Annotated in this window: 56 protein-coding genes (1 of these 56 running past the window's edge); 31 read left to right on the top strand and 25 right to left on the bottom strand. The window is 64.0% G+C overall.

Annotated elements, in window-relative coordinates:
• Both MQW79_RS11605 and MQW79_RS11600 read right to left on the bottom strand, forming a co-directional pair.
• A protein-coding gene (locus MQW79_RS11605) for a helicase-related protein (RefSeq protein ID WP_476584637.1) crosses the window boundary here: on the bottom strand, positions 1 to 2,918 show its 5' portion. Its footprint begins 70 nt before the window's first position; 2,918 of the gene's 2,988 nt are visible here — the first part of the coding sequence; its start codon is at positions 2,916 to 2,918; the stop codon falls past the left edge of the window.
• 941 nt (positions 2,919 to 3,859) lie between these two features.
• The gene (locus MQW79_RS11600) at positions 3,860 to 4,642 is read right to left on the bottom strand and encodes a DUF3108 domain-containing protein (RefSeq protein ID WP_476584636.1); all 783 of its coding nucleotides are present in this window, start codon (positions 4,640 to 4,642) and stop codon (positions 3,860 to 3,862) included.
• Between the two features lie 237 nt (positions 4,643 to 4,879).
• On the opposite strand from MQW79_RS11600, the gene rpmB reads away from it, so the two are divergent.
• Both rpmB and MQW79_RS11590 read left to right on the top strand, forming a co-directional pair.
• On the top strand, positions 4,880 to 5,164 hold the full coding sequence (rpmB, locus tag MQW79_RS11595; RefSeq protein WP_476584635.1) for a 50S ribosomal protein L28: 285 nt from the start codon (positions 4,880 to 4,882) through the stop codon (positions 5,162 to 5,164).
• A gap of 192 nt (positions 5,165 to 5,356) precedes the next feature.
• Positions 5,357 to 5,992, top strand: a complete 636-nt coding sequence (locus tag MQW79_RS11590) for a queuosine precursor transporter (protein WP_476584634.1) — start codon at positions 5,357 to 5,359, stop codon at positions 5,990 to 5,992.
• 142 nt (positions 5,993 to 6,134) lie between these two features.
• Here MQW79_RS11590 and MQW79_RS11585 read toward each other — a convergent pair whose 3' ends face one another.
• The 5 genes from MQW79_RS11585 to MQW79_RS11565 form a co-directional block, all read right to left on the bottom strand.
• Positions 6,135 to 7,124 (bottom strand): esterase-like activity of phytase family protein, encoded by a 990-nt coding sequence (locus MQW79_RS11585; RefSeq protein WP_476584633.1) that lies wholly within the window; start codon positions 7,122 to 7,124, stop codon positions 6,135 to 6,137.
• Positions 7,121 to 9,010: a cobaltochelatase subunit CobT gene (gene cobT, locus MQW79_RS11580; protein WP_476584632.1), complete on the bottom strand. Its 1,890-nt coding sequence runs from the start codon at positions 9,008 to 9,010 to the stop codon at positions 7,121 to 7,123. The genes MQW79_RS11585 and cobT overlap by 4 nt, the downstream gene beginning before the upstream one ends.
• Before the next feature lie 3 nt (positions 9,011 to 9,013).
• Positions 9,014 to 9,760 (bottom strand): class I SAM-dependent methyltransferase, encoded by a 747-nt coding sequence (locus tag MQW79_RS11575; RefSeq protein ID WP_476584631.1) that lies wholly within the window; start codon positions 9,758 to 9,760, stop codon positions 9,014 to 9,016.
• Between the two features lie 130 nt (positions 9,761 to 9,890).
• Positions 9,891 to 10,874, bottom strand: a complete 984-nt coding sequence (gene cobS, locus MQW79_RS11570) for a cobaltochelatase subunit CobS (protein ID WP_476584630.1) — start codon at positions 10,872 to 10,874, stop codon at positions 9,891 to 9,893.
• 127 nt (positions 10,875 to 11,001) lie between these two features.
• Positions 11,002 to 11,625: a J domain-containing protein gene (locus MQW79_RS11565; protein ID WP_476584629.1), complete on the bottom strand. Its 624-nt coding sequence runs from the start codon at positions 11,623 to 11,625 to the stop codon at positions 11,002 to 11,004.
• Positions 11,626 to 11,671: 46 nt separating this feature from the next.
• On the opposite strand from MQW79_RS11565, the gene MQW79_RS11560 reads away from it, so the two are divergent.
• Positions 11,672 to 11,941, top strand: a complete 270-nt coding sequence (locus MQW79_RS11560) for a BolA family protein (protein WP_476584628.1) — start codon at positions 11,672 to 11,674, stop codon at positions 11,939 to 11,941.
• Here the strand turns inward: MQW79_RS11560 and MQW79_RS11555 are convergent, their stop codons facing one another.
• Genes MQW79_RS11555 through MQW79_RS11545 form a run of 3 tightly spaced genes read right to left on the bottom strand, consistent with a single transcriptional unit; the run spans position 11,942 to position 14,942 of the window.
• Positions 11,942 to 13,240, bottom strand: coding sequence for an HlyC/CorC family transporter (locus MQW79_RS11555; RefSeq protein WP_476584627.1), 1,299 nt, complete (start codon positions 13,238 to 13,240; stop codon positions 11,942 to 11,944).
• Positions 13,237 to 14,352, bottom strand: a complete 1,116-nt coding sequence (aroB, locus tag MQW79_RS11550) for a 3-dehydroquinate synthase (protein WP_476584626.1) — start codon at positions 14,350 to 14,352, stop codon at positions 13,237 to 13,239. Before aroB ends, MQW79_RS11555 begins: the two co-directional genes overlap by 4 nt.
• 8 nt (positions 14,353 to 14,360) lie before the next feature.
• Entirely contained in the window at positions 14,361 to 14,942 is a 582-nt protein-coding gene (locus tag MQW79_RS11545) for a shikimate kinase (protein ID WP_476584625.1), read from the bottom strand.
• A 173-nt stretch (positions 14,943 to 15,115) separates the two neighbouring features.
• Between MQW79_RS11545 and MQW79_RS11540 the strand changes: the two genes are divergently transcribed.
• The 5 genes from MQW79_RS11540 to MQW79_RS11520 all read left to right on the top strand — a co-directional run bounded on the left by MQW79_RS11540 (position 15,116) and on the right by MQW79_RS11520 (position 19,374).
• Positions 15,116 to 15,331, top strand: a complete 216-nt coding sequence (locus MQW79_RS11540) for a hypothetical protein (RefSeq protein ID WP_476584624.1) — start codon at positions 15,116 to 15,118, stop codon at positions 15,329 to 15,331.
• Entirely contained in the window at positions 15,328 to 16,236 is a 909-nt protein-coding gene (locus MQW79_RS11535; protein ID WP_476584623.1) for a site-specific tyrosine recombinase XerD, read from the top strand. Before MQW79_RS11540 ends, MQW79_RS11535 begins: the two co-directional genes overlap by 4 nt.
• A 155-nt stretch (positions 16,237 to 16,391) precedes the next feature.
• Positions 16,392 to 17,345 (top strand): acetyl-CoA carboxylase carboxyltransferase subunit alpha, encoded by a 954-nt coding sequence (locus MQW79_RS11530; RefSeq protein ID WP_476584622.1) that lies wholly within the window; start codon positions 16,392 to 16,394, stop codon positions 17,343 to 17,345.
• 208 nt (positions 17,346 to 17,553) lie between these two features.
• Positions 17,554 to 18,579 carry a L,D-transpeptidase family protein gene (locus tag MQW79_RS11525; protein WP_476584621.1) on the top strand — a complete coding sequence of 342 codons (1,026 nt, stop codon included), beginning with the start codon at positions 17,554 to 17,556 and terminating at the stop codon, positions 18,577 to 18,579.
• Positions 18,580 to 18,708: 129 nt separating this feature from the next.
• The gene (locus tag MQW79_RS11520) at positions 18,709 to 19,374 is read left to right on the top strand and encodes a hypothetical protein (RefSeq protein ID WP_476584620.1); all 666 of its coding nucleotides are present in this window, start codon (positions 18,709 to 18,711) and stop codon (positions 19,372 to 19,374) included.
• Positions 19,375 to 19,425: 51 nt separating this feature from the next.
• Here MQW79_RS11520 and secA read toward each other — a convergent pair whose 3' ends face one another.
• Positions 19,426 to 22,122: a preprotein translocase subunit SecA gene (gene secA / locus MQW79_RS11515; protein ID WP_476584619.1), complete on the bottom strand. Its 2,697-nt coding sequence runs from the start codon at positions 22,120 to 22,122 to the stop codon at positions 19,426 to 19,428.
• A 402-nt stretch (positions 22,123 to 22,524) separates the two neighbouring features.
• On the opposite strand from secA, the gene MQW79_RS11510 reads away from it, so the two are divergent.
• On the top strand, positions 22,525 to 23,484 hold the full coding sequence (locus MQW79_RS11510; protein ID WP_476584618.1) for a peptidylprolyl isomerase: 960 nt from the start codon (positions 22,525 to 22,527) through the stop codon (positions 23,482 to 23,484).
• Between the two features lie 83 nt (positions 23,485 to 23,567).
• Here MQW79_RS11510 and MQW79_RS11505 read toward each other — a convergent pair whose 3' ends face one another.
• Positions 23,568 to 24,191, bottom strand: a complete 624-nt coding sequence (locus MQW79_RS11505) for a TetR/AcrR family transcriptional regulator (protein WP_476584617.1) — start codon at positions 24,189 to 24,191, stop codon at positions 23,568 to 23,570.
• 98 nt (positions 24,192 to 24,289) lie between these two features.
• On the opposite strand from MQW79_RS11505, the gene MQW79_RS11500 reads away from it, so the two are divergent.
• The 5 genes from MQW79_RS11500 to mutT all read left to right on the top strand — a co-directional run bounded on the left by MQW79_RS11500 (position 24,290) and on the right by mutT (position 30,126).
• The gene (locus MQW79_RS11500; RefSeq protein ID WP_476584616.1) at positions 24,290 to 24,520 is read left to right on the top strand and encodes a hypothetical protein; all 231 of its coding nucleotides are present in this window, start codon (positions 24,290 to 24,292) and stop codon (positions 24,518 to 24,520) included.
• A gap of 329 nt (positions 24,521 to 24,849) precedes the next feature.
• A complete protein-coding gene (locus tag MQW79_RS11495) occupies positions 24,850 to 27,174 on the top strand; it encodes an arylsulfatase (RefSeq protein WP_476584615.1) in 2,325 nt (774 codons plus the stop codon).
• Positions 27,175 to 27,735: 561 nt separating this feature from the next.
• Entirely contained in the window at positions 27,736 to 28,971 is a 1,236-nt protein-coding gene (gene argJ, locus MQW79_RS11490) for a bifunctional glutamate N-acetyltransferase/amino-acid acetyltransferase ArgJ (RefSeq protein ID WP_476584614.1), read from the top strand.
• A 1-nt stretch (position 28,972) separates the two neighbouring features.
• The gene (locus tag MQW79_RS11485; RefSeq protein ID WP_476584613.1) at positions 28,973 to 29,722 is read left to right on the top strand and encodes a GNAT family N-acetyltransferase; all 750 of its coding nucleotides are present in this window, start codon (positions 28,973 to 28,975) and stop codon (positions 29,720 to 29,722) included.
• The gene (mutT, locus tag MQW79_RS11480) at positions 29,719 to 30,126 is read left to right on the top strand and encodes an 8-oxo-dGTP diphosphatase MutT (RefSeq protein WP_476584612.1); all 408 of its coding nucleotides are present in this window, start codon (positions 29,719 to 29,721) and stop codon (positions 30,124 to 30,126) included. The genes MQW79_RS11485 and mutT overlap by 4 nt, the downstream gene beginning before the upstream one ends.
• A 37-nt stretch (positions 30,127 to 30,163) precedes the next feature.
• On the opposite strand, the gene MQW79_RS11475 is transcribed toward mutT, so the two are convergent.
• Together MQW79_RS11475 and MQW79_RS11470 are read right to left on the bottom strand one after the other, a co-directional pair.
• Positions 30,164 to 31,600, bottom strand: coding sequence for a M48 family metalloprotease (locus tag MQW79_RS11475; RefSeq protein WP_476584611.1), 1,437 nt, complete (start codon positions 31,598 to 31,600; stop codon positions 30,164 to 30,166).
• 38 nt (positions 31,601 to 31,638) lie between these two features.
• Entirely contained in the window at positions 31,639 to 32,451 is an 813-nt protein-coding gene (locus MQW79_RS11470; RefSeq protein ID WP_476584610.1) for a thermonuclease family protein, read from the bottom strand.
• Positions 32,452 to 32,608: 157 nt separating this feature from the next.
• On the opposite strand from MQW79_RS11470, the gene MQW79_RS11465 reads away from it, so the two are divergent.
• Both MQW79_RS11465 and MQW79_RS11460 read left to right on the top strand, forming a co-directional pair.
• The gene (locus MQW79_RS11465) at positions 32,609 to 33,439 is read left to right on the top strand and encodes a DUF72 domain-containing protein (RefSeq protein ID WP_476584609.1); all 831 of its coding nucleotides are present in this window, start codon (positions 32,609 to 32,611) and stop codon (positions 33,437 to 33,439) included.
• 81 nt (positions 33,440 to 33,520) lie between these two features.
• Complete coding sequence (locus MQW79_RS11460) at positions 33,521 to 34,024, top strand: disulfide bond formation protein B (RefSeq protein WP_476584608.1); 504 nt, start codon at positions 33,521 to 33,523, stop codon at positions 34,022 to 34,024.
• Positions 34,025 to 34,085: 61 nt separating this feature from the next.
• Here the strand turns inward: MQW79_RS11460 and MQW79_RS11455 are convergent, their stop codons facing one another.
• The 3 genes from MQW79_RS11455 to MQW79_RS11445 form a co-directional block, all read right to left on the bottom strand.
• Entirely contained in the window at positions 34,086 to 34,643 is a 558-nt protein-coding gene (locus MQW79_RS11455; RefSeq protein WP_476584607.1) for an HNH endonuclease, read from the bottom strand.
• Positions 34,644 to 34,732: 89 nt separating this feature from the next.
• Positions 34,733 to 35,392 (bottom strand): alpha/beta hydrolase, encoded by a 660-nt coding sequence (locus tag MQW79_RS11450; protein WP_476584606.1) that lies wholly within the window; start codon positions 35,390 to 35,392, stop codon positions 34,733 to 34,735.
• Positions 35,389 to 36,057: a DNA-3-methyladenine glycosylase family protein gene (locus tag MQW79_RS11445; RefSeq protein WP_476584605.1), complete on the bottom strand. Its 669-nt coding sequence runs from the start codon at positions 36,055 to 36,057 to the stop codon at positions 35,389 to 35,391. Before MQW79_RS11445 ends, MQW79_RS11450 begins: the two co-directional genes overlap by 4 nt.
• Before the next feature lie 100 nt (positions 36,058 to 36,157).
• Here MQW79_RS11445 and gluQRS point away from each other — a divergent pair, with 100 nt between their 5' ends.
• Entirely contained in the window at positions 36,158 to 37,003 is an 846-nt protein-coding gene (gene gluQRS / locus MQW79_RS11440; protein WP_476584604.1) for a tRNA glutamyl-Q(34) synthetase GluQRS, read from the top strand.
• A 141-nt stretch (positions 37,004 to 37,144) separates the two neighbouring features.
• Here gluQRS and MQW79_RS11435 read toward each other — a convergent pair whose 3' ends face one another.
• Both MQW79_RS11435 and MQW79_RS11430 read right to left on the bottom strand, forming a co-directional pair.
• Positions 37,145 to 37,519, bottom strand: a complete 375-nt coding sequence (locus tag MQW79_RS11435; protein WP_476584603.1) for a DUF4260 domain-containing protein — start codon at positions 37,517 to 37,519, stop codon at positions 37,145 to 37,147.
• Between the two features lie 207 nt (positions 37,520 to 37,726).
• Complete coding sequence (locus MQW79_RS11430; protein ID WP_476584602.1) at positions 37,727 to 38,686, bottom strand: NAD-dependent epimerase/dehydratase family protein; 960 nt, start codon at positions 38,684 to 38,686, stop codon at positions 37,727 to 37,729.
• 88 nt (positions 38,687 to 38,774) lie between these two features.
• On the opposite strand from MQW79_RS11430, the gene MQW79_RS11425 reads away from it, so the two are divergent.
• The 6 genes from MQW79_RS11425 (at position 38,775) to MQW79_RS11400 (ending at position 41,897) form a co-directional block, all read left to right on the top strand.
• Positions 38,775 to 39,668, top strand: a complete 894-nt coding sequence (locus MQW79_RS11425; protein WP_476584601.1) for a LysR family transcriptional regulator — start codon at positions 38,775 to 38,777, stop codon at positions 39,666 to 39,668.
• 51 nt (positions 39,669 to 39,719) lie between these two features.
• The gene (locus MQW79_RS11420) at positions 39,720 to 39,917 is read left to right on the top strand and encodes a twin transmembrane helix small protein (protein WP_476584600.1); all 198 of its coding nucleotides are present in this window, start codon (positions 39,720 to 39,722) and stop codon (positions 39,915 to 39,917) included.
• Positions 39,918 to 39,939: 22 nt separating this feature from the next.
• On the top strand, positions 39,940 to 40,551 hold the full coding sequence (locus MQW79_RS11415; RefSeq protein ID WP_476584599.1) for a cob(I)yrinic acid a,c-diamide adenosyltransferase: 612 nt from the start codon (positions 39,940 to 39,942) through the stop codon (positions 40,549 to 40,551).
• A gap of 171 nt (positions 40,552 to 40,722) precedes the next feature.
• The gene (locus MQW79_RS11410) at positions 40,723 to 41,406 is read left to right on the top strand and encodes a rhomboid family intramembrane serine protease (RefSeq protein WP_476584598.1); all 684 of its coding nucleotides are present in this window, start codon (positions 40,723 to 40,725) and stop codon (positions 41,404 to 41,406) included.
• Between the two features lie 89 nt (positions 41,407 to 41,495).
• Positions 41,496 to 41,678, top strand: coding sequence for a putative motility protein (locus tag MQW79_RS11405; RefSeq protein WP_476584597.1), 183 nt, complete (start codon positions 41,496 to 41,498; stop codon positions 41,676 to 41,678).
• 9 nt (positions 41,679 to 41,687) lie between these two features.
• Positions 41,688 to 41,897 (top strand): hypothetical protein, encoded by a 210-nt coding sequence (locus MQW79_RS11400; RefSeq protein WP_476584596.1) that lies wholly within the window; start codon positions 41,688 to 41,690, stop codon positions 41,895 to 41,897.
• Between the two features lie 136 nt (positions 41,898 to 42,033).
• Here MQW79_RS11400 and MQW79_RS11395 read toward each other — a convergent pair whose 3' ends face one another.
• Positions 42,034 to 42,696: a TlpA disulfide reductase family protein gene (locus MQW79_RS11395; protein WP_476584595.1), complete on the bottom strand. Its 663-nt coding sequence runs from the start codon at positions 42,694 to 42,696 to the stop codon at positions 42,034 to 42,036.
• Positions 42,697 to 42,718: 22 nt separating this feature from the next.
• Here MQW79_RS11395 and argH point away from each other — a divergent pair, with 22 nt between their 5' ends.
• The 3 genes from argH to lysA all read left to right on the top strand — a co-directional run bounded on the left by argH (position 42,719) and on the right by lysA (position 46,497).
• The gene (gene argH / locus MQW79_RS11390) at positions 42,719 to 44,167 is read left to right on the top strand and encodes an argininosuccinate lyase (protein ID WP_476588222.1); all 1,449 of its coding nucleotides are present in this window, start codon (positions 42,719 to 42,721) and stop codon (positions 44,165 to 44,167) included.
• Positions 44,168 to 44,336: 169 nt separating this feature from the next.
• On the top strand, positions 44,337 to 45,056 hold the full coding sequence (locus MQW79_RS11385; protein WP_476584594.1) for a gamma-glutamylcyclotransferase: 720 nt from the start codon (positions 44,337 to 44,339) through the stop codon (positions 45,054 to 45,056).
• 181 nt (positions 45,057 to 45,237) lie between these two features.
• Entirely contained in the window at positions 45,238 to 46,497 is a 1,260-nt protein-coding gene (gene lysA, locus MQW79_RS11380) for a diaminopimelate decarboxylase (RefSeq protein ID WP_476584593.1), read from the top strand.
• 264 nt (positions 46,498 to 46,761) lie between these two features.
• Here lysA and MQW79_RS11375 read toward each other — a convergent pair whose 3' ends face one another.
• Both MQW79_RS11375 and MQW79_RS11370 read right to left on the bottom strand, forming a co-directional pair.
• Positions 46,762 to 47,169 carry a response regulator gene (locus MQW79_RS11375; RefSeq protein ID WP_476584592.1) on the bottom strand — a complete coding sequence of 136 codons (408 nt, stop codon included), beginning with the start codon at positions 47,167 to 47,169 and terminating at the stop codon, positions 46,762 to 46,764.
• Between the two features lie 11 nt (positions 47,170 to 47,180).
• Entirely contained in the window at positions 47,181 to 48,203 is a 1,023-nt protein-coding gene (locus tag MQW79_RS11370; protein WP_476584591.1) for a DUF3426 domain-containing protein, read from the bottom strand.
• A 224-nt stretch (positions 48,204 to 48,427) separates the two neighbouring features.
• On the opposite strand from MQW79_RS11370, the gene ftsE reads away from it, so the two are divergent.
• The 4 genes from ftsE (at position 48,428) to MQW79_RS11350 (ending at position 51,382) form a co-directional block, all read left to right on the top strand.
• Positions 48,428 to 49,090: a cell division ATP-binding protein FtsE gene (ftsE, locus tag MQW79_RS11365; RefSeq protein ID WP_476584590.1), complete on the top strand. Its 663-nt coding sequence runs from the start codon at positions 48,428 to 48,430 to the stop codon at positions 49,088 to 49,090.
• On the top strand, positions 49,083 to 50,012 hold the full coding sequence (locus MQW79_RS11360) for a cell division protein FtsX (RefSeq protein ID WP_476584589.1): 930 nt from the start codon (positions 49,083 to 49,085) through the stop codon (positions 50,010 to 50,012). Before ftsE ends, MQW79_RS11360 begins: the two co-directional genes overlap by 8 nt.
• Before the next feature lie 105 nt (positions 50,013 to 50,117).
• Entirely contained in the window at positions 50,118 to 50,924 is an 807-nt protein-coding gene (locus MQW79_RS11355) for a lysophospholipid acyltransferase family protein (RefSeq protein WP_476584588.1), read from the top strand.
• 116 nt (positions 50,925 to 51,040) lie between these two features.
• The gene (locus MQW79_RS11350) at positions 51,041 to 51,382 is read left to right on the top strand and encodes a hypothetical protein (RefSeq protein ID WP_476584587.1); all 342 of its coding nucleotides are present in this window, start codon (positions 51,041 to 51,043) and stop codon (positions 51,380 to 51,382) included.
• Here MQW79_RS11350 and MQW79_RS11345 read toward each other — a convergent pair.
• Positions 51,370 to 51,942, bottom strand: a complete 573-nt coding sequence (locus MQW79_RS11345) for a gamma-glutamylcyclotransferase (protein WP_476584586.1) — start codon at positions 51,940 to 51,942, stop codon at positions 51,370 to 51,372. The genes MQW79_RS11350 and MQW79_RS11345 overlap by 13 nt on opposite strands.
• A gap of 148 nt (positions 51,943 to 52,090) precedes the next feature.
• Here MQW79_RS11345 and MQW79_RS11340 point away from each other — a divergent pair, with 148 nt between their 5' ends.
• Entirely contained in the window at positions 52,091 to 53,062 is a 972-nt protein-coding gene (locus MQW79_RS11340; protein WP_476584585.1) for a DUF2125 domain-containing protein, read from the top strand.
• A 190-nt stretch (positions 53,063 to 53,252) separates the two neighbouring features.
• Here MQW79_RS11340 and MQW79_RS11335 read toward each other — a convergent pair whose 3' ends face one another.
• Together MQW79_RS11335 and hisC are read right to left on the bottom strand one after the other, a co-directional pair.
• Positions 53,253 to 54,224, bottom strand: a complete 972-nt coding sequence (locus tag MQW79_RS11335; RefSeq protein ID WP_476584584.1) for a prephenate/arogenate dehydrogenase family protein — start codon at positions 54,222 to 54,224, stop codon at positions 53,253 to 53,255.
• On the bottom strand, positions 54,221 to 55,315 hold the full coding sequence (gene hisC, locus MQW79_RS11330; protein ID WP_476584583.1) for a histidinol-phosphate transaminase: 1,095 nt from the start codon (positions 55,313 to 55,315) through the stop codon (positions 54,221 to 54,223). Before hisC ends, MQW79_RS11335 begins: the two co-directional genes overlap by 4 nt.
• Between the last annotated feature and the right edge of the window lie 313 nt (positions 55,316 to 55,628).

The raw sequence follows: 55,628 nt of genomic DNA, 5'->3' as shown, positions 1-55,628 counted from the left end.
TTGCGCTCTTCGCGCGGCGGCTGGAACCGGGCGCGCTCGCCCTTCTGGTCATCCGGACGGCGATTGTCCGGCCGACCCTTGCCCTTCTGCAGATGCCGGGCCTTGCTCAGATCCTGCACCTCGCCCTCGGGGCGGCGCTGGCCCTTGCCCTGGCGGGGCCGGTCATTGCGGCGCGACGGCTGGCCTTCGGCATTGCCATCGCCACGCTGGCGGCCCTCGGACTGGCGGCCACGATGATTGTTGTCATTGTGGCGGCGCCCACCGGGGAACCAGACCTCGTCGAATTCGGGTTCGGCGGCGACGGCCTCGGCCGTGGCCGCATCGGGCACCGCGCCTTCGGCAGCAGCGGGAATCTCGACCGCGATGGCGGCAGGCGCCGCCTCATCAACCGCATCGACGCTGGCAGCAGCGGCTTCAAGGCTAGCTTCCAGGGCCGGCACTTCCGCCGACGCTTCGGCGGGCGCGGGGGCAGTCACAGCCTTCGGCGTGCGGCGGACGCGATAGCCCAGCGACGTCAGGATCGAGGCGAAATCTTCGCCCGAACAGCCCAGAAGGCTGGTCATTTCCACGGTAACGCGGAAGCCGTTGCCTTCGGCAGCGCCCGCCGGCAGGTCGCCGGCATAGGGGCGGCCGGCATCGAGCGCGATCAGCGGACGGATGATGTCGGCGAGGCGTTCGAGAATATCGACGCGCACGGCGCGGCTGCCCGCCACCTTGAAACCGGCAATCTCGTAAAGTCGGGTATCGACTTCCGGATCGACCAGGAAGGAGGTGCGGCCCGAGAGCACAATATGGGGAATGTCGGTGACGCCGGGCTGGCGGATGCCGCCATGCTTCAAGGCGAAGAGGATCAGCGCCAGTTCGCGCGGCGCGGGCTTGAGACTCAGGGGCAGATAGATGTGATAGGCGCCGAACTTGATGCCGAGCTTCCTGAGCTTGCCGCGCACATCCTGGTCGAGCCCCTTGACCTCGTCGGCCACGCTGGCGCGCGGCAGAAGGCCAATATGCTCGAACAACTGGTAGGCAAGGCCCCGGGCCACGCCTTCGAGATCGGCCGGCGCTTCCAGCGCCATGACCTGTTCGAGCACGGTATTGATATGATGGCGGAGCCAGAGCGAAAGGCGATCCTGCACCTTTTCGAGGTCGGGACCGGTCAGCGTCTCGTCGGCCAGCATGATGATGCGCGGCCGGTAGAGGCTGTCGCCCTCGGCCAGTTCGGCCACGATCTCGCCGCGCCAGCGCAGGCGCCCGTCGGTGGCCAACACGAATTCTTCATTTGGCGAACCCGCGAGCCGTTCGGCACGATGGCGTATCTCCGGGGCGACCACTGAGTCGGCTGCGCCACGCAGACCTTTGGCGTCTACATCGCCATCGTTGCGGGCCAGGGTGAAGCGGAAGCCTTCGAGCGTGCCGATGAGGTGGCCTTCCAGCCGTACTTCGCCGCGCTCGTTAATTTCGGGAGATACCATACGTTTGTCTTTCAGGTGGCGGAGCAACACGCTGGTGCGCCGGTCGACGAAGCGCTGGGTGAGTCGCTCATGCAGAGCGTCACTCAGCCTATCCTCAATGTCCCGCGTCTTTTCGCGCCAATAGGTAGGGTCTTCAAGCCAGTTTTTACGGTTCGCGACAAAGGTCCACGTCCGGATCTGCTTGATCCGATTGCTGAGTGTGTCAATGTCGCCCTCCGCATTGTCGCAAAACCGCACCTGCTCGGCAATCCAGTCTTCCCTGACCGTTCCAATTCGTTTCAAATCCGAATAGATCCGGGTGACGATCTCGCCATGCGCGGCCGGTGATATCCCCTGATAGTCGGGAATCTGGCAGCATTCCCAGAGCAGTTTGACCGCATCATGGCCGCGCGCCAGCGCCCCCGCCTCATTTCGGGCCACGAATTCGAGCGCGTGCTGGTCCTTGGCCACCGGCACGCGGGTGAGAGTGCGATCATCAGGCGCCTGCTCGAGCGAATTGCGCAGGCGCTCGATCGAGGAAAAATCGAGCTTGCTGTTGCGCCACTGCACCTGCCGGACCGGCTCGAAGTCGTGGGTCTCGAGCTGGACCACCAGCTCTTCGTCGAAATTCTCGGTGCCGCCGGTGACGCCGAATGTGCCGTTACGCTTGTGCCGGCCGGCGCGCCCGGCAATCTGGCCCAACTCCGCCGGCGTCAGTGGCCGGCTCTGGTGGCCGTCGAACTTGGTGTCGTCGGCAAAGGCGACATGGTGGATGTCGAGATTGAGCCCCATGCCGATGGCATCGGTGGCCACGAGGAAATCCACATCGCCATTCTGGTAGAGCTCGACCTGGGCGTTGCGGGTGCGCGGCGACAAGGCGCCCATGACCACGGCAGCCCCGCCCCGCTCGCGGCGGATCAGCTCGGCAATGGCGTAAACCTGGCGCGCCGAGAAGGCGACGATGGCGCTGCGGGGCGGCTGGCGCGAAATCTTTTTCGAGCCGGCATAGGTCAATTGCGAAAACCGTGGCCGGTCGATGATTTCGACATGCGGCACCAGTTTCCTGACCACATTGGCCATGGTGCCCGAGCCCAGCAGCAGGGTTTCGTGAAAACCGCGGGCCTTGAGGATCCGGTCGGTAAAGACATGGCCGCGATCGAAATCCACGGCAGTCTGGATCTCATCGATGGCCACGCAGTCGACATGGATGTCCATCGGCATGGCTTCGACCGTCGCCACCCAGTAGCGCGGCTTGGCGGGGACGATGCGCTCCTCGCCGGTAATCAGCGCCACGGCCTGTTCCCCGACCCGCTCGACGACGCGCTGATAGACCTCGCGTGCCAGAAGGCGCAGCGGCAGGCCGATCATCCCGGTGGGATGGGCCAGCATGCGCTCGATGGCGAAATAGGTCTTGCCAGTATTGGTCGGACCAAGGATGGCCTTGACCGACTGGGAAGGAGAAAAGCTCATTGGACCCTATTTAGGGACTTCGGGCCGGGCTTGCGAGGGGCATCCACCACTTGTCCCAGCAAAGGACGATTTTGCCATGGTTCTGTCACGCCGCTTAACGGGAGAAACAAAACCGGAACGAAACAGAACCGAATCGGCGCGACTCACAGAATCCGGGTTTGTTCACGGCTAGATGTGGTGTGGCGGGGGACCGATTCTGCACTAGCAACACCCCATTGGATGGGTCCGCTGCCCGATAACGCCCCGAATCCATTCAAACTGGTTTCCATGCGGTTAATTTCGGCTTCAGGGGCGCAAAGCTGAACGAGATGTAAACGCCTCCAGCGCAAAGATTCTTTTCGCTTTCAGGGACTGCCTCAGGCGCTGCGGGGGTTTGCCCGGGCCGATTGAGAATAAACACCGTTGACGTGCCGGGATGGGACAGCGGGCGCGACCAGGTCCGCGCCCTGGCCCGGCACCCCATCCACACCGGGCCTGGCCTCGCAACGCGCCGACGCGGACGATGCAGCTTTTCCGGCCAGTCGCACAGGACGCGCCGAGGGCCAGCACCAGAAGCACCCGCGCCTGTCACGAAATGGGGCAATTTCGGCGCCCGGAACGGACGGGGATTAACCTTCGGCCCAAACCCGGAACGAACGGGGACAGAATCGGGGCAGAATCGCCAATGCGGGTTTGTTCCCCACAAGATATGGGGGCCAGCCTCGCCCGCCGACACTAGCCGGACCAAGCCTTTGGCAAACCAGCCAAAAACCCGTTCAGGGCGGTAAAAATCGGGTTAAGAATGGGCCAGATCGGCCGTTTCCTGACGAGATGTTGCGCCGATGGAGGCAAACCCGGGACGCCGTATTAACCGGCACCCATGGGAAAGCGGGGGCTCGATCCCCAAAAATTGGCAAAAAAGCCTTTGACCGCCCCAAAGCGGGACACGGGACCGGGACCGGTCAGCTTTCGGCGCGGGTCAGCACGAGGGAGAGATCGCCCATGGACGTGCCGATATTGACGCGATAGGGCACGTAATAGCCGGTCGCGCCGAGCGGGGCATACCACAGGATCATGCGGCTGGTTTCGGCCATATAGGTGGTCATTTCCGAGCTTTGGAAATGCCCCGAAATCGGCTGGTACTTCAACGAGCAGGCAACAAGCGGCCCCTGATAGCCGGTGCGCGGCGAGGTGGCTTCGTCATTGTCGAGGAAGTCGAGCCTGATGTTGAAGCGCTCGACGCCGGTAAAGATCTTGAGCGTGCGGTCACACAGCGATTTGTCCAACCCATTGCCCTTGATCACGAAAGCGGAGAGGAAATCCCCCACTCCGGTCAGCTGCGAGCGCTCGAGCGGCACCCGGTCATAGCTGTCGAGCACCGGCGGATCGACCTGAAAGGCGGTGACACTGCGCCCGTCATAATCCACCTGGGCGGTGAAGAGCTCGCCATTGGCGCGGGTTTCAAGGTCAAAGCTCTGCGACTGCAGGGTCGACCCCGCCGAGGATCCGGTGACCTGTGCCTTGGCCGTGCCGCTGGCGACCACGGTCCCGAGCCCCGCCACACGCGCCGACAGATCCAGACCATAGCGCCGGCCATCGTCATTGAGGTCAATATCGACCACGGCCACGTTGATGCCGCCCACAGTCACGGCATAACTGGCCCGCGCATCGACTTCTGCGGCCATGGCAGGCGCGGCGGCGGACAGGGCAATGATGGAAGCAAGGCTGAGGGCAGTACGGATCACGTCGGGACTTCTCTTCTGGAGCTGCCCATGCAACACGGATGGGCAGATCGAATCACTGTTTGGGCTCAAAGTGCCGCTCCCGCTGGGCACAAGCAAGGCGCTCGCGGCGCTTTGAGTCGGCCCTTGGGTTGACGTCAGGGCTTCTATTCTCTAAAGACCCGCTCGATTTCATCACAATCGAGGCCCGTAGCGGGATGAACCGCCACGCAGGACCTTTACACAAACAAGGATATCACCATGGCACGTCGCTGCGAATTGACCGGCAAGGGCGTATTGATGGGCAACACCGTTTCGCACGCCCTCAACCGTCACCGCCGCCGTTTCCTCCCCAACCTGATCAACGTCACGCTGATCTCCGAGGTTCTGAACCGTCCGGTCAAGCTGCGCGTTTCCGCTGCAGCCCTGCGCACCGTTGAGCACCGCGGCGGCCTCGATGCCTTCCTGCTCAAGCAGGACGACGCCGACCTCTCGCCCCTGGCTCTGGGCATCAAGAAGGAAATCCGCGCGGCCAACGCCGCCTAAGGGATCCTTCGTTCAGGTTTTCAGCCGCGTGGTGGGTAACCGCCACGCGGTTTTGTTTTGGGGTGATGCTGTTGCACCCACCGAGGATGAAACTCTGCCCATGACGCTCTGGGGTCGAGGTGATACTCTGCCCCAATCCAATGCTCCGCACCGGTCTGATGCCGGACTGCGGATAACCGAAAGTACAGTCCGATGCTGTCTCGTTTCCTGGTGGCCATGGCCGCCATGGTGGCCGTGGTCACCGCCTCCAATATTCTGCTGCAATATCCGGTCCAGGTGACCCTGGGTGGCGTAAATCTGGGTGACATTCTCACCTGGGGTGCATTCACCTATCCCGTCGCCTTCCTCGTCACCGACCTGTCCAACCGCGCCTTCGGCCCGGCCAGGGCGCGGCTCGTGGTGGTCGCGGGCTTTGCCGTGGCCGTCCTGCTCTCGATCTGGCTGGCGACGCCGCGCATTGCCATAGCCTCGGGCTCGGCCTTCCTCGTGGCGCAACTGCTCGACATTTCGATCTTCCACCGCCTGCGCAACAGCGCCTGGTGGCATGCGCCGATGTTTTCCTCGCTGGTCTCCTCGGCCCTCGACACGGTGATCTTCTTTTCGCTGGCCCTCGCCCCGGCCTTTGCCGGCATCGACTACTTCTTCGGCATGGAAGACGGCTCCCTGCCCTTCCCCGCCCCCTTGCTGGGCGTGGGGCCGGAAGTGGAACTCTGGCAGTCGCTGGCCCTGGGCGATTTCCTCGTCAAGCTCGGCATGACCGTGGTGATGCTGGCGCCCTACAAGACCGTCCGCGACCTGGTGCTGAAGCGGCTGCCCGTGGCGGCTTAGCGTCGCGTGGCTCCACCGAACCACAAATTCCTTCGTCACCACCCGGCCTGACCGGGTGGCCCATGCCTCCGCAAGATGGATTGCCCGGTCAAGCCGGGCAATGACGATGGAGCACGGGTGCCTGTGGCGGACATCTGGGGACCTACTCCGGCAACGAAAACTCCAGCAGCATGGTGCGCTGCCAGTCGTTGAAATTGTTGTCCGAGCCGATGAGGATGCGCGTCTCGCCGCCGGGCGTCTGATGCACCATCAGGCTTTCCATATTGTCGATCTCGCCGCCCTGGGCCGAGAGCAGCAACTCGCCAGTCATCAGGTTGCCCGGCCGCACCTCGTCCGCCGGCACGCGCCTCAAATTCATGACGAAGGCAAAGAGCGAAACGCCGCGTTCGAGGACCAGCAGATCGCCATTGGGCAGGAATTTGCAATCGGTCGGATTGACGATCGGACTATTGGTGAAGCTCAGCGCCCCCCGGTCCCGCGTGCCCAGCAATTCGGCCCGGTGATTGCCGTTTTCGTCCAGCGCCTCCTCGGTGATGAGCAGGGTGGAACCGGCCACCGGCGAAGCGGGCGGTGCGATGCAGACCGATTCCAGCGATTCATTGGTTCTGAGATCGGTGAGCCATTGCGGTATGGCAATTTCGCGGGCCGGGCCGCCCGGCTTGCCATCGGCAATGGCGAAATCGGCGACGCGGGTCAGGTGCTCGAAACCGACACGGACCGCCACGGCCTCGCCATTGCGCCAGACCGTATCCATGCCCTCGGCATCGCGCGCATACTGGCGGGGCAGAACCTCGCCCCCCGAATTGCGCATCGGCTCGATGGTTACGCCGATCAGACCGATCAGACGATCGCTCTGGTCATAGGCCAATTGTCCGGAAACGAAATTGCCCCGGTCAGTGACGAAGGTTACGCGCTGATCGGGACCTGTCTGGGCAAGGCTGGACAGGCCGCCAAAGGTGTCGTCGGGACTTTGCAGCGTCAGCCCGCCGCGGAAGATGACCCGGTCCACGCTCTGGTCGAGCTCGGCGCCGCGAAACCGCGTCACCGTCGCCGCACTGACCGTCACGTCCACTGCCCCGGCCGGAACGGCCAGGAGCAGCAGCGGGAGGGCAAGGGCGCAGCGCCAGATCATCCCCGGCCCCGCCGTCTGGTCTGGGCAGGCATTTCCTCGTCGAAGAGGGCCGCCAGCTCATCGGTCAAAGCCCCCGCCAGTTCCTCGGCATCGAGCAGGGTCACGGCGCGGCGATAGTAGCGCGTCACGTCGTGACCGATGCCCACGGCCACCAGCTGGATGGGCGAGCGGGTCTCGATATCCTCGATGACCTGCCGGAGATGGGCTTCGAGATAGTTTCCGGCATTGACCGACTGGGTCGAGTCATCGACCGGTGCACCATCGGAAATCACCATCATGATGCGGCGCTGCTCGGGGCGGGCCATCAGGCGACGCCGCGCCCATTCGAGCGCCTCGCCATCGATGTTTTCCTTGAGCAGGCCCTCGCGCATCATGAGGCCCAGATTGCGCCGCGCATGGCGCCAGGGCTCATCGGCGGCCTTGTAGATAATGTGCCTGACATCGTTGACGCGGCCCGGATTGGGCGGGCGGTTGGCCTCGAGCCAGGCTTCACGCGACTTGCCGCCCTTCCAGGCGCGCGTGGTGAAGCCGAGGATCTCCACCTTGACGCCGCAGCGCTCCAGCGTGCGCGCAAGAATGTCGCCGCAGATCGCCGCAATGGTGATCGGGCGACCGCGCATCGAGCCGGAATTGTCGATGAGCAGGGTCACGACCGTATCGCGGAAATCGGTGTCGTTCTCGACCTTGAAGCTCAGCGCCTGCAAGGGATCGGTGACGACGCGGGTGAGACGCGCCGTATCGAGGAGGCCCTCCTCGAGGTCGAACTGCCAGCTCCGGTTCTGCTTGGCCATCAGGCGCCTCTGCAGCTTGTTGGCAAGCCGCGCCACGGCGCCGGCCAGGTTCTCGAGCTGCTTGTCGAGCAGCGCGCGCAACTGATCGAGCTCGTCGGGCGGGCACAGCTCGGCCGCCTTGACGATCTCATCGTATTTGGTGGTGAAGACCTTGTAGTTGAACTGGTTGGAAAGCCGCTCGCCGCCATCCTTGGCGGGCGGGGGCATGGGCGCGTCCTCGCCGGCCTCGGCCTCGGCATCCTCGTCGGCATCGGCCATGTCGGCCTCCATGCCTTCGACATCGCCGGTTTCCTCGCTCTCGCCGGCCTGCTGGTCCTCATCGCTTTCGGCCTGCTCGTTCTCACCGTCGCCCTGCTCGGGCGCCTTGTCGGAGCTGTCTCCCTGTTCGGGCTCCTGATCCTGGGCCTCTTCCTCATCGGCGTCGGCAGGATCCTGCATGTCGCTTTCGGCGATGAGGTTGAGATCGCGCAGGACCTTGCGGGCCAGACGCGAGAATTCGTCCTGGCTCTCATAGCTGTCGAGCAGCGCATCGATCGATGTGCCGGCCTTGCTTTCGATTTCGGTACGCCAAAGATCGACCAAGGCATGGCCCGAGGGCGGCACGGCGACGCCGGCCAGTTTTTCGCGCAGGATCAGGCCCAGGGCCTCGGCCAGCGGCGCATCGTCCTTGGCGTCCACCTCGGCGAAATTGGCGCGGAACAGGCGGTCTTCCAGCATTTCATGGATATTGCCGCCCATGCCGGGCATGCGGATGACCCCGAGGGACTCAACGCGCGCCTGCTCAAGCGCATCAAAGGCGGCCCGCGCCTGCGGATCGATTGGGCTGCGCTTGCGATGGGTTTCCGGATCGTGGCTGGCCAGGCGCATGGCCATGGCATCGCCCTGGCCGCGGGCAATGGCGATGTCGCGCTTGGTCGGCAGGCGCGGCAGATTGGCGAGGCGCGCCCGATCCGAGGTCAAGAGCGGCCGGTCGGCGGTGAAGGTCACCTCAAGGTCGGCCTTGCCGCCAATGGCGCGCACCGTCGCACCCATGGCCGACTTGAAGGCCTGGGTCTGGTCGGGCTTGTTGGACTTGCTGCGCGGTGGAGTGGCCATGATTTAGGTCCGGTCAGAAGAGCAGGCGCTCGTCGCAAAGAGGAGAAACATCGGCTGATAGCGCTCTTTCGCCCATTCGGGATGAGCCGCTATATCGTCATCGCTGGCAGACCACTCATCGACATAGTCGAGCTTGAGGGCATGCGATTGCAACGCGTTGATCGTGGTCGAGATCAAACGATGATACTTGACCACGCCATCGGCGATCCAGTTGGTACGGCGCTCGCCCTCGCGCAGGTAATCCTTGATCGCCCCAACCCTGTAACCTTCGGCATCGGTCACGAAATCGGGTGTGGCGCGAGCGGCGAACACGGGGTGTTCCATGGAAAAGACGAAGCGTCCACCCGGCTTGAGGGCGCGGCGGACGCGGGCAGCGAAATCGTCGAAGTCGGCAATGTAGTGGACGGCGAGAGAGCTGAAGACCAGGTCGTATTCGGCCTCGCCGAAGTCAGCTGTCTCGAGGTCGGCGCGCTCGAAGCGCACCGCCATGCCGGCGCAGTTCTGCCGTGCCACCGCCAGCATCTTCTCCGAGAGATCGAGGCCAACCACTTCGGCTGCCCCCTGTCCGACTGCATACTGGCCGAAATAGCCGAAGCCACAACCCAGGTCGAGAATGGACAGACCCTTCAGGTCCGGCAGCATGGCCCTGAGCGAAGGCCATTCAGCGGCGGCCGTCAGTCCCTCGCGCGAGCGCGGGAACTGGCTGTAACCGTCGAAAAACTGAGCGTCGTCGTAGATATTCTGGGCCATCATGCAATCCGGGCGGAAGCGCGTCGGGCTCCTCTTTGACAAGGTCATTCCTGCGACAGCGGGAACCCCTGTTTGCTGAAGCATCCCAACGGAGTTCCCCGCTTTCGCGGGGACGACCCGGTGGGTGGCGTTAGGCCATCACCGCCAGATTGGCGGAGCTTTCCGGCAGGTCTTCGCCGAACACGCGCTGGTAGAACTCGGCCACGACAGGGCGTTCGAGTTCGTCGCACTTGTTGAGGAAGGTCAGGCGGAAGGCAAAGCCGATATCGCCACCGAAGATGACGGCATTTTCGGCCCAGGTGATGACGCCGCGGGGCGACATGACCGTGGAGATATCGCCGTTGATGAAGGCCGAACGGGTGAGATCGGCCAGGCGCACCATGTTGGCGACCTGCTTCTTGCCCTTTTCGGTCTCGCCATAGGCCTTGTTCTTGGCGAGCACGATGCCGACTTCCTTGTCATGCGGCAGGTAGTTGAGCGTCGTGACGATGCTCCAGCGGTCCATCTGGCCCTGGTTGATCTGCTGGGTGCCGTGATAGAGGCCCGACGTGTCCCCAAGACCAATGGTATTGGTGGTCGAGAACAGGCGGAAAGCCGGATGGGGCACGATCACGCGGTTCTGGTCGAGCAGGGTCAGCCGGCCCGACTGTTCGAGCACGCGCTGGATGACGAACATCACGTCCGGGCGCCCGGCATCGTATTCGTCAAAGACCAGCGCCACATTGTTCTGCACGGCCCAGGGCAGGATGCCGTCGCGGAATTCGGTGATCTGCTTGCCGTCCTTGAGGACGATCGCGTCCTTGCCGACGAGGTCGATACGCGACACGTGGCTGTCGAGATTGACGCGGACCAGCGGCCAGTTGAGGCGCGCCGCGACCTGCTCGATATGGGTGGACTTGCCGGTGCCGTGATAGCCCTGGACCATGACGCGGCGATTATAGGCAAAGCCGGCCAGGATGGCCAAAGTGGTGTTGCGATCGAACAGGTAATCCGGGTCCACCGGCGGCACGTGATCGGTGCGCTCCTTGTAACCCTTGACCACCATGTCGGTATCAATGCCGAAGAGGTCGCGTGCCTTATACTCGGTGTCGGGCAGATTAGCGAATTCAGTCATGGTCGGGCTCTTGGAACTGCTGGATAAAATTCTTTCAGGCGGTGGCTCTATAGCAGCATTGTGACACTGCGGGTAGCCTCGGGTTGGTCAGGCGGGGATCGGCCCCTGACATGGTCGGCCGGCCCGTTCAGCGCGCCACGAAGCCTTGTTTCTTGAGATGCGAATAGGCCGCGATGACGGTGCGCAGGCGCTCCTCGGAGGACGCATCGCCGCCATTGACGTCGGGATGGTGCTTCTTGACCAGCGCCTTGTACGCCGCCTTGATGTCATCGGACTTGGCATGGCCCATGATGCCCAGCGTTTCCAGCGCCCGCCGGTCGGGCTCGTTGAGCGGCTTGACCCGCTCGGTGGCGGGGCGCTTGGACTGCTGGTAGCGATAGCGCGCAAATACGCCGAAGGGGTCGCCATACTTGTCGCCCGGCTTGGCTGCGTTGCGCCCCGCGGCACGGGCCGTGCCGGGATTGCCGGTGGCGAAGGTCGAGCGCGATTCGGCCTTGGGCGGGGCATGCAGGGCCTCGTCCAGTTCCTCCGGGCTCATGCCGGCAAAATAGTTGAAGGCCTTGTTATAGTGCCGGACATGCTCGATGCAGAAATGGTGGTACTGGCCCTCGGAGCGCACCCCCTTTGGCGCCTTGAACTCGCCCGGCGCCTCGCAGCCTTCCCAATCACAGGTCACCTCGACGGGCTCGGGCTTGTCTTCCCCGCGCGGCCGGATGCGAATGTTATCGAAGAGCTTGGATTGCAGTTTCATTGTGCCTAGTTACATCTCTTTGCAGACTGTCAGGAGGCGCAAACCCATGTCCATGTCGGACACGATCCACGCCAAGCTCACCGATAAATTCTCGCCCACCCATCTCGAGGTGATCGACGAATCCCAATCTCACCATGGCCACGCCGGGTGGCGGGACGGTGGTGAAACCCATTTTCGTGTCAGAATCGCGACCCGCAATTTTGACGGGATGAGCCGGGTTGCGCAACACCGTGCGGTGATGGATGCGCTGGATGCTGAATTGAAGGACCGCGTGCATGCCCTCGCCATCGAGGTGCTGCCGTCAGCCACCATATAGTCAGCCTGACGGATTTTCGCCAGCAGCATCGATCGGGGTGATCTTCACTTTCGAAACCCGCTGGCGATCCCGCTCCAGCACCAGGAAGGTGAAGCCATGGGCGTCCACCCGGTGACCCGGCTGCGGGATCAGCTTGGCGGCCGTGATGACGATGCCCGCCACGGTGTTGGCCCGGTCATCGGGCAACTGCCAGTCGAGCAGGCGGTTGATGTCGCGAATGGCGATGCTGGCATCGACGATGAAGCTGCCATCGGCCTGCTTGTCGATACCGAAGACGGCTTCGTCATCGGGCGCGTCGTGCTCGTCGGAGATGTCGCCCACGATCTCTTCGATAATGTCTTCGAGCGTCACCAGACCTTCGAGCACGCCATATTCGTCCAGCACCAGCGCCATGTGTGAATGCCGCTTGAGGAAAGCGGCGAGCTGCACCTGCACCGGGGTCGATTGCGGGATGAACCAGGGCTTGCTCATGATCTGCCTGAGATCGACCTGGCTGGTATCGCCATTGGCGGCCATCAGCGAGCGCAGCACGTCCTTGGCATGGATGATGCCGACAATATCATCGGTCTCGCCCTGATAGAGGGGAATGCGGGTATAGGCGCTGTCGAGCACCGCCTTGACCAGATCTTCAGGCGGCATGGTGGCATCGAGCGTCAGCATCTGGGTGCGGTGTACCATGACATCGCTGACCACGAGATCCCGCAGGTCCAGCAGGCCGCCAAGCATGTCGCGGTCTCCCTTGACCACTTCACCTTCGGAATGCAGCAGGTCCAGCGTGCCGCGGATTTCATCATGCCCCGAAACGGCGCTGACATTGCTCGCATCCAGCCCGAACAGCTTGAGGATGGCATTGACGATGGTCTGCACGGTCAGGGTCACCGGTGCAAAGATCACCACGATGATCCGTACCACCGGCGCCACGAAAAGCGCAAAGCCATCCGGCCGCGTCAGCGCCAGCGTCTTGGGCAGAACTTCCGAGAAAACCACCACCGCCGCCGTCATCGCCAGCGTCGCATAGGCAATGCCGGCCTCGCCAAAGAGCGCGATGAGCACGCTGGCGGCGAGGGTCGAGGCCAGGATATTGACGATATTGTTGCCCAGGAGCAGCGCGCCGATGAGGCGCTCCTTCTCGCTGCTGAGCGATTCCACCAGCAGGGCACGCTTGTCTCCGGCGCGCGCCAACTGATGCATGCGGGCGCGCGAGGCTGCGGTCAGCGCCGTTTCCGAGCCGGAAAAGAAGAAGCTCATGGCCAGCAGAAGGATAATGGCGGCAGAGGTTAGCCAGAGGGTAAAGCTCATTGTGAACGCATCTCCTCAAGATAGGCGCGGACGGCAACCGGATCGACATTCTTTTCAATGAAGGCCTGGCCGATGCCCCGGGTCAGGATGAAGGTCAGCGCTCCGCGCGAGACCTTTTTGTCCTGGGCAATGGCTGCCATCAGCACATCGGTCGAGCCCAGCTCTCCAGGAATATCACCAAGCCTGGTAGGCAGACCAGCCAGCTTGAGATGGGCCGCAATGCGTCCAGTGTCCTGGCCGGGGGCAAGGCCGAGCCGATTGGAAAAGCCGTGCGCCAGCACCATGCCGATGGCAACGCCCTCGCCGTGGAGGAGCCGGTCGGAATAGCGGGTATCCTTTTCGAGCGCATGCCCGAATGTATGGCCCAGATTGAGCAGGGCGCGGACGCCGGTTTCCTTCTCGTCCTCAATGACCACCCGCGCCTTGTGGGCGCAGCATCGCGCGATGGCCTCGCCGCGCGCCGGTCCGCCGGCGAAGATTTCGACACGATTGGCTTCGAGCCATTCGAAGAAGGCCGGATCGTCGATCAGCCCGTATTTGACGACTTCCGCATAGCCTGCCGCGAACTGGCGGGGGGCGAGCGTGTCGAGGGCAGAGAGATCGGCCAGCACCAGCTTGGGCTGATGGAAGGCCCCCACGAGATTCTTGCCATGGGGCGAATTGATGCCGGTCTTGCCCCCGACCGAGGAATCCACCTGCGCCAGCAGCGAGGTGGGGACCTGGACGAAATCCATGCCGCGACGCGTGATCGAGGCGGCAAAGCCGGCGAGGTCGCCGATGACGCCTCCACCCAGAGCGATGACCAGATCGCCGCGTTCGAGCTTTGCAGCGAGCAGGCCCTCCACCACGCGTTCGAGCATGGCATAGGACTTGGTCGCCTCGCCCGCGGGCAGCACTATGGTGTCATAGGAGAGGCCAGCCGCCTGGAGACCGGCCACCAGCCGCGGCAATTGCGCTGCGGCCACTGTTTCGTCGGTGACGATGCCATAGCGCCGGCCGGGAAATTTTTCGGCCAGGATCGCTCCGGCCTCGTCGATCAGTCTGGGGCCGATGAGGATGTCATAGGCACGATCCCCCAGGGCGACGTGAACGGTGTGGTCGATCTGGGCCATGGTCCTGCCTATCGGGTCTTGAGATGGTCGAGCAGCGCCCCGATGACATCGGCGGCGACATTGTCCTGCGGCACGTCGCGGCTGAACACCGTGACGTCGGCCTCCTGGTAAATTGGGTAGCGGTCGGCGATCAGCTTTTCGAGCGTTCCCCTGGGGTCGGCGGTCTTGAGCAGCGGCCGGTTGGAGCGCCGTGACACCCGCTCGAACAAGACATCGAGATCGGCCTTGAGCCAGACCGAGACGGCCTCGGACTTGACCAGGGCGCGCGTGTCGGCATTGACGAAAGCCCCGCCGCCCGTAGCCAGGACAATGTCCTTTTCCTTGAGCAGGCGGGCAATCACCCGCATCTCGCCGGCGCGAAACTCGCTCTCGCCGCGCTGCTCGAAAATTTCCGGAATGGTCATCTGCGCCGCGCGTTCGATTTCCTCGTCGCTATCGATGAACTGGCGCCCGAGGCGATTGGCCAGACGTCGCCCGACCGTGGTCTTTCCGGCCCCCATCATGCCCACGAGCACGACCGGCCTGCCGGCCAGCCGGCTGGCAAGCGCCTTGGCCCGGCCCTGCCGTCCACCGCCATCGGATTTGCTCACCTGCCGCGCCCTCCGCTCTTGGCCGCTATCAACCGGTCCCGGCCCTACCTGTCAAGCGCAGCCGGCGTAACGGTTGATCTCCCCCCCTCCTTTCGGCCACACTGGGCCGCACAACAGAACGGCAACCATTTGCGCATAGACTGGTCGGCACCCGACCCATTCGGAAGAACTGCATGCCCTCGCTGATCCGCCTGCTCATTACCCTGATCTTCCTCGGTGGCCTTGCCGTTGCAGGCATGTTTGCGCTGGTGACCTTTGTCGAGCCGACGCCCAAGGAGGTCAGCCAGCGCGTGCCGACGCGCGAATTGCTGGGTGAGACCGCGCCGGCCAACCCGGCAGGCAACCTGCCCCAGCCCAATGTGACGTCCGAGCCCAGCACTGGCCAATGAGCGACGGCCACCTGATTTCGAGCTTTCTCGAAATGATGAGCGCCGAGCGCGGCGCGGCGGCCAATACGATCGACGCCTATCGCCGCGATCTCACCCATTACGCCGATTTCGTCGCCCGCAGCGGAAAGACCCTGCTCACCGCCCCGCGCGACACGGTCACCGGCTGGCTCGATGACCTCAAGACCGAGGGGCTTTCGGCCTCATCCAGCGCAAGGCGCCTGTCGGCGGCCCGCCAGTTTCACAAGTTCCTCTGCGCCGACGGGCTGCGGGGCGACGATCCGACCCGCATCGTGGCCAGTCCGAAATCACGCCGCGCCCTGCCCAAGGTTCTTTCGGTCGCCGAAGTCGACAGGCTGCTGACACTGGCCGAAGCAGAAGCCAATGCCGCAGCCGAGCCCAGGGCACAGCTCGCCGCGCAAAGGCTCTATGTGTTGCTCGAGCTGCTCTATGCGACGGGCCTGCGCGTCTCCGAACTGGTGAGCCTCAGGCGCTCGGCGGTGATGCGGGAGGGCGCCTTCCTCACCGTGACGGGCAAGGGCCAGAAGGAACGGGTCGTGCCCATGAACGACCGCGCCCGCGACGCCGTGCGGCTCTGGGTCAAGACGCTGGAGCCGGGGCCGTTCCTGTTCCCAGCCAAGGGCGAGGACGGCTATCTCAGCCGCCAGGTCTTTGCCCGCGATCTCAAGAGCCTCGCTGCCCGCGCCGGCATTTCATCGGCCCGGGTGGCGCCGCATGTGCTGCGTCATGCCTTTGCCAGCCATCTCCTGGCCGGGGGCGCCGATCTGCGCGTGGTGCAGATGCTGCTGGGGCACGCCGATATTTCCACAACCCAGATCTACACCCATGTGCTAGACGAAAAGCTGCGCAACCTCGTGGAAAGCCACCATCCGCTGGCCAATGGCTAAGCCGGACACACGAAATCCCAACCATTTCGCCGCCAAAGCTTGACTTGGCATTGCTCCATCGCCACTTTCCGGCCACTTTAAAGGGCAAGAGCAGCGGGCCATGACGCATGGGCCCCAATGGCCTTGCCGGAACAATGACCCTTACGGGCGGTGGGATGCAGTCTTATCTCGATTTTGAAAAGCCGGTCGCCGATCTCGAAGCCAAGATCGCCGAACTGAAGTCGCTGGCCCTGACCGATCAGGCCGTCAGCATCGACGAGGAAGTCAGCCGCCTGTCCGCCCGCGCCGACGAGGCGCTGGTCGAGATCTATCGCAAGCTCACGCCCTGGCAGAAGACGCAGGTGGCGCGCCATCCGCAGCGCCCGCACTTCTCCGACTATGTGCGCGCGCTGATCACCGAATGGACGCCGCTGGCCGGCGACCGCAAATTCGGCGAGGACGCCGCCCTGCAGGCCGGCTTCGGCCGCTTCAACGGCACCCCCGTCGCCGTGCTGGGCCAGGAAAAGGGCAATTCCACCGAAACGCGCCTCAAGCATAATTTCGGCATGGCCAACCCCGAGGGCTACCGCAAGGCGGTCCGCATCATGGACATGGCCGACCGCTTCTCCATCCCGGTGATTTCCTTTGTCGACACTGCCGGCGCCTATCCCGGCATCGGCGCCGAGGAACGCGGCCAGGCCGAGGCCATTGCCCGCTCCACCGAGAAGGGCCTCGAACTGGGCGTGCCGAACCTGGCCATCATCATCGGCGAAGGCGGCTCGGGTGGCGCCATTGCCATCGCCACCGCCAATCGCGTGCTGATGCTGGAAAACTCGATCTATTCGGTGATCTCGCCCGAGGCCGGCGCCTCGATCCTGTTCCGCGACGCCGCGCGCGCCCAGGACATGGCCACCGCCCAGAAGATCACCGCGCAGGACCTGCTCGGCTTCGGCGTCATCGATGCGATCATCCCTGAACCGGCCGGCGGCGCCCATCGCCACCACGCCACGGTCCTGGAGGCCACCAACGTGGCCATCAGCACCTTCCTCAAGGATTTTGCCGGCAAGTCGCGTCTTGAAACACGCGAGCACCGCCGCGAGAAATTCCTCGCCATCGGCACAAATCTCTAGGCCGCATTGCGCCGTCAGCGCCATTGATGAAAATGCCCGCGGGTTCCGGCCAGCGGGCATTTTCATGAGCGCGTGCCCAACACATCCGTGTGATCTGCACCCGCTTCCGGCTCCCGGGGCCGCGTGGTAAAGGCTTCGTTCACCGCGCCGGGTGATACTGCGCTAACCATTCGCCCGCTCCCGGGCCTTCAGTGACGAGCCGACAGTCTTGACCGCCACCTTTTTCCACCGCCTCGGCGCCTTCGTGATCATTCTCTGGCTCGCTGTGGGCCTTGCCGCCTGTTCCAATTTCGTCAAGGGCGGCGATAACCGGCATAATATTCCGCTCTCGGGCGGCGTCGTGCAGGGCCTGCGCAATATGGGCTCGTCGCCGGCCGACGGCATGGTCGTGCGCATCTTCAAGGAAGAGTCGGTGCTCGAGGTCTGGAAGAAGACCAGTTCGGGCACCTACAAGCTTTTCAAGACATACGAAATCTGCGCCTATTCGGGTGACCTCGGGCCCAAATTCAAGGAGGGCGACCGGCAGAGCCCGGAGGGCTTCTACACGATCACGCCGGGGCTGATGAATCCGCGTTCGAGCTATTACCTCGCCTTCAATACCGGCTTCCCCAACAAGTTCGACCGTGTGCATGGCCGCACCGGGAGCGACCTGATGGTGCATGGCGACTGCTCGTCGCGCGGCTGCTACGCCATGACCGACGCAGGCATTGCCGAAATCTATGCCCTGGCCCGCGAAACCTTCAGGGGCGGCAATCCGAGCTTCCAGCTGCAGATCTTCCCCTTCCGCATGACCACGTCCAACATGGCCAAGCATGCCACCAGCCCGCACATGGACTTCTGGAAGGACATCAAGGAAGGCCACGACTACTTCGAACTGACCAAGACCCCGCCGGTTTGGGACGTGTGCGAAAAGCAGTATATCTTCAATCCCTCCGGCACCGGACCGCTCGACGCCGCCGGCATCTGCCCGCCCTCGGTGCACAATGCTGCCCTCACCGCCAAGCTCCAGGCCGACGAGGCCGATCTGGCCGGCAAGGCTGCATCCGCCCAACAGGCGGCCGAGCGCAAGGCAGCCGAAGAGGCGGCACTCAAGGAACGCACCCAGGCGCTCAATGGCTTCTTCACCGGCATTGGCGGAATGTTTGGCGGCAATGCCGGGCAGAACCCCAATATCGCGCCAGTCATTTCGGGCAAGCCGGCGACCCTGCCCACGCCTTCCGCCCAGCGGCCATAGACAGAAGCGGCGCGACATTTGCGCTGCCCGGGCCTAGTGTCCTGGGGCACTTGTGCCTGCCCTGCTTCGGCCCCACTTGGGTGAAAGGGCTGTTCGAGCCCAATTCGGAGACGCAAAGTGGACCCAGCAGTGAGCGCGCCAGAACCGGACAAGGCCCGGATCACGCTCACTCCGGACATGCGTCCGCTTGGCGCCGACCGGCCAGCAGAGACTAGGCCGGAAATGCCCGCATCGCCCCCCCGACGGCGGGGTGGGCGCTGGGGCGTGGCGCTGGGTCTGCTCGGCCTTGTCGCGGGACTGGGGGCGCTGGCTTTCTCCGCCTGGACCTATGACGAGGGGCAGAAGGAAATCCTGCGCCTCTCGACCGAGCTGGCGCAGCTGCGCGTCAGCCTTGACCTCTATGCCCGCAATGGCACCAGCACGGCCGAGCTGACGAGTCTGGACCAGCGCGTCGAGGCGCTCGAGCAGGGGGCGCTGGGAACCACCGTCCCCATGCCTGCCAGCGCGCCGTCCACCCAGGCAGCGGACGTCGCCATGCCCACGGCGACCGAGGATTGCCTGCCCTCGGGCATGCGCCTGCTGGTGGCCTCGGGCGACAGCTACCCCATTTGCGGCCAGACCGCCGAAGTCGCCATCAGCGCCGTGGCCAATGGCTATATCACGCTGGGCGACGGGACCTCGGTAGCCTCGGGCGGCACGTCGCCGCTTCCGGGCAATCCGGCCTGCACCCTGGCCGTGACCTCGGGCGGCGACGAAGGGCTCACCGGCTATGCGGAAATTCGCGTGACCTGCTGAAAAAGGAAAGGGCGGCCGGAGCCGCCCTTTTGACCGGGTCACCGCTGACGATCAGGCAAAGGCCCCGTGGCAGTGCTTGAACTTCTTGCCCGAGCCACAGGGACATGGCGCGTTGCGCGAGACGCCCACCAGCAGCTTGGGATCGATTGCAGCCAGATCTTCGCGTTTGACGACAGTGTCGCCCGCCGCATCATTCTCCCCGGTCAGCGGATCGATATGGGTTTCCGTAAGCAGGCTCGGATCGGGCGCCTGCGGCGCGTCCGGCTGGCGGATCGTCAATTCGACATGGCTGATCTGGGTGGTCACCAGCTCACGCAGGTTGCCCAGCATGGCCTGGAACAGCTCATAGGCTTCCTGCTTGTACTCGTTGAGCGGGTCGCGCTGGGCGATACCGCGCCAGCCAACCACCTTGGAGAGGTGGTCGAGCATGACCAGATGCTCGCGCCAGAGCCCGTCGACCGACTGCAGCAGAATGGACTTTTCCACCTGCCGCATGATCTGCGGCGAATATTTCTCGGCCTTGGCAGCGATATGGGCATCGGCTGCGGCGCGGATGCGCTCCTCGACCTCTTCGGTGCCGATGCCGTCTTCCTTGGCCCATTCGGCGGCAGGGATGTCGATATTGAGATAGGTCTTGGCGGCTGCGGTCAGCTGCTCGGTATTCCACTGTTCGGGGAAGGAGCGCGGCGGGCAGGCCTTGCCGACGATATTCTCGACAACATCATGACGCATCTCGGCGATCGTCTCGCTGACATCCTCTTCGTCCATGAATTCGAGGCGCTGTTCGAAGATCACCTTGCGCTGATCATTCATCACGTCGTCGTATTTGAGGATGTTCTTGCGGATGTCGAAGTTGCGCGCCTCGACCTTGCCCTGGGCCCGTTCGATGGCCTTGGTCACCCAGGGATGGGTGATGCTCTCGCCCTGTTCGAGCCCCAGCTTGCCGAGCATGGAATCCATGCTTTCCACCGGGAAGATACGCATCAGGTCATCCTGCAGCGACAGGAAGAATTTCGAATGGCCGGGGTCACCCTGGCGACCCGAGCGGCCACGCAGCTGATTGTCGATGCGGCGGCTTTCATGCCGCTCGGTGCCGATGACCATCAGGCCGCCGGCGGCCAGCGCCTTGGCCTTGTCCTCGGCGATCTTTGACTTGATCTGGGCGATCTTGGCCTCGCGCGCTTCGCCCTCGAGTTCGCCGGCCTCGCGCTCGATGCGCATTTCGAGATTGCCGCCCAGCTGGATGTCAGTACCGCGGCCGGCCATGTTGGTGGCAATGGTGATGGCGCCGGGCAGGCCGGCATCGGCCACGATATAGGCCTCCTGCTCGTGATGGCGCGCGTTGAGCACGTTCATCTGGCCAACATTCTTCTTGCGCAGGATGTCGGCGAGCATTTCGCTCTTTTCGATCGAAGTCGTGCCGACCAGAACCGGCTGGCCGCGATCCTGGCACTCCTTGATCAGATCGGCGATGGCGTCGAACTTTTCTTCCGCCGTACGGTAGATCGCGTCGTCCTCGTCGATACGCTGCACCGGCAGGTTGGTCGGCACCGTGGTGACGCCCAGGCGATAGATGTCGGCAAATTCCTCGGCCTCGGTCGCAGCCGTACCGGTCATGCCGGCCAGCTTCTTGTAGAGGCGGAAATAGTTCTGGAAGGTGATCGAGGCCAGGGTCTGGTTCTCGGCCTGGATCTTGACGCGTTCCTTGGCCTCGAGTGCCTGGTGCAGGCCTTCCGAATAGCGGCGGCCCGGCATCATGCGGCCGGAGAACTCGTCGATGATGACCACTTCGTCATTGCGGACGATGTAGTCCTTGTCGCGACGGAACAGCTTGTGCGCCCGCAGCGCTGAATTGGCGTGATGCACGAGGGCGACATTTTCCACGTCATACATGGAGCCGCCCTTAAGCAGGCCGGCCTCGGCCAGAGCCGCCTCGAGCTTCTCGATGCCCTGATCGGTATAGGTGGCGGCGCGGTGCTTTTCGTCGACGTCGAAATCGCCTTCGCCGATGATCGGCATCAGCCCGTCGATCTTGATGTAGAGCTCCGAGCGGTCCTCGGAGGGACCCGAAATGATCAGCGGGGTCCGGGCCTCGTCGATGAGGATGGAGTCCACTTCGTCGACGATGGCGAATTCATGTCCGCGCTGCACCATCTGGGCGCGCGTATATTTCATGTTGTCGCGCAGATAGTCGAAGCCCAGCTCGTTATTGGTGCCGTAGGTGATGTCGGCGGCATAGGCGGCCTTGCGCTCGGCATCGGTCAGGCCATGGACGATGACGCCATAGGAAAGGCCGAGGAAATTGTAGATCTGGCCCATCCAGTGGGCGTCGCGCTTGACGAGGTAGTCGTTGACGGTGACCAGATGCGCGCCCTTGCCGGTCAGCGCATTGAGATACATGGGCAAGGTCGCCACCAGCGTCTTGCCCTCGCCGGTGCGCATCTCGGCGATCGAGCGGTCATTCATGACCATGCCGCCGATCATCTGCACGTCGAAGTGGCGCATGCCCAGGACGCGCTTGCTGGCTTCGCGCACGGTGGCGAAGGCAGGCACGATCAGGTCATCGAGACTGGCGCCCTGTTCGATCTGGCGCTTGAACTCATCGGTGCGGGCCTTGAGCGCATCATCGCTCAGCTTGACCAATTCCGGCTCGAGGGCGTTGATTGCCGCAACCTTGCCCTGATACCGCTTGACCTGCCTGTCGGAGGGTGTCCCGAAGATTTTCCGGGCAAGCGACGCAAGTGCCATATGTGTGGTCCTTTATGTGTGAGCGGCGGGGCTGGTGGGGCGGGCTGCCTGCAGGAGCGGGCGCTGGCGGGCCTCGTTTCGCCTCGTCACAACTTGGGGAACCCCTCTCGGTTCCCGAATACGGAATTGCGCATGTCCGGCACCGTCCCGATGGGACGGCCTTCCTTCCATGCTCCATGAAAAGCGGGTGAGATGTAAGATTGGGGGTCAGGCTTGTCAACGTATCCGAAATCGGCCACACCTTCGCAACCTTTTGGCCCGCGCGGTATTAGGCTCGGCAGATGCCGCCGGCCATTCGCTGGCTGGCCGGCACATTCTGGCCAATTTGGCATGCGAGCGGGTGCCAGATATTTCTGACACAGCCGGTCCCCATCGGGCCCGGCCAAGGAGCAAGTGATCCCCATGCTGAACCCGACCCAGCGCCTGCTGCGCGCCGCCAGTCTCGCCGCCATGCTTGTCGCCACCCCGGCGCTGACAGTCTTCGCCCAGGACGCCGCCGCGCCTGCCGCCGAAGCGCCGGCCGACGCTGCCGCGCCCGCTGCGGTCGATCCGGCAACCGTCGTCGCTACAGTCGGCGATCAGACCATTACCGAGGGCGACCTGGCCTTTGCCGCCGAAGACATGGCGCAGGACCTGGCCCAGATGCCGCCGGAAGAACGCCGCGCCTTCCTCGTGCGTATTCTCATCGACATGAAGGTCATGGCCCAGGCGGCCCGCGATGCCGGCATGGACCAGACTCCGCTCTTTGCCCAGCGCCGGGAATATCTTGAAGAGCGCGCCCTGCGCCGCGCCTTCTTCGCCGAAGCCATTGCCGGCGCGGTGACCGAGGAAGCGGTGCGCGCCAAGTATGACGAATTCGTCGCCGCCTTCGAACCGGCCGACGAAGTGCGCGCCAGCCATATCCTGGTCGAGACCGAGGAAGAGGCGAACGAGCTCAAGGCCGAGCTGGATGGCGGCGCCGATTTTGCCGCCCTGGCGCGCGAGCATTCGATCGATCCGGGCGCGGCCAATGGCGGCGACCTCGGCTTTTTCGGCAAGGGCATGATGGTCGCGCCCTTCGAGGAAGCGGTCTTCGCCCTCACCGAACCGGGCCAGCTTTCGGCCCCGGTGCAATCGCAGTTCGGCTGGCACATCATCAAGCTCGACGAAAAGCGCCAGTCGGCCCCGCCCGCCTTCGAGCAGGTTGCCGCCCAGATCCAGAACCAGCTGCTGATGGAAACCTTCTCCCAGAAGGTGGAAGAACTGATGAGCGGCGTGAATGTTGAAATCACCGACGCAGATCTCAAGGCCAGGTTCGACGCCCAGGAAGCGGCTGAGGCTGAAGCTGCCGGTGCCGCCGAAGGCGAGGCCGCCCAGCAGTAAGTGACACTGGAGCCATGAAATTAAGGGCCGCCCGGCTTGTGCCGGGCGGCCCTTTGATTTGGATCGGTCAATGACCGGTCGGCCTACCTGGCGCTCCTGTATCCGGCGCAGCCCATCAGCAGCCCATCGACCACCGGATCGATGACCTTCATCGCCTCCTCCACCCGGCCGATCAGCAACTGGTGCCAGGCGAAGGACACGACCATGTCGACGATAAGGTCGCCATTGACATCATCCGCCAGCTCGCCACGCGCCTTCGCCCGCTCGATGATGATGGCGGTCCTTTGCTTGCGTTCGGCCTGATAGGCAAACAGCACTTCCGCTGCATCCGGATCGCTTTGGGCTTCCGCGATGATGGCCCGGTAGACCGTACCGCAGAGGCTGTCCTTCCAGAAGCCAAGCAGGTGGTCGGTGAGCAAGGCCACAAGATCGCCGCGCAGCGTGCCGGTATCGGGGAAGCTGCGGGCATTCTTGAAGCGCCGGTAGACGTCGAGCATCAGCGCGGTGCGATTGGGCCACCAGCGGTAGATGGTGGGCTTGCCGGCGCGAGCGCGGCGCGCCACCGCTTCGATGGAAAATCCGGCAATGCCGCTTTCGCTCAGCACCGCTTCGGCCGCGTCGAGAATGGCTTCCTGGCTCGCCGGATTGCGCCGCGCGCCGATCGAGCGGCGGGCGCTCTCCTCTGGGTCGTCGTCTGTCATGTTCATGGCTGCAATATCGGGCATATCAGGCGCGAAGAAAAGACTTGAACGAAACGGCTCGTTTCTATATATAACGAAACGTACCGTTTCTATTGAGGTCTTTCATGTCCTATTCCGCCCGCGCCCGCATGGCCTTTCTCATGAGCTTTGCCGTCTATCCGGTCGTTGTCGCCTACGCGACCCTGGTCAGCCTTCTTACCCCCGGCTGGGAATTCTGGCAGCGCAGCTTCATCATCGTGCCGCTGATGGCCACGACCATCGTCTTCTTCATCGTCCCCTTCATCACCACCCGCTTCGGCGCCTTCATCGCCGGCCGCAAGAAGGCGACGGCCTGAGCCGGGGAAGATTTGCTCCGTGATGGCCCTTTGTGAAGGGCGGGATGAGGAGGGGACAGTCTGCTCTTGGATCTGCCGGCAAAGAGAGCAGACATTCGACGACTGACGAACTTGGAGCCAAGGGCAGACCTGCGGCTTTTTGCTGCTGGACTCAATGGCGGGCGAGACCTGATTGGGCACAGCCAAACCTCTTCTTTCTATTCGCAGTTTGGGCGTGCACCCCTCCGGACCAATGTGATTTTTTCATCCCCTTGTCCCGTGGTAATATTGTCGCTCCTTAACCCGGACCGAGCGCGGCAGGTTCACTCAACCCCAACGAGGAGGTTGCCATGCCGCGTGCTTTCCAAGGCAAGATCGAGCTCGACATCCGCGACTCGCAGGCCGATTGGGATGCCTTCCTTGACACCCGGGCGCCGGAAGCCGCGCCAAATGTCCTTGTGATCCTTTATGACGACACCGGACAGGCGGCCTGGTCGCCCTATGGCGGGCGGATCAACATGCCCACGCTCGACCGGCTGGCCAAGGACGGGTTGACCTACACCCAATGGCACACGACGGCAGTCTGCACGCCGACGCGGTCATGCTTCCTCACCGGCCGCAACCATCATGCCAACGGCTGCGGATCGATTTCGGAATCGGCGTTAGGGTTCCCCGGCTATTCCGGCCATATCCCGCCCGAAAATGGCACGATCGCGCATATCCTGCGCAATGCTGGTTGGAGCACGTTTTGGATCGGCAAGAACCACAATGTGCCCGTCGACGCCTTCGGCATGTCGGCAAGCCGCAAATCATGGCCTCTGGCCCTGGGCTATGACCGTTTCTACGGGTTCATTGGTGGCGAGACCAATCAGTGGTACCCCGATCTTGTCGAAGACAATCACTATGTCGAGCAGCCCAGCCAGCCAGAGGACGGATATCACTTCTCCAGGGACATTGCCGACAAGGCCATCGGCTTCATTCGCGACACCAAGCAGTCCGATCCGCAAAAGCCTTGGTACCTGTGGTTTTGCCCAGGGGCGAACCATGCCCCGCATCACGCGCCCCAGGACTATATCGACAAATACAAGGGCAAGTTCGACGACGGCTACGAGGCCTATCGTACCTGGGTCCTCGCTCGCATGAAGGAGCGCGGTATCCTGCCCGAGGATACCGAACTGACGCCGATCAACGCCATGCCATCAGACATTCTGCCCGAAGCCGATAGCGTCCGTCCCTGGGACACGCTCAGTGCCGATGAGAAGCGACTGTTCTGCCGCATGGCCGAAGTCTACGCGGCTTTCTCCGAATATACCGATGTCCAGATCGGCCGGATCATCGATTATCTCGAGCAGTCGGGCCAACTCGACAATACGGTGATCTTCTACTGCGCAGACAACGGCGCCTCGGGCGAGGGCTCCCCCAACGGCTCTGTCAACGAGAACCTCTTCTTCAATGGCTATCCCGATGACGTCGAGCGCAACCTGGCCATGATCGACAAGCTCGGATCGCCCGCAACCTACAATCACTATCCCACCGGCTGGGCCACGGCCTTTTCCACGCCTTACCGCATGTTCAAGCGCTATGCCTCCTATAGCGGTGGCACCTGCGATCCCCTGGTCATCCATTGGCCTGCCGGCATCAAGGCGCGCGGCGAGCTCCGTCACCAATACCACCACTGTACCGACATCGTGCCGACCATCCTCGAATGCTGTGGCATTCCCATGCCCGAGGAAATCGACCGCATTCCCCAGGCGCCACTGGCGGGCGTGTCGATGCGATATAGCTTTGACGACGCCAACGCCCCGACCACCAAGCAAACCCAGTATTATGAAATGCTGGGCACCCGTGGCCTCTGGCACCAGGGCTGGAAAGTCGCTTCCGAGCATGCGCCGACCCCCTCGGACCAGGGGCATTTCGAAAAGGACAACTGGCAGCTCTTCCATGTCGACAAGGACCGGTCCGAAGCCCATGACCTCGCCCAGCAATATCCTGAAAAACTGGAGGAACTGAAGCAGCTCTGGCTCGAAGAAGCCAAGAAGAACAACGTCCTTCCTCTAAGTGACCTGGGCGTGGTGGCGCTCCACGCCGCCGAGTATCATGCCAAACCGTTGCCCGGCGGCCGATATGTCTATTATCCGGGCACGACCGAAGTGCCTGAAGCGTCAGCCGCCAGAACTCTGGGGGCATCCTTCAAGGCGTTGGCCGAAGTCGAATTCACCGGCGACAGCAAGGGCGTGATCTTCTCCCAAGGGTCCCGGTTCGGCGGCTATACGCTATTCGCCAAGGACGGAAAGCTGGTCTTCACTTACAACTTCCTCGGCATCCCGCCCGAGCAGCGATTGGTCTGCGATGCACCAAAACTGGGCAAGCACATTGTCGGCGTAGAGTTCGCCAAGGATAAGATCGGCGAGCACCACGAGGCCTTCGGCCACATGAAGCTCTACGTCGATGAAGCTGTCACCGCCGAAGCCGATTTCCGCACCCAGACGGGACGCTATGCCCTGTGCGGTGAGGGCCTAGCCATCGGCAGGGATACCGGCGACCCCGTCAGCAGCGAATACGGCTCGGACTTCACCTTCTCGGGTGGCAAGATCGAAAAGGTCGTGTTCGACATTGCCAACGATGCCTACATCAATGTCGAGCGAGATCTGGCGGCGGCGTTGGCGCGTGACTGATCTTCTAGAAAGGGCGGCGCTAATCCGCGCCGTCCTTCCGTTGGCCTTGGCTCGCATTTATTAGTCACTTTCGAAGGCGCAAAACATCGTGACGACCAGGATGAAAGCGCCTTACAGCTTAGGAGAGGCAGCTTTTAGGATTTTGGGCGCAAGGCTGTGATGACCGACATGGGGGCGCCTTCTGTCAGCAGGGGTAAAGATATCCCCGTCCCCAAAACCTGCTCCATACTCTCCCTATCACCCGGCGCGGCGGCCTGCAGGCGAACAGTGGCCGGGTGAGCCGGGTGGGGCTTTTGCCTGTCCCACAGGTTCCAGTCCGGCCGCGACGGGACGAGCGATCCCCCGCCGCCGGTCAGTTCCAAAAACCGGCGCCCCGAGGCGGTTCGCGTCTCATATTATTACTCTCCAGGGGCGCTGGCCGCCTCGGGGTCCGTCGAACATCCGACCAACCGGAGGCTTTTCGCCGACCGGCCAAACAACTTGCCTCGGGCCCGGTCCTGCCTTGCGCGCGTCACACCTTTGAGGCACACCGGAGCACCAATCGTTCGCAAGGTTCTGACCATGGCCGCAATTCCGGTTTCCCCCCTCGCCCCCAAATCCTATCCGGACCTGCCCGAAATCGATGGCGTGCGCTTTGCGACTGCCGAAGCCGGCATCAAGTACAAGAACCGCACCGACGTCCTGCTGATGGAATTTGACGAGGGCACCACTGTTGCGGGCGTGCTGACCCGCTCGAAATGCTCTTCGGCCGCCGTCGACTTTTGCCGCGCCAACCTGCCCGGCGGCAAGGCGCGCGGCCTTGTGGTCAATTCGGGCAATTCCAATGCCTTTACCGGCATGAAGGGTCGCGAAAGCGTCCAGCACATTGCCGATATCGCCGCCAAGGCACTCGGCTGCTCGGCCGCCGAAGTGTTTATTGCGCAGACCGGCGTCATCGGTGAACTGATCGACGCCAGCAAGTTCGATGGCGTTCTCGATGAGGCTGCTACCCGGATGAACGCCCGGCCATGGATCGAGCCGGCCAGGGCGATCATGACCACCGACACCTTCCCCAAACTGGCCGGCGCCGTGCTCGAATTCGACGATGTCGAGGTCCGCATCAACGGCATTGCCAAGGGGAGCGGCATGATCGCCCCTGATATGGCCACCATGCTCTCCTTCGTCGTCACCGACATGCCCATCGCTGCCGATGTGCTGCAGGCCCTGCTCAGCGAGCATGTGCAGAAGAGTTTCAACTCCATCACCGTCGACAGCGACACCTCGACCTCCGATACGCTGCTGGCTTTTGCCACCGGCAAGGCCCAGGTCGAGCCGATCACCAGCCTGTCCGACCCGCGCGCGCAGTTCTTCGGCGAAGCGCTGTTCGACGTGCTGTTCGAACTCGCCATCCTGACCGTGCGCGACGGCGAAGGCGCCACCAAGCAGGTCTCGGTCAATGTCGAGGGCGCCGTCTCGGACGAAAGCGCCTTCCGCATCGCCAAGGCGATCGCCGACTCGCCGCTGGTCAAAACCGCCATTGCCGGCGAGGACGCCAATTGGGGCCGCGTCGTCATGGCCGTGGGCAAGGCCGGCGAACCGGCCGACCGCGACAGGCTCTCCATCCGTTTCGGTGACCTGCTGGTCGCCAAGGATGGCGAGCGCGCCGCCGGCTACGACGAAAAGGCCACCAGCGCCTACATGAAGGGCGAGGACCTGGAACTGACGGTTTCTCTCGGCCTCGGCGAGGGCCAGGCGACCGTCTATACCTGCGACCTCACCCATGGCTACATCACCATTAACGGCGACTACCGGAGCTGATATGAGCCTGCCTGGTGTCGAGACCTTCGAGCGGGCCGGCCTAAAGGCCTGGCCCGGCATCGAGGAAAAGTGGGATGGGTCCTGGATCCGCCGGGCCGCCGGCGGCTATACCAAGCGCGCCAATTCCACCCAGTGCTTCGACCCTGACGACTTCGAAGATGCCGATATCCGCGTGATTTCGGCCTCGACCTGGATGGTGATGCGCAAGATCAAGCCGGTCTTCCGCATCACGCCGCTGTCGAGCCCGGAGCTCAACGCGACGCTGGACGAGGCTGGCTGGGTCGAGATTGACGCCAGCCACCTCTATGCCATGGCACTGGACGACCACGAACCGGACGCCGAGGCGGACTATCTGCCCGTGCTCGACCCGAAATTCCTCGCGATTGCGCAGCGGCTGCAGGGCTATGACGAGGCCGCCATGACCGGCATGAAGAACCTGCTCGCCGTCCTCGACGTGCCGGCCATGGGCGTCGTGCTGACGCGCGATGGCGCGGCGGTCGCCTCTTCAATCATGGCCGTGGCCGATGGCATCGTCATCACCGGAAACGTCGTGACCGACCCGGCCCGCCGCCGGCAGGGTCTTGCGGCTGCCATGATGCGTTCGGGCCTGGCCTGGGCGAAGCGCGAAGGCGCCAGGTTTGCCGCCCTCAATGTCCAGGCCGACAATGACGCTGCCAAGGCCCTCTATGCCAGCCTCGGCTACGCCCATCAATACGACTACTCCTACCGTATTCCCGGAGCGCCCAAGTGAGTGCCAAACCCCTGCTTCTGGTCGTTGCCTGTGCCCTGGTCGATGCCGACCGCCGGGTGCTGATCGCCCAGCGCCCCGAGGGCAAGTCCATGGCGGGTCTGTGGGAATTTCCAGGTGGCAAGGTCGAGCCGGGCGAAACGCCCGAGGCGGCGCTGATCCGCGAGCTCAATGAAGAGCTGGGGATCGACACGAAGGAAGCCTGCCTGGCGCCGCTGTCCTTCGTCAGCCATGCCTATGAGAACATCCACCTGCTGATGCCGCTCTATGTCTGCCGGCGCTGGCAGGGAACGCCCGTCGCGCGCGAGCATATTGCCCTCAAATGGGTGCGCCCGCAGGCCCTGCGGGACTATGACATGCCACCGGCCGACGAGCCGCTGATCGCCGCTCTCTGCGACCTGCTCTGACGGCGGCGCCGGAGCGCCATCGACCCGGGTTCCGCCCTCAGGGGCGTGCCACGACCTTGTAGCGCTGACCCGGCACCAGCACGTCGCCGGGATAGAGATTGTTGATGATGAAGAACAGGTCGCGGCCGCCCGGAATGTCCGCCATCTGCGTGGCCAGCCGGTCGGCCGTGTCGCCGGCCCGCGCCGTCACCAGACGGATCGACAGCTTGCGGATCTGCGCGAGGTCGGCCGCGGTGGCCGGGCGGAAGCTCTCGATGGTCGACATGGCCCCCTGCTGGAAGCGCGGACTGTCGGCCTTGGCCGCGAAGATGAAGCGATAGACGTCGCCATCGTGCCGCATCACCGCCACGCGGAAGAACCACTCATCGGTCTGGGCGAGGCCGGAGGCCATTTCCAGTCCATTGTGGGTCATGGCCGTCACCGTCTCTGCCTTCAGCCCGGCAATCCAGCCGGACTTGAGGTAGTCGGTCAGGGACATGTTCTCCTGCACCTGGGCACTGTCGAAACGAACGGCCTCGCCGTCTCCGGCAACGCCCACGACCGCGCTTTGCGAGGTCTGCAGGGAATAGCCTTGCGGCACGGTGAAGGTGAACTTGCTGGCCGGATGGATAAAACGCTGGCCCACGACCGAACCCTGCGCCGGGCTGTCACCGAAGGTCAGGCCCGAAATGGCCGAAAGATAGGCTTCGCGGTCGCTTTCACCAGCTTCGGCCGAGCCGAACATGCCCCGCGCCGTGCTGAGGGCGGTTTCGATCCGCGAAGGCGTCGAGGGATGGGAGGACAGGAACCCGTCGCCGCCGCTGGCCGCGCCCGCCGAAAAGGCGGCAAACCGGCTCATGACCCCGAGGAAACGGGCGGCCGCCTGCGGATCATAGCCGGCCTTGCCGGCAAACTTGATGCCTTCCTTGTCGGCATCCAGTTCCTGCCGCTGGCTGAAGGCCGCCAATTGCTCGCGGGTGCGATTGGCCGTGGCATCGGTCGAGGTGTCGCCGCCGAAAATGCCGGTAATGACGCGGTCGACGATCTGGGTCTGGCGCGTCCGGTCGGTCCGGGCGCGGGCATGGCGCAGGGTGACGTGGGCAATCTCGTGCGACAGCACGGCCGCCAGCTCGCTCGTATCGGAGGCCAGCGCCAGGATACCGCGCGTCACATAGATATAGCCGCCGGGCAAGGCAAAGGCATTGACCTCTGACGTATCGAGGATAGTGACCTGGAATTCGGCATTGGGCTGATTGGACGCCGCCAGAAGGCGCCCGACTATGCGGGCAACCATGATCTCGGCCTGGCGATCCTCGTAGACGCCGCCATAGGCCGCCACGATGCGCGGATGCTCGCGCAGACCCAGCACCTTGTCATCGGGATCAGTGCCCTGGGGCACGACGGTCGGCGCCGGATTGTCACCGGTGCGGGCCACGTTGACATTGGAGCCGACCAAAGAGGAACAGGCCGTCAGAGCCAGAAGGCTGACGGTCAACAATCCCATCCGCAATACCTGTTTACCCATATGCGCGGTCATGGCCTCGCGAGAACCTCGATCTGCTCGGGATGCGTGATTTCGATGCGTGGACCATCCCGGACATCCACCCAACCGCGCACCCTTACGAGTGCGCCTTCCAGCGCCAGCGGATCACGACCATCTCCGGAAAACAGCTTCAACGCCGGGGCTTCGATCACCGCGGTGAAGTCTTCCTTCCAGAACCGGCCGAAATTGAGATAGACCCGCGAGCCGCTTTGGTCAGCCAGGAGCACCCGGCCTTCCACGAGCTCGTAATGCCCTGCCAAGTCTAGCAATTGGGAGGGACGATCCGCCGCACGCACGCTGTAATAGGGATCGGCCCAGATTCCAAGCCGCTCGCTGCGCGCCTGCGCTTCTGCCGCAAGCAGTTGCTCAAGGCATGCCCTGTTGTCGGGGAAGGAATAGACCCGCGCCAACCCGGTCGCGACCATGTGCATCTGCGCCCAGACCGTTCCGGTTTCTCCAGTATCGACAAAGACATGCGCCAGTGCCCGCTCGTAGCGGTCAACCTCTTCACCGCCATAGCCGAGCGAAACCCGCTTGTTGAGGGCCAGAGCTGCCAGGCTCGACTGGGCCTCGGGCGCCAGCGGCCAGGTCGGAAAACCCTCGCGCCCGAGCGGCAATTTGGGCGCCTGCGTGCCGATCATGCGCACCACCAGGCCCGAATCAAGCACCAGCGTGTCGCCGTCGGTGACCTGCGTGACGACGCCACCCGGCACCAGGCGCAAGCCCTCGCAGGCCAGCGCGGCAGCCGGGTTCAGGCCGACCAGCATGGCGGCAGTCAGGCGGGCAATCGTGGAACGGCGCAAACAAACGACCCTTGGAAACGTCCGTCTCACCATGCACGCAATTGCGGCAAAAAAGGACTGCCGTTTGCGTGAGCGCGCGTTTCCGCAACACTTTCCTGCCCGACCATTGCCATTCGGCCACGGCAAGGACAAGTTGAGGGCCCGAGGAGACCCCACAATGAGTACAAAAGGGACCGTTCGAACCGGCACGGCCGGCTGGGTATTCGAGCCCTGGCGCGGCACGTTCTTCCCGGAAGGGCTGGTGCAGAAAAAAGAGCTGGCCTACGCCGCCAGCCATCTCACCAGCATCGAGATCAACGCCACCTTCCGGGCCAACCAGAAGCCGGCAAGCTTTGCCCGCTGGGCCAGCGAAACGCCCGAGGGTTTTCAGTTCTCGATCAAGGGCCCGCAACTGGTGACCCATATCAAGCGGCTAAAGAACTGCGGCGAGCCGCTGGCCAATTTCTTCGCCTCGGGCCCCCTGGCGCTGGGCGACCGCCTTGGCCCCTTTGTCTGGCAATTGCCGCCCAACCTGACCTTTGATGCCCCAAGATTCTCCGCCTTTCTCGCGCTTTTGCCCAAGGATGTGGAGAGCTATCTCGCAATTGCAGGCAAGGCCGATGGGGCAAAGCAGGAACCCTATCTCGATGCCAAGGGCGTCGGCAGAATCCGCCACGCCATCGAACCGCGCCATGCCAGCTTCGACAGCGCGGAAGCCAACGCCCTGTTGGCCATGCACAATGTGGCGCGGGTGATTGCCGATACCGCCGAAAACCCCTCGCGCGCGCTGACCGCTGACTTTGCCTATTGCCGCCTGCAGGGCCCAGCCCGGCCCGGTGCAACCGGCTACGAGGCGGCCGATATAGCCGACTGGGCCCGGGAGATGGACGGGTGGCGGGCCGCAGGACGGGACGTCTATGCCTATTTCGTGCACGAGGACAAACTGCACGCCCCGGCCAATGCCACCGCCCTGCGCAAGGCCCTCGGCATCAGCCTGCCAACCGATTGATCACGGACGCGTTTGCGTCTGGATTTTGCCGCAAGCTGAGCCTATTGGCCTTGCCCAACAGCGTCACACCGAGTGCCTCACATGACCACTGCCCGTCCCCTCGACAAGATTTTTGCCGGCCTTGCCTTCGTTCTGGGCCTCGCGACCATTCTGGGCGCGCTCGGATCACAGTATTTCGGCGGGCTGCAGCCCTGCGCGCTCTGCCTTGAACAGCGCCTGCCTTATTATTGGGGCCTGCCGCTGCTGGCGCTGGTCATCGTCTTCTGGAACCGCCTGCCGCTGCCGGCCTGGTATATGGGCATGGGCCTCGTGACGGCGCTGTTTGCCTGGGGCACCTATATGGGCCTCTATCATGCCGGGGTCGAATGGGGCTTCTGGCCGGGCCCGACCTCTTGCACCGGCACCGGGATCGGGGGCAGCATCTCGCTGGAATCGCTGAGTAACCTCCAGCCCATCATCGGCTGCGACGTGGTGCAATTCCGTTTCCTCGGGATCTCGCTGGCCGGCTACAATGCGCTGATCTCGGCCGGCATTACCGGCCTGCTGATCGCAAGCATGGTGATCCAGTACCGGCGCGCCAGGTAAGGTCTCAAGAGAAGACCAGAAGCCAAGGCCGCGCAGGTCTTAAGCTGAATGGATCATCGGATCAGGGCTCGAGCTCGATATCCCAGTAGAGATAGTCGAGCCAGCTCTGGTGCAGGTGGTTGGGCGGGAAGGCGCGGCCATTGTTGTGCAGGTCATGCACCGTCGGCGCGTAGGGCGCCTGATGCGGGAACATCTTGATTTCGCTGGGCAATCTGTTGGCCTTCTTCAGATTGCAGGGCGCGCAGGCAGCCACGACATTCTCCCAGGTGGTCAGCCCGCCCTTGGAACGCGGGATGACGTGGTCGAAGGTGAGCTCATGGGGTGAGCCGCAATATTGGCACTGGAAGCGGTCGCGCAGGAACACGTTGAAGCGCGTAAAGGCCGGGTGCCGCGCGGGTTTGACATATTCGCGCAGCGACACGACGCTGGGCAGCCGCATCTCGAAACTGGGCGAATGAATGACCGTATCGTAATGCGAAACGATGTTCACGCGATCGAGGCACACCGCTTTTATCGCGTCCTGCCAGGACCATAGCGACAGGGGATAGTAGCTGAGCGGCCGGAAGTCGGCGTTCAGTACAAGGGCGGGACAAGCCTCAGGCGACACATGGATAGTCACTTGAGTCTCCCGAAACGGGAATCGCGTAAGTCCATAGCCCTCTTATACTAAGCCCTTTGTGTCGGGCGTGTGAAGCGGGGGCCGGGGCCTTATTTTGCAAGCCGTTCGATGAACCGGGTGGCGAAAGCCAGCCCGTCCGGGGCGATGCCGTGGCCGACGCCGCGGCTGACGTGATAGTCCACCGCAAAGCCCGAATTCGTTAGCAGACTGTTGGCGTCAGCACTCTCATTGGGGTCGACCACGTCATCCATATCGCCATGAACGAGGCAGATCGGCGGTTTTGCCAGCGCCGACCCGCCCAAGCCCTCGGGCGGCAGCAAGGCCCCAGAAAATCCGATGACACCCATAAGGGTCTGCTCTGCCGGCAGCGAGGTACCGACATGCAGCGCCATCATCGCGCCCTGGCTGAAGCCGGCAAGAATGGTCCGGTCGGGGGTGAGCCCGGTCTGGGCCCAAAGATCATTGAGGAACTCGACCAGTACAGGCCGCGTCGTCAGGACGCCGGTCTGGCGGCTGGCGAGGCGGTCGCCGGTCCAGTCTATGGCAAACCACTGATAGCCACCCATGCCCAATGGGGTCGGCGCATTGGGCGAGACGAACAAGGCGCCGGGCAAGGCCTGCTGCCAGTGCGGAGCGAGGCCGATGAGGTCATTGCCGTCGCTGCCATAGCCGTGCAGCAGCACCACCGCGGTGTCGGGCGCCTGGCCATTGGCGGGCGGCAGCATGGGTCCGGAAAGCTTGGTGGTCATAAAAGGCTCGATTCCCTTTGCTTGAGCGCCGCGAAATAGCGCCAGAACAGCAGGGCGGCGGCCGAGCGATGCGGCGACCAGTCCTGCGCAAGGCCGATCATGTCCTTGATCGTTGGACGAGCGTCAAGGCCGAGCCCCTGATGCGCCGCCTTGAGCAGCGCCAGATCGCCGGCGGGGAAAATGTCGGGATGGGCGGCGCAGAAGAGGAGATAAACCTCAGCCGTCCACGGCCCGATGCCCTTATGCGCCACCAGCTGGGCAGCCGCCTCTTCCGCGGGGAGTCCGTCGATATGGGCGAGGTCCAGCTCACCCGTCGCAATGGCCTCGGCAACCGAACGCAGGGTCAGGAATTTGCCGCGCGAAAAGCCCGAGCCGCGCACGGTCTCCTCATCGAGAAGGAGGTAGGTTTCCGGCTCCAGCGCCCCGGGCAGGACCGAAAACCGCCCCCAGATGGCAGCTGCGCTCTGCACCGAAATCTGCTGGCCGCAGATCACCTTGGCCATGCCGGCAAAGCCCTTGGGATTGATGCGGGGCATGACCACGCCGACCGTTTCCAGCATGGGCAGGAGCCGGGGATCGCGCGCGGTCAGGCGTCCCAGATGCCAGGCGACGCCTTCGGGCGTGTCGATGCGGGGGGTATCGGCCAAAATTTGTGTCTCGGTCACCGGATCATCCCCGTGCATGCGGGAACCTCTGTTTCAATCAGTATATCCCGAACAGGGGTTCCCGCTTTCGCGGGAATGACCCTGTGGGTTAGATAGGGCCATGTCCGCGCCCATGCTTCGCTTCGCCCCCAGCCCCAATGGTTTTCTGCATCTCGGTCACGCCCTTTCGGCGCTGGTGACCTGGAAGGCGGCCGAGCTGCTTGATGGCACGGCGCTCTTGCGCATCGAAGACATCGACCTTGCCCGCTGTAAACCCGAATTTGCCGAAGCGATCATCGAGGACCTCACCTGGCTCGGTCTCACCTGGCCTCAACCAGTCGTGGTGCAGTCCGAACGCTTCGACATCTATGCCGCTGCCGCCAACCGGCTGCGCAATGCCGACCTCCTCTATCCCTGCTTCTGTTCGCGCGCGGAAATCGCGCAAGCAGCAGAGGGCAAGGACCCGGATGGCGCCCCGCTTTATCCCGGCACCTGCCGGCACCTCTCCAATGCGGAGCGCATCGAGCGGCTGGAACGCGGCGACCCGGTGCAATTCCGGCTCGATACCGAGACGGCCCTGGAGCGCACCGGCATGCTGACCTATTCGGTGATCGGCCCCACTGTGCGGGACCGGCCGCAGATCCGCTATGCCCGTCCTCAGCGCTGGGGCGATGTGGTGCTGCAGCGCAAGGATACACCAACCAGCTATCACCTCAGCGTCGTGGTCGACGATGCGGCGCAGGGCGTCACGCATGTGACGCGGGGCCGCGATCTCGAAGCTGCCACGGACATTCATGTGCTGCTGCAGATGCTGCTGGGCCTGCCGACGCCCATCTACCATTTCCACCGGCTGCTGCTGGGTGACGATGGCGAAAAGCTTGCCAAGTCGAAGGGCTCGCCGAGTTTGAGGGACTTGCGGGCGCAGGGCTGGACGCCCGAGGATGTGAAGAGGGCCGTGGGGATTTAGTTGGCCGCACCCTTCCCACACCCACGATTCCGCCCTCGGGCCTGACCCGGGGACCTCGCTGCACAGCGCGAGGCTCCACAGTGTGCCCGTTGCCAATGGCCCTCGGGTCGAGCCCGAGGGCGGCACGGCGGTTGAGAGGAGCTAGGCGCTTCGCTTCCCGATCCGCCCCAGATGCGTATCCTGGAAACTGGTTCCGGATTTGAGCCCGTAGCCCAGCATCCGGTCAAAGCCGGAATGAGCGAGCCAGATGGCGCCGAGGCCGGCGAGGAGGGGCATGGCGATCAGCATGCCCACAGCCAACAGGCCGAGGCCAAGGGCATAGACATGGACTGTGTTGTAGACCCATGCGCCGATGTGCGGGCCAAGGGCATAGGCGAAGAAGCTGAGATCGGGGGCGAAGAAGATCGGCAGCGCCGCCCACCAGGGCAGGCCCGAGCCGCTCAGGGTGAAGAGAACGAGGCCCGCCACAAAGACCAGAGCCCCTTCGGCCCGCTGCCAGAGAATGGTGTCTTTCATTGCATGATTCCAATTTTTCGCGATGTCACTCCGGCGAAGGCCAGAGACCATTTGCTGTGTCGGGGTATGGATCCCGGCCTTCGCCGGGATGACTTGGGGGGGTGCGGGGATGGCGTGCATCGCGATCGCGACGCCGCTTCTCCTTCGTCATGGCCCGGCTGACGATGGGGGAAACGGCCGAGCGCAGCATATGGCGCATTGGCAGGGTTACGCCGCCTTCTTTATCGAAGACCTGGCCTCGACAAGTTCGGTCACTGTCGCGGCGACAGCCGCCTCGAAGGGCGTGGCGAAGCCGGGACCGAGCAGCGCGTCGAGACGGGGATCGACCAGTTCCATTTCGTTGAGCCAGAGATAGCGCATGCGGAAAATGTCGCGCATGACCGGATTGACCAGGCCCATGGCCCCCAGCATCCACCAGGGGAGCGGCGAAACCCTGAGGGACTGGCCGAGACCCGACTGAACCGCTGCCATGACCTGAGCATGGCTGACCCAGTGGCCGGCGAAATGGAAGGTTTCGAAGGCGCCGAACTGGCCGCGCTTTTCGGCCAGCACCGCAAAGGCGCGGGCAAGGTCGGGCAGGTAGGCCCAGGCATGGCGCAGGTCGAGATCACCCATGTGGTAGAGCCTGCCCCGGGCAAAATCCATGAACATGCCGGCATCGTACCAGTCATTGCGATTGCCCGGTCCGTAAAAATCGCCGGCCCGGATCACGATCACCTGGAAACCCTGATTGGCTGCCGCCCTGCGCAGCATTTCTTCGAGCCGGATGCGGATTTCGCCACGCGGCTTTTCTCCGCTCTGGCGCAGGCCCGGGGCAATGGTGCGGTCGCCGGCGCGATAATTGTAGATGGTGCCGGGAAAGAGCAGGGTCTTGCCGCTGCCGGCCATGGCATCGATGACGACCTGCAATTGTGCCTCCGCGGCGCCATTGCCCCATTTGTCATAGGGCAGGTGCAGCGCCTGGACGACGATATCGGCATCGGCGACCGCGGCTTTCACCACGCCAAGGTCATTGGCATCGCCCTGGACGAACTGCGTCTGCGGCACGGGACGCCGGTTGGATCGCCCGAGACCAGTCACCGCGAAGCCGGCATCGCGAAAGGCGGTCATCGCGGCATTGCCGATATGGCCATTGCTGCCCAGAACCGTCACTTTACCCTTGGTCATTTTCAGCTCCCTGCTGTTGCTGGAGAGCAAAATCGTCGATACAATGATGAATATCGATTGGCGAAAAATCTGGATTTGATATTCAATAATGAATAGGGAGCCAGACTGGGCGCTGTGGCGCAGTTTTGCCGCCGTGATTGCCGAGGGGTCGCTCTCGGGCGCGGCGCGCAGCCTTGGCCTCAGCCAGCCCACAGTGGGGCGGCATGTCGAGACGCTGGAAGCCGATCTGGGCCTCACCCTGTTCGAGCGGACGCTGACCGGTCTCAAGCCCAATCCGACGGCCCTGCGCCTTTACGACCGGGTGCGCGTCGCCCAGTCATCCCTCGCAGAAGCGGCGATTCTCGCCGCCGGGGCGCAGGACGAGGATGGCGGCACGGTGCGCCTCACCGCCAGCACCATGATTTCCAACTATGTGCTGCCCGGCATATTGCGCGACGTCAGGGCCCTGCATCCGCGCATCGCCATTGAATCGGTGCCCTCCGATTCGGCCGAAAACCTCTTGATGCGCGAGGCCGACATCGCCATCCGCATGTTCCGGCCCACCCAGCTCGAACTGGTCACAAGGCATCTGGGCGATATCGCCCTCGTCCCGGTGGCGCATGAAGACTATCTCGCCCGGCGCGGCACGCCGCGCACGCTCAACGAACTCTGGACTCATGATGTGCTGGGCTTTGACCGCTCGGACGCCGTGGTCCAGCATGCCCGCTCGCTCGGCTTTACCGTCGCACGCGAGGATTTTGCCCTCCGCTCGGACGACCAGACCCATCTTTGGGAATTGCTCAGGGCCGGGCTCGGCATTGGCTTCGGACAGGCCAATCTGGCGCGCCGCACGCCGGGCCTTGTCATCCTGCCCATCGATCTCGCCATTCCGCCGCTGCCGGTCTGGCTCACGACACACAGGGAATTGTTCACCTCGCACCGGATTCGTGCCATCTATGACGCAGTGGCGGACGGCCTCACTGCCTATATTAGGGACGCATAGCGCACTCAAATCCGGGGCGCAGCATGCGTCTCGACAAACGAAAAGGCTAAGATGCAAACCCTCTACAATATCGCCATCGCACTGGCGTTGCTCTTCGTGCTCATCGTGCTCGGCATGGGCCTGTGGAACATGCTCAAGGGCGGCCCGGGCAATACCAGCCAGCGCCTGATGCGCCTGCGGGTCATCGGCCAGGCCGTGGCGCTCGCTCTGCTCCTGGGCGCCCTGTTCCTCTTCGGTCGCGGCGGCTGACTGGGCCGGGCGGGAACGCAGCATGGTGAAAATCAACAAGATCTACACACGGACCGGCGACACCGGCACGACCGGCCTCGTGCGCGGGCCGCGTCGGGCCAAGCATGACCTCAGGATCGAAGCCTATGGCACGGTCGAGGAAGCCAATGCCTATATCGGGCAGGCGCGGCTTTCGGCCGCCAACCAGCCGCGCGTCGACGCGGTGCTTTCGCGCATCCAGAACGACCTTTTCGACGTCGGCTCGGACCTGGCGACGCCGGGGGAAGACGATCCGGATGCCGAATATCCGAGCCTGCGCATTAGACCCGTGCAGACCGAGTGGCTCGAAAAGCAGATCGACCATTTCAATGCCGACCTCTTGCCCCTGACGAGTTTCATCCTGCCCGGCGGCACCCCGCTGTCGACAGCCCTGCATCTCGCCCGCACGGTGACGCGCCGCGCCGAGCGGCTGGTGGCGGCGCTTGCCGAGGCCGAACCCGATACCAGCCCGGAAGCCCTGCGCTACATGAACCGGCTCTCGGACCTGCTCTTCGTGCTCGGCCGCGTCGCCAATGCCAATGGCAGCAAGGACGTGCTGTGGGTGCCGGGCAATTTTGGGGATGTGAAGAACTCCGATCCGTCCCGCCAGGGCTGATCGTTCCGGTGGAACGATCAGAGGTGAGGAGGCCAGGAGAGCTGCGCTCGAATGGCCGGAGCCCCTCATCCGGCGCTTCGCGCCACCTTCTCCCACGAGGGGAGAAGGAAGAGGCGGTAAGGCTGGGTAATAATTGAGCCGGGAAGCCCGGCGGGAATGGATGGATCAAGAATGTTCCTGCCTCTGCATGACAGCAATCCGATCCGGCATATCCCGTTCCCCTTCGTCAATTACACCCTGATCGGGGTGACGCTGCTGGTCTTTGCGGTGCAGTCGGCGCTGCCGCAGGCCAGCTTCGATGCGGTGACCATCAATTTCGGCATGATCCCCATCGTGGTGCGCGATCTCTATCCGCAGCCGGTGGCCTGGCTGCCCGACTATGCCAATCTCGTCACCTATGCGTTCCTCCATGCCGACTGGATGCACCTGCTCACCAACATGCTGTCTCTCTGGGTGTTCGGGGACAATATCGAGGACGCGCTGGGGCACTTCAGATACCTGGTCTTCTATCTCGCCTGTGCCGTCTTTGCGGCCTTGGCGCATCTGCTCTTCAACCTCGAGGGCAATGGACCGCTGGTGGGCGCCTCGGGCGCGGTCGCCGGGGTGATGGGCGCCTATATCCTGCTCTTTCCCCATGTGCGGGTCTTCGTCCTGGCGCGTATCGTCTGGCTGATCCCGCTGCCCCTGCCCGCCTTCTGGATGCTGGGCTTCTGGATCCTGACGCAGTTGTTCTTTGCGCTGGTGGGCTCGGACGAGCCGGTGGCCTGGTGGGCGCATCTGGGTGGCTTTGCCGCCGGGCTTGTGCTGGCGCCGCTGCTGAAGCGCCGCGACGTGCCGCTATTGGGCGGTCGCTGAAAGCGTTGCGACAAAATTCACTCTCCCGGGCAAGCAAAAGTTAACCCGGCTTAACTAGGGTTGAATGACCTCTTTCCACCGGGACCGCCATGAACACGGACCTTGCCAGCAATCTCCTGACCACGCGCGCGTCGATGACGCAGCAATCGGTGCAGATTGCCGTGGTGAAAAATGCCCATGACATGCAGATGGACCTGATCAATTCCCTGATGCAGACCGCCCTCGCAGCCCCGCCGCCCGGCCAGGGGACGCGGGTCGACAAGCAGGCCTGAGGCCGGGCGATGGGAACCGGCATCGGCATTGCCCCATCGATCATGATCAACCGCATGGTGCATGAAAAAGGCGTGCCGCAAGGCGGACACCTGCTCGAAGTCGCCCGCCTGCGGGCCGAGCTGATGCAGGCCCAGGCGCAAAACGCCACCTCGCCCGTGCCCACGACCAAGCCAGACGAAGCGCCGCTCAACGGGGCGGAAGTGGATTTGCTGATCTAGGCGTTTGCCCCTATGCGGTCTCCATCACCGCACCGCCCTCGGGCTCGACCCGAGGGCCACTCAACACAGGCATTGTGCTGGCAAGGAGAGGTCCTCGGGTCAGGCCCGAGGACGGCATCGTGTGTGCGGCCGGTTATCAGCCCCGCAGGCCGATCAGCGCCTCGACCACAGCCTTGCCATCGTCATGATGCCATTCGGCCGGACCCTGCAGCACCGCCAGCTCGCACCCTTCCGGATCGAGCAGCAGCGTGGCTGGCAGGCCGATGGCCACCGCTTCGCGCTTCAGGCGCTCAAAGGCGGCAAAGGTGTTGTCGGCATAGAGCGGCAGGTTTTCGAACTGCCCCGCATCGAGAAAGTCCTGCGCCTTGGCGAGGCCACCCTCGCCAATGTCGAGATTGATGGGCAGGACCATGAACTTGTCCGAATTGTATTCGGTGGCGACGGCGTCGAGCGCCGGCATCTCCTCGCGGCAGGGCACGCACCAGCTGGCCCAGAAATTGACCAGCAGGAATTTGCCGGAAAAGTCGGCGACGCTCATTTCCGTCCCGGCCTCATCCTTGAACGCCATGTCCGAATAGCCGCGGCCCTCGCCGGTGCCGTTGAGCGCGGCCAGCTCACCGGTGGCGGCGGCATCGATGATCTGCGCGGCGGCCAGCTGGGCCGGACACTCATTGGCCGACCCGGCATTGCCCAGCATCAGCCATGCAGCTATAGACCCACCAACAACGACCACCCCGGCTGCCACGGGCAAGGCCCACTTCACGGCAGCGCCGGGACCATTTGAGTGGGTATTTGCCATGGTGTCTCCGTCTGACAAGGCTCTGAGCAACAAGATGTGGGGCGGCCGCTTTGCCGAAGCGCCCGATGCCATCATGGAGGAAATCAACGCCTCCATCGGCTTCGACCAGCGTCTTTACCGCCAGGATATTGCCGGATCGAAAGCCCATGCCACAATGCTCGCTGCGACGGGCATTCTGACGCAGGCCGACCGCGACGCCATCCTCGCCGGTCTAGACGAGGTGCTGGCCGAAATCGAGGGCGGCCAGTTCAAATTCTCGCGGGCGCTCGAAGACATCCATATGAATGTCGAAAGCCGGCTCCGCGAGAAAATCGGCGATGCCGCGGGGCGCCTGCATACCGCGCGCTCGCGCAATGACCAGGTGGCCACCGACTTCCGCCTTTATGTGCGCGACCATATCGACACGCTGGTGGGCCAGATCCGCGGCCTGCAGCTGGCGCTGGTTGAGCGCGCCGAGGACGAGGCGGAAACCATCCTGCCCGGCTTCACGCATCTGCAGAATGCCCAGCCGGTGACCTTTGGCCATCATCTGCTGGCCTATGTCGAAATGCTCGGCCGCGATGCCGGAAGGCTCGAGGATGCGCGCAAGCGCCTCAACGAGAACCCGCTGGGCTCGGCCGCTTTGGCCGGTACGCCCTACCCGATCGATCGGTTTGCGACCGCCGAGGCTTTGGGCTTTGACCGCCCGACCGCCAATTCGCTCGATGCGGTCTCGGACCGCGATTTCATCCTCGAAACGCTTGCTGCCGCCTCGATCTGTGCCATGCACCTCTCGCGCTTTGCCGAGGAAATGGTGATCTGGAGCTCGGCACAGTTCGGCTTTGTGAAGCTCAGCGACAAGTTCACCACCGGCTCCTCGATCATGCCGCAGAAGCGCAATCCGGATGCTGCCGAACTGGTGCGTGCCAAGATCGGCCGCATCATGGGGGCGCTGAATTCCCTGCTCGTGGTGATGAAGGGCCTGCCACTGGCCTATTCCAAGGACATGCAGGAAGACAAGGAGGTGGCCTTCGACGCGCTCGACGCCCTCTCCCTGTCGCTGGCCGCCATGACTGGCATGGTCAAGGACATGCAGCCCAATCGCGAGCGCATGCATGCCTCCGCTTCGGCCGGCTTTTCGACCGCCACCGATGTCGCCGACTGGCTGGTGCGCGAACTGAACATCCCCTTCCGCGATGCCCATCACATTACTGGCCAGATCGTGTCATTGGCCGAGCAGAAGAACTGCGGATTGGAAGGCCTCACCATCGAGGACTTCAAGCTCATCGACCACCGCATCGACAGCCGCATCCACAAGGTGCTCACCGTCGAAGCCTCGGTGGCGGCGCGAAAATCCTATGGCGGCACGGCGCCGGCCAATGTGGTCGAGCAGGCAGCGCGCTGGAAGTCGGCACTGACCGGGGAGACGCATGAGCCCCGCGCGCTGAAGGCGAAAAAGCATGGCGGCCATGGCGATGGCGGGATTGCGTAGGACCTGAGGATGGGTCACGATTCCCTTCTCCCCTTGCGGGAGAAGGTGACGCGCAGCGCCGGATGAGGGGTCCTGAGCGGCCCGTTGGTCCGGCGCATGCCACGAGAACCCCTCACCCGCCCTTCGGGCACCCTCTCCCGCAAGGGGAGAGGGGGAAACGGATAACTCGGTGCGTAAACTCCCGCGACAGATGCGTCTCAGCCCACGCCATGTCGCTTATCTCCAGCCCAGCGATGTCAGCGAAGAGATGCCGGCCCCACCCGAGGGCATGCGGGCGGCCACCGAGGACGACCATAGGGCGACCATCGACGAGCTCATGGCGGGGCATGACGATCCCGGTGAAATCTGGTTTTTCGCCTATGGCTCGCTGATCTGGAAACCGGCCTGCGACTTTGTCGAGATGCGGACCGGTCTCATCCGGGGCTGGCACCGGGCGTTCTGCCTGGGGTGGAACAATCGCTGGCGCGGCAGTGACGAGAACCCCGGCCTGATGCTGGCGCTCGACCATGGCGGTTCGTGCAAGGGCGTGGCCTATCGCCTGCCGCCCGGCCGGACGGAAGAGAACCTGATAAAACTCTTCGAGCGCGAAATGGCCTGGCTGCCCTCGGCTTTTCCCCCGCGCTGGGTGAATGTGAAAAGCGGCGAGCGGACCATCAGGGCGCTGACTTTCTGCATCGACCGCCATTCGGGGCGCTACGTGTCCGGTCTCGACGAGGCCGCCATTGCCGACGTGCTGGCCAAGGCGGTGGGCTCGCGCGGCTCGATGGCTGAATATCTCCATGCCACGGTCGATCACCTCGAACAGATGGGCATTCACGATCCCCATCTGTGGCGCCTGCAGCAGCTGGTCGCCGAGCGCATCGAGGCCGCTTATGAGGCGGATCGATAAGTCTGGCTTTTGTTTTTGGCGCGCTCGGTTTAGATCACCGGGTCCCCTTCTCCCCTTGTGGGAGAAGGTGGCGCGTCAGCGCCGGATGAGGGGGCGCGGAGCGTGGTGGGAACCCCTCACCCGCCCTTCGGGCACCCTCTCCCACAAGGGGAGAGGGGAAGACAGGAATATCGGGGCAAAAATGGTCCACCACTTCAATCACCGCGATGGCGTGCTCTTTGCCGAGGATGTCGACCTCAACGAACTGGCCGAGAAGGTGGGGACGCCTTTCTACGTCTATTCCAGCGCCACATTGCGCCGGCATGTGCGGGTGGTGCGCGAGGCGTTTGACGGCATTCCCATGCTCATGGCCTATGCCATGAAGGCCAATTCCAACCAGGCAGTCTTGAAGCTGATGGCCTCCGAAGGCTGCGGCGCCGATGTGGTGTCGCTGGGCGAACTCGAACGGGCCCTCGCCGCCGGCATTGCCCCGGAAAAGATCGTCTTTTCCGGCGTTGCCAAGACCGAGGCGGAAATGCGCCGCGGGCTCGAAGCCGGCATCAAGTGCTTTAACGTCGAGAGCGAGCCGGAACTGGAGCGCCTGTCGCGCGTGGCAACGGCCATGGCCCAGACGGCCAGGGTCTCGGTCCGCATCAATCCCGATGTCGACGCGCGCACCCATGCCAAGATCTCGACCGGCAAGAGCGAGAACAAGTTCGGCATTCCCTATAAGCGCGCCCGCGAGGTCTATGCCCGCATCGCCCAGCTGCCCAATGTCGAGGCTGTCGGCGTCGACATGCATATCGGCAGCCAGATCACCGATCTCGAACCCTTCGGCAATGCCTTCGGCCTGATGGCCGAGCTGGTCAAGGCCCTGCGCGAGGACGGCCACCATATAGAGCATGTCGATGTCGGCGGGGGCCTCGGCATTCCCTACAATATCGATGAAGAAGCGCCGCCTCACCCGGAGGCCTATGCCTCGGTGGTGCGCGACAAGGTCGGGCGGCTGGGCTGTTCGCTGGTAATCGAGCCGGGCCGGCTCCTCGTCGGCAATGCCGGGATCATGGTCACCAAGGTCGAATATGTGAAGCAGGGCGAGGCCGACTTCATCATTGTGGACGCGGCCATGAACGACCTTATCCGCCCCACGCTCTATGAGGCCCATCACGGGATCGAGCCAGTCAACCAGTCCAACCTGCCGCCGATCACCGGCGACATCGTTGGTCCGGTCTGCGAGACCGGTGATTACCTGGCCAAGGGGCGCACCATTGCCGGGGTGAAGGAAGGCGACCTGCTCGCGGTGATGAGCGCCGGCGCCTATGGCGCGGTCATGGCCTCCACCTACAATTCGCGGCCGCTCATTCCCGAAGTGCTGGTCGATGGCCCGCGCTGGCATGTGATCCGCCCGCGCAAGTCGCTCGAGGAATTGCTGGCGCTCGATAGCGTGCCCGACTGGCTTTGAGCTGACGCCGCCAGCCTGGGCGGACTGAACCAGGGCCCCTCACCCGCCCTGCGGGCGCCCTCTCCCCCAGAGGGAGAGGTGAGGAGGGGTCTCGCGCCCAGAACCTCGACTCCTGCGCATCCCTCCCCTTGAGAAGGAGGGAATGAGGCTGGGGTGGCCACGCGCGCGATGCGAGAGAAATCACTCCACCCCAGCTTCGCTGGGGCCAATGGCCCAGCGACGCTACCCTCCCCCTCAAGGGGAGGGAGCGAAGGAACCGCTGCGCTAGAAGTCAGACCGCCGCGCCAGCGGCACCACTTCCACGGGAACGCCGTTGAGCGCGTCATCGACCTTGGCGATGAGGTCCGCCAGGGTAAAGGGCTTGGCGATGACGTCGTAGATCAGCGCATCGAGCCCATGGGCGCGTTCGCGCTGGTCGGCAAAGCCGGTCATCATCAGGATGGTGACGTCGGGATAGGTCGCACCCACCTGCAGCGCCAGCGCGATGCCATCCATGACCGGCATCTTGATGTCGGTGAGCAGGAGGTCGAAGCGCCCGCCCTCGGCATCCATGGTTTCGGCGGCAAGGCCCCCGTCTTCTTCGGCCACGACGTCGTGGCCCTTCATGGTCAGGGCGGAAACGACAAAGGCGCGGACCGAAGGATCATCTTCGGCAACGAGGATGCGGGCCATCTGGCGCTCTCCTAATGGTGTTCGGTGGCCGCCGGCGCGGGCGCATGGGCCGGTTCGGCAGCGTGGTCAGTGGGGACGACGGCCGTAGCCGCGTGGGCGTCCGGCGCTGAATGCTGTGTTGTGGCCGGTTCTGCAGGGTCACCGGCCGCCGGGCCTGCCCCGGCGCCATGATGGGTCGCTTGGGCGGAACCGGCAGGAGAGACGCCACCGGTCGTGGCGCTGCGGCCGGCAAAGCTGAGGCGCACCCGCACCGCCTCACTGGGCGGCAGGGAGAGCCGTGTGTCAAAAGTGGCGCGCTCGCCCGCCATGAGGTCGGGAACACGGGGGCTGACGCTCCATTCGTAGACGGCGCTTCCCGTCGCATCGAGCAGGCTGATGACCACGGGCGGCACCGGCACCGGACGCGGTGCAATGCCCACGATCTGGGCCGAAACGGTCAGCACTTCATTGCCGCCCGACAGGGCGTTCAGGGTTTTCAGGTCGGAGAATTCAAGGCCGACGACATTCACGCCCAAGCCGACCTGTTCGTAAAGGCCGGCCAGATCCGGGTAGCGTTCGACAATGGCAACCCGGCCGAACCAGGCGCCGCCGATCAGCCCGGCCAGCAGGACGACGCCCACAAGGCGCGCCGCCCGGCGCAATCGCGCCAGCGGCAGGCTCGAACTCATGGCATTCTGGCGCTTCTTGAAAGCCTGCTGGCGCTTCTGCTGCTCGGCCGCATCGACGCCGGGCGGCGGCGGCGCAGGGCTATCGGGAGCCGAAGCGGATTGCGAAGCAGCGGAGCGGGCGGCAACGGCGCTGGCCTCGGCCTCCATCACTTCGTCAAGCGCGTCCTCAGCCATCTGCTCGAACAGCGTGTCGCTCTCGGCGCTGGCCTTGTCCTTCCGGGCGGCGGCGGCGGGACGGGGCGCGGCGGTCGGGTCCTGGTTCCAGGCCTGGTGACACTGGGCGCACTGCACCTTGCGACCAGCCGAACCGATGGCCTCATAGGTCACCTGGTACTTGGTCTGGCAATGCGGACAGGTAATGATCATCAGGCGTGGTGCGATCCCGGAATGGAGACCGACCCTATCCCCCTCGGGGTTAAAACTCCTCAAACCCAACCGGAAAGGCGCGCCATGACCAAAATTGTGCCGCTTTCCCCCGGCCAATGACCACCCCATGCCACGGGGATTGTGCGTCGCTGCTATGATGCCGCCAAACGCTGATTCGCCGTGATGATGCCAATGCCACCGGACGAGCTGGGGAGCACCCGTTCTTGATCGAGTTTTCCGATGTGGGCCTGCGCTATGGCAACGGTCCCGAAATCCTCAAAGACCTGACCTTTTCGATCGAGCCGGGCTCGTTCCATTTCCTCACCGGTCCTTCGGGCGCCGGCAAGACCAGCCTGTTGCGCCTGCTGCTGCTCTCGGTCCGCCCCAGCCGCGGCAAGGTCACCATGTTCGGCGAGGATGTGGGCAATCTCGACCAGGATAGCCTCCTGCAGATGCGCCGCCATATCGGCATCGTCTTCCAAGAATTCCGCCTGCTCGACCATCTGACGACCTTCGAGAATGTTGCCCTGCCGCTGCGCGTGCTGGGGCAGCCGGAAAGCGAATACCGCCCCAATGTCACCGAACTGCTCGAATGGGTGGGACTGGGCGAGCGCATGCATGCGCTGCCCACCCTGCTCTCGGGCGGCGAGAAGCAGCGCGCGGCCATTGCCCGTGCCGTGATCGCGCGGCCCAAGGTGCTGCTCGCCGACGAGCCCACCGGCAATGTCGACCCGGACCTGTCGAGCCGCCTCGTGCACTTGTTTGCCGAGCTCAACCGCACGCTGGGCATGACCATCATCCTGGCCACCCACGAATTGCCCCTGCTCGACCGCTTCCCTTATCCGCGCATGGTCCTCAACAAGGGGGAGCTTGCCATCCATGATTAGGCAATGGCTGTCCAAACTCCCGCGCCGCAGCGGCGGGGCGCCCATCGTGCCCGAAAAGAGCGTGGCCGGCCGCACCCTGCTGCTGCTCGTCACCATCATGGCCTTTCTCTCGGCCGTGACTCTGGGCGGTGTGGTGCTGGTGCAGAAATCGGCCATTGCCTGGTCTGCCGATGTGGGACGGGAGCTCACCATCCAGATCCGCCCGGTCGAGGGCGAGGTGATGGAGAGCAACCTGCGCACCGCCGTGTCGCTGGCCCAGTCCACGCCGGGCGTGGCCGGCGCGCGGGCGCTGACCGTGGAGGAAAGCCAGGCCCTGCTCGAACCCTGGCTCGGCGCCGGGCTCGATCTCTCGGCCATCGAAATCCCACGCCTTGTCGTGGTGCAGCTCTCCGACCCGGCCGAGGCCGATATCGAGCAGTTGGAGCGCAATCTCACGGCCATCAAGGGCGCCAGCCTTGATACCCATGCCGCCTGGCGGCAGCAGCTCAACACCATGGCCGGCACGGTCGTGCTCTCGGGCGTGCTGGTGCTGGGGCTGATCGGCGTCGCCACGGTTCTGGCCATCGTCTTTGCGACGCGCGGCGCCATGGCCACCAACCGCGAAATCGTCGACGTGCTGCATTTCATCGGCGCCTCCAACAAGTTCATTGCCGGCGAATTCCAGGGGCGGTTCCTGTCCATTGGCCTGCAGGGCGGCTTCCTTGGCGGCCTCCTGGCCATCCTGTTCTTCCTGCTCATCAGCGCCGCTGCCGGCAGTGTCCTGCCCAGCGAAGCGACGGCCCAGGTCGGGGCCCTGTTCGGCACCTTCCTTCTCGGCTGGGACGGGGTGATCGTCATCCTCCTCATCGTGCCGGTCATGGCGGTCCTCACCGCCGTCACCTCGCGCCAGACCGTCCGCCGCTATCTGAGCGAGGCCTCCTAGGGCCTCGCCAAGCGGCGCGCGCCCGGCTATGAGGGTCAGAGGGCAGTCAACAGGCGCAAACCGGTTTGTTTGCGCCACAGCCCCGGCCGTCGGGCGGAGGACCATATGTCGATCAAGGCCGCGTTTCAGGCGCTCCGCACCGCACTGTTCTACCTGATCTTTCTGGGGCAAACGGTGATCTGCGCCATCCTGGCGGGCACGGTTGGCATAATCTTCGGACGCACGCGCTTCGGCTGGGCCATTGCCCGCTGGTGGTGCTGGTCCAATATCCAGTACCTCAAGCTGACCGGCATGGGCACCCATGTCGAGGGCGCGGAAAACATCCCGCCCGGCGGCTGCATCATCGCGTCAAAGCACCAGTCCGACTGGGACATCTTCGCGATTTTCCCCCATACCGGCCGGCCCGCCTATATCGCCAAGAAGGAGCTGATGCGCATTCCCTTCTTCGGCTGGGCCGCCCATTCGCTCGACTGTATCGAGATCGACCGTCAGAAGGGCGCCCAGGCCATCCCGGCCATGATCGAGCAGGCCAAGGCCGCCATCGGCCGCGGCTGCCGCATCGTCATCTACCCCGAGGGCACGCGTAAACCCGTGCTGGCGCCGGCCGAATACCGCCAGGGCATTGTGCGCATGTATACCGAACTCAATGTGCCCGTCGTGCCGGTGGCGCTGAATTCGGGCCTCTTCTGGGGCCGCAACAGCCTCATCATCTGGCCCGGCACGGCACGGGCCAAATTCCTGCCTGCCATCGAGCCGGGCCTCGCCCCGGAAGTCTTCCGGCAGCGTCTGCATGACGTGATCGAAGCCGAATCGACCCGCCTCACCCTCGAGGCCATCGACCAGGGCATCGGCAGGCCGCTCGACGATCGGCTGCGGGCACGGGTCGAGGCCGTGCGCGGCTCAACCCACTAGATATTGACGGAACTGGCGAACAACCCCATAGATGTAGGGTTCGCCTGCCGAGGCAGTTGACGCAGGGCAGGTTTTGTTCTAATTTTGTTCTTCTTCTGGGATGCAGGGGGAAGGTCATGGTGTTCGAGGGCAATGTTCAGCGCGTGGCGATGCGCAAGCCTGGCCTCAGCCATTGGCTCGGCCAGTCCGGCCGCGACTATGCCCTCAGCGCCGAGAATCTCGACAGCTTCGCCATGGCCGAAGGCGATCTCTATGTGATCGCCAAGGGCAGGCAGGTGCTCTGGGTGGGATCCACCGAGGATCTCGTTGCCGACCCGATGAGTCGCAGGCGGTTTCGCCTGGCGCTCGATTGCGCCAGCAATGTCTTCCGCATGCCCGCCCCTGAAAATCGTCTCACCACGATCTGGGATCTTGAACAGGCCGTTCCGGCACCGCCTTCAGTGGCTCAGGCCGCCTGACCGGCGCCTGTTTCGGGCGGGGCATCTCCCTCCAGCGCGCGCGCCAGCGTCATCAGCGCCTTGTCGCGGATGCCCAGCTGCATCAGGTGATGGGCGGTATTGAGCACATAATCGACATTGCGTCCGGAAATGCCGACGCCGGCCCGGATCATGGCCAATTGCTGCTCGACACTCAGCGGCCCGGCAAACTGCTCGTGGGTTTCGTCCACCACATAGGTGAGGGCTTTGACATGCCTGCCATCGGCCAGCGTCACCGGCCGCCAGACGTCACGATAGACCGAGGTGACGAGCTCGCGCGCATCGAGATAGGCCCGCGCCTCGGGCCAGGCCTCGGCGCCCACCTCGAACACCATGCCGCGGCACGAGCCGCCCCGCGTCAGCCCGAAGACCAGCCCCGGAATATCGCGCGTGCCACGATGGTGATGGGAAATGATCGAGAGCGAGCGATGGGCGCCGCGCAGCAGCCCCAGCTGGGCGCTGAGGAAGGAAAAGCCCGGATTCCAGATCAGCGAACCATATCCAAAGACCCAATGCCGTCCATCGGGATCGACGTCATCCATTCCATTCGCCATAGCGCAACCACTTTCCTCGCTAGGCTAGCGCCGCGCATCGGGCCCGGCAAGCAAGAGCCGCGCATGTCTGATGCACGGCAATAGAGCGCATGCAAACCCGCTTCTGACAGCGCGTCGCCAGAGGTATGAAGAGGCTATGAAAAAACGAATCATCATCCTGGGCAGCCTGGTCCTGCTCGTCGTTCTGGCCTGGACTGCCGGCTGGTTTTTCATCGCCGGGCAGGTGCGCCAGCAGGTCGAACGCCTGGCCCTGGGCGATGGCGAAACCAGTCCGCAGCTGCAATGCGGCACGCTCGGCGTGAGCGGCTTCCCCTTCCGCTTCGACATCGACTGCACCGATGCGACGCTGGTTTCGGCGGACATGATGGTCGAGCTGCCGGGCATCCGCGCCAGCGCCATGGCCTGGCGCCCCACCCATATCCTGGCCTCTGCCATGGGCCCGGCCCGCGTCTCGGACGCCTTTACCGGGCTCCGGCAGGCCGTCTCCTGGTCCGATCTCGAGGGCAGCCTGCGGCTCGAGGACTGGCGCATTGCCCGCCTGTCGCTGCAGGCCAGCGACCTCGCATGGTCCGACCAGCTCTTTGGCGATACCCTGATCGCCAGCGCGCCGCAGGCCGAACTGCACCTGCTCGACATGCCCGAACAGCACGATGCAGAAACCGGCCGCTCGGCCCTGGCCGGCTATTTCAGGGTCTCCGATCTCGACGTATCAGGCATCGCCCTTGCCGACACCAATGCCGAGGTGGAGCTTGAGCTGACCGCCCTGCCCGACGATGTCAGGGACTGGGGCCTCGTGCCCTTCCTGCCCGACTGGCAACAGGCGGGTGGCACGCTGCGCGTCGTCGGCATCCGCGCCAATGACGGGGTAGCCGACCTCAATGCGACGGGTGAATTGCGGCTCGATGGCACCGGCTATCCTACCGGCAGCATCGCCGTGGATTCGCTCGGCGTGGCCGACCGCATTGGCCCCTATCTCGAAGAACCCTGGCGCACCCTGGTCCTGGGCGTGCCCGGCGAAGACGGCCGGCACAAGAACCAGCTCAATTTCGGCGGCGGCGCCCTGTCCTCGGGCCTCGTGCCGATCGCCCAGCTGGCGCCGCTGTTTTAATTCTTCTCCGATCGGGGAGCAGAATGTGCGTCTGCTCCAGGCCGCGCCACTCGCCACTCCGCCCTTGGGCTCGACCCGAGGGCCCGTATCAACGCCCCCGCTGCTGACCGTTTGTCCGTGGAAGGTGGCCCTCGGGTCAGGCCCGAGGGCGGGCCGGTGGTTGGAGATCACGCGCCAGCCATTCAGGCGTTCAAGCATCATCTCCGCCGCCATGGTCGCGGACGACCGTGACTTCCGGCACCGGCGGGCTCTCGTGCGGGCGACCGAAATCGGGGGCGGCGGTTTCCTGGCCGGCATTGATGATCGAGCGGCGGATGGCGCGGGTGCGGGTGAACATGGCTTCGAGTGCCGCGCCATCGCCATTGCGCACCGCCCGCTGCAGCACAGACAGGTCCTCGTTGAAGCGCCCCAGCATTTCGAGCACGGCTTCCCTGTTGGTGAGGAAGACGTCGCGCCACATCACCGGATCGGAAGCGGCGATGCGGGTAAAATCACGGAAACCGGAGGCCGAGAACTTGATCACCTCGGACTGGGTGGCGGTTTCGAGATCGGCCACCGTGCCCACGATATTGTAGGCGATTAGATGCGGGATATGGCTGGTAATGGCCAGGACCATGTCGTGATGGGCCGCATCCATGCATTCGACCTCAGACCCCATCGCCTGCCAGAAGGCAGCCAATTTGTCGGTATCGGTCTGCGGGACGCCCGGGACCGGGGTCAGCACGCACCAGCGCCCGGCAAACAGCTCGGCAAACCCGGCAGAGGGCCCGGAATGCTCGGTGCCGGCAATCGGGTGGCCGGGAATGAAACTGACGCCCTGGGGCACATGGGGGCCAACGACCTTGACCACATGCTCCTTGACCGAGCCGACATCGGAGAGGATGGCGCCAGGCGCCAGATGCGGACCGATCATCTCGGCCAGCGCCCCATAGGCGCCCACCGGCGCGCAGAGGATGACGAGATCCGCCCCGCGCACCGCCTCGGCGGCATCGAGCGTGTAGATGTCACCGAGCTTGAGTTCGCGTGCCTCGTCGAGCGTTTCCTGGCGCCGCGTGGCAATGGAAATGACGTCCACCAGCCCCTGCCGCCGCGCCGCCAGGGCGATGGAAGAACCGATGAGGCCGATGCCGACCAGAGCCAGCTTCTTGAAATGCACGCTCATGCTGCCGCATCCATGGATTTGAGAATGTGTACCACGGCCCGCATCGCCTCTTCTGAGCCGATGGAAATCCTCAGGGCCTGCGGAATGCCATAGGAGACGCCGATTTCGCGCACGATATAGCCGCCAGCGGCCAATGCCTCGAAAGCCCGGGCCGCCGTTTCGGAACTGTCGAACAGCACCATGACGAAATTGGCCTGGCTGGGCACGACCCGCACGCGGTTGCCCGACAATTCCGACGTCAGCCAGTCGCGCCATTGAGCATTGTGCTCCCTGAGGCGCGCGGTGAAGTCGACATCGCGCGCCGCCGCGGCCCCCGCCATCTGCGCCGGCAGGTTGACGTTGAACGGCCCGCGAATGCGATTGATGGCATCGACGACGTGATCGGGACCCACCATCCAGCCGATACGGGCGGCAGCCAGGCCCATTTTCGAGAAGGTGCGCACCATGACGACATTGTCGTGGGCCTCAACCAGATCGAGCCCCACCGAATAGTCGGCGGCAGTGACATATTCGGCATAGGCGCTGTCGATGACGAGCAAAATGTCGGGGCGCAGCCCGGCATGCAAGCGCGCCACTTCGGCGCTGGTGAGGTAGGTGCCGGTGGGATTGTTGGGATTGGCCAGCCAGATGACCTTGGTCCGCGCGGTGACGGCCGCCAGCAGCGCATCGACATCGGCGCGATACTCCATCTCGTCGACCATGACAATGCTGGCGCCGGCGGCCTTGGTGATGATTGGATAGACCGAGAAGCCATAGCGGTTCATCACCGCCTCGTCGCCTTGCCCGAGATAGGTCTGGGCCAGCAGGTGCAGCAGATCATCGGAGCCATTGCCGCAGACAATGCTGTTGGGATCCACACCATGCACTTCGCCCAGCGCCTCGCGCAGCACGCGCGACGAGCCCTCGGGATAGATTTCAAGATGCGCGGCTGCCTCGATCATGGCGGCTAGTGCCTTGGGGCTGGCACCGAGCGGGGATTCATTGGCCGAGAGCTTGACCGACTTGCTGCCCGGCTTGCCGGACTTGCCCGGAAGATAGGGCGCAATGTCGAGAATGCCGGGCTGCGGAACGGGACGGCTGGGAGCGGTCATGACGCACTTCGTGACAGGCAGGAAAACCGCGCGGACCATAGTGAAAGGTGGGGGGAAAGGCAAAGCCTGTGTGAGCCCTTCTTTCTAGTCGCCCGCCCCCTTGAGGGCAGGGTAGTGAAGCTCGGCGAAACTGGACAGGGAGTAGGAGCCTGTGCCGCCGGTGCGCGGAAAGAGTTCACCCCACCCTCAATTCCTCCCCATCAAGGGGAGGGAGGCGCAGGCATCAGTCACTGGTGTTCATCGTCTCCCTCCCCCTTGTGGGGAGGGATCAAGGGTGGGGGGATGCCTCAGCACAACGCCAACTGAGAGTGCC

The organism is Devosia sp. Micro-HW1 (assembly GCF_056341075.1).
This window is presented reverse-complemented; position numbering and strand designations above follow the sequence as displayed.

Bases quoted from the DNA above. Each gene is read 5' to 3' on its own strand.
- hisC (WP_476584583.1), bottom strand. From the start codon at position 55,315: ATGACCGCTCCCAGCCGTCCCGTTCCGCAGCCCGGCATTCTCGACATT.
- MQW79_RS11565 (WP_476584629.1), bottom strand. From the start codon at position 11,625: ATGAAACTGCAATCCAAGCTCTTCGATAACATTCGCATCCGGCCGCGC.
- cobT (WP_476584632.1), bottom strand. From the start codon at position 9,010: ATGGCCACTCCACCGCGCAGCAAGTCCAACAAGCCCGACCAGACCCAG.
- MQW79_RS11450 (WP_476584606.1), bottom strand. From the start codon at position 35,392: ATGACCACCAAGCTTTCCGGACCCATGCTGCCGCCCGCCAATGGCCAG.
- secA (WP_476584619.1), bottom strand. From the start codon at position 22,122: ATGGCACTTGCGTCGCTTGCCCGGAAAATCTTCGGGACACCCTCCGAC.
- rpmB (WP_476584635.1), top strand. From the start codon at position 4,880: ATGGCACGTCGCTGCGAATTGACCGGCAAGGGCGTATTGATGGGCAAC.
- MQW79_RS11360 (WP_476584589.1), top strand. From the start codon at position 49,083: ATGATTAGGCAATGGCTGTCCAAACTCCCGCGCCGCAGCGGCGGGGCG.
- MQW79_RS11420 (WP_476584600.1), top strand. From the start codon at position 39,720: ATGCAAACCCTCTACAATATCGCCATCGCACTGGCGTTGCTCTTCGTG.
- MQW79_RS11430 (WP_476584602.1), bottom strand. From the start codon at position 38,686: ATGACCAAGGGTAAAGTGACGGTTCTGGGCAGCAATGGCCATATCGGC.
- MQW79_RS11535 (WP_476584623.1), top strand. From the start codon at position 15,328: ATGAGCGACGGCCACCTGATTTCGAGCTTTCTCGAAATGATGAGCGCC.
- MQW79_RS11575 (WP_476584631.1), bottom strand. From the start codon at position 9,760: ATGGCCCAGAATATCTACGACGACGCTCAGTTTTTCGACGGTTACAGC.
- MQW79_RS11590 (WP_476584634.1), top strand. From the start codon at position 5,357: ATGCTGTCTCGTTTCCTGGTGGCCATGGCCGCCATGGTGGCCGTGGTC.
- aroB (WP_476584626.1), bottom strand. From the start codon at position 14,352: ATGGCCCAGATCGACCACACCGTTCACGTCGCCCTGGGGGATCGTGCC.
- MQW79_RS11485 (WP_476584613.1), top strand. From the start codon at position 28,973: ATGAGCCTGCCTGGTGTCGAGACCTTCGAGCGGGCCGGCCTAAAGGCC.
- MQW79_RS11435 (WP_476584603.1), bottom strand. From the start codon at position 37,519: ATGAAAGACACCATTCTCTGGCAGCGGGCCGAAGGGGCTCTGGTCTTT.
- MQW79_RS11555 (WP_476584627.1), bottom strand. From the start codon at position 13,240: ATGAGCTTTACCCTCTGGCTAACCTCTGCCGCCATTATCCTTCTGCTG.
- MQW79_RS11460 (WP_476584608.1), top strand. From the start codon at position 33,521: ATGACCACTGCCCGTCCCCTCGACAAGATTTTTGCCGGCCTTGCCTTC.
- MQW79_RS11375 (WP_476584592.1), bottom strand. From the start codon at position 47,169: ATGGCCCGCATCCTCGTTGCCGAAGATGATCCTTCGGTCCGCGCCTTT.
- MQW79_RS11410 (WP_476584598.1), top strand. From the start codon at position 40,723: ATGTTCCTGCCTCTGCATGACAGCAATCCGATCCGGCATATCCCGTTC.
- MQW79_RS11335 (WP_476584584.1), bottom strand. From the start codon at position 54,224: ATGAGCGTGCATTTCAAGAAGCTGGCTCTGGTCGGCATCGGCCTCATC.
- MQW79_RS11540 (WP_476584624.1), top strand. From the start codon at position 15,116: ATGCCCTCGCTGATCCGCCTGCTCATTACCCTGATCTTCCTCGGTGGC.
- MQW79_RS11505 (WP_476584617.1), bottom strand. From the start codon at position 24,191: ATGAACATGACAGACGACGACCCAGAGGAGAGCGCCCGCCGCTCGATC.
- MQW79_RS11370 (WP_476584591.1), bottom strand. From the start codon at position 48,203: ATGATCATTACCTGTCCGCATTGCCAGACCAAGTACCAGGTGACCTAT.
- MQW79_RS11400 (WP_476584596.1), top strand. From the start codon at position 41,688: ATGGGAACCGGCATCGGCATTGCCCCATCGATCATGATCAACCGCATG.
- MQW79_RS11495 (WP_476584615.1), top strand. From the start codon at position 24,850: ATGCCGCGTGCTTTCCAAGGCAAGATCGAGCTCGACATCCGCGACTCG.
- MQW79_RS11530 (WP_476584622.1), top strand. From the start codon at position 16,392: ATGCAGTCTTATCTCGATTTTGAAAAGCCGGTCGCCGATCTCGAAGCC.
- MQW79_RS11560 (WP_476584628.1), top strand. From the start codon at position 11,672: ATGTCCATGTCGGACACGATCCACGCCAAGCTCACCGATAAATTCTCG.
- MQW79_RS11355 (WP_476584588.1), top strand. From the start codon at position 50,118: ATGTCGATCAAGGCCGCGTTTCAGGCGCTCCGCACCGCACTGTTCTAC.
- MQW79_RS11415 (WP_476584599.1), top strand. From the start codon at position 39,940: ATGGTGAAAATCAACAAGATCTACACACGGACCGGCGACACCGGCACG.
- MQW79_RS11405 (WP_476584597.1), top strand. From the start codon at position 41,496: ATGAACACGGACCTTGCCAGCAATCTCCTGACCACGCGCGCGTCGATG.
- MQW79_RS11395 (WP_476584595.1), bottom strand. From the start codon at position 42,696: ATGGCAAATACCCACTCAAATGGTCCCGGCGCTGCCGTGAAGTGGGCC.
- MQW79_RS11500 (WP_476584616.1), top strand. From the start codon at position 24,290: ATGTCCTATTCCGCCCGCGCCCGCATGGCCTTTCTCATGAGCTTTGCC.
- MQW79_RS11585 (WP_476584633.1), bottom strand. From the start codon at position 7,124: ATGATCTGGCGCTGCGCCCTTGCCCTCCCGCTGCTGCTCCTGGCCGTT.
- MQW79_RS11510 (WP_476584618.1), top strand. From the start codon at position 22,525: ATGCTGAACCCGACCCAGCGCCTGCTGCGCGCCGCCAGTCTCGCCGCC.
- argJ (WP_476584614.1), top strand. From the start codon at position 27,736: ATGGCCGCAATTCCGGTTTCCCCCCTCGCCCCCAAATCCTATCCGGAC.
- MQW79_RS11340 (WP_476584585.1), top strand. From the start codon at position 52,091: ATGAAAAAACGAATCATCATCCTGGGCAGCCTGGTCCTGCTCGTCGTT.
- gluQRS (WP_476584604.1), top strand. From the start codon at position 36,158: ATGTCCGCGCCCATGCTTCGCTTCGCCCCCAGCCCCAATGGTTTTCTG.
- MQW79_RS11345 (WP_476584586.1), bottom strand. From the start codon at position 51,942: ATGGATGACGTCGATCCCGATGGACGGCATTGGGTCTTTGGATATGGT.
- MQW79_RS11425 (WP_476584601.1), top strand. From the start codon at position 38,775: ATGAATAGGGAGCCAGACTGGGCGCTGTGGCGCAGTTTTGCCGCCGTG.
- MQW79_RS11350 (WP_476584587.1), top strand. From the start codon at position 51,041: ATGGTGTTCGAGGGCAATGTTCAGCGCGTGGCGATGCGCAAGCCTGGC.
- lysA (WP_476584593.1), top strand. From the start codon at position 45,238: ATGGTCCACCACTTCAATCACCGCGATGGCGTGCTCTTTGCCGAGGAT.
- cobS (WP_476584630.1), bottom strand. From the start codon at position 10,874: ATGACTGAATTCGCTAATCTGCCCGACACCGAGTATAAGGCACGCGAC.
- MQW79_RS11465 (WP_476584609.1), top strand. From the start codon at position 32,609: ATGAGTACAAAAGGGACCGTTCGAACCGGCACGGCCGGCTGGGTATTC.